58 protein-coding genes (2 of these 58 cut by a window edge) are annotated in these 54,783 nt (G+C 64.5%); 19 read left to right on the plus strand and 39 right to left on the minus strand.

From position 1 onward, the window contains the following. Positions 1–356 carry the final stretch of a sulfotransferase domain-containing protein gene (locus tag VMR39_RS16270; RefSeq protein WP_325416983.1) on the plus strand. The gene continues 925 nt to the left of window position 1, outside the view, so only the last 356 of its 1,281 coding nucleotides appear in the window; the start codon falls outside the window, past its left edge; its stop codon occupies positions 354–356. Between the two features lie 117 nt (positions 357–473). On the opposite strand, the gene ftsH is transcribed toward VMR39_RS16270, so the two are convergent. The 6 genes from ftsH to ptsP all read right to left on the minus strand — a co-directional run bounded on the left by ftsH (position 474) and on the right by ptsP (position 8,118). After that, complete coding sequence (gene ftsH / locus VMR39_RS16275) at positions 474–2,420, minus strand: ATP-dependent zinc metalloprotease FtsH (RefSeq protein ID WP_325416984.1); 1,947 nt, start codon at positions 2,418–2,420, stop codon at positions 474–476. Positions 2,421–2,486: 66 nt separating this feature from the next. Further along, the gene (locus VMR39_RS16280; RefSeq protein WP_325416985.1) at positions 2,487–2,678 is read right to left on the minus strand and encodes a hypothetical protein; all 192 of its coding nucleotides are present in this window, start codon (positions 2,676–2,678) and stop codon (positions 2,487–2,489) included. Between the two features lie 129 nt (positions 2,679–2,807). Continuing rightward, positions 2,808–3,755 carry a tRNA lysidine(34) synthetase TilS gene (tilS, locus tag VMR39_RS16285; protein ID WP_414712538.1) on the minus strand — a complete coding sequence of 316 codons (948 nt, stop codon included), beginning with the start codon at positions 3,753–3,755 and terminating at the stop codon, positions 2,808–2,810. After that, a complete protein-coding gene (locus tag VMR39_RS16290) occupies positions 3,755–4,678 on the minus strand; it encodes a hypothetical protein (RefSeq protein ID WP_325416986.1) in 924 nt (307 codons plus the stop codon). Before VMR39_RS16290 ends, tilS begins: the two co-directional genes overlap by 1 nt. Before the next feature lie 88 nt (positions 4,679–4,766). Beyond that, positions 4,767–5,678, minus strand: a complete 912-nt coding sequence (locus VMR39_RS16295; RefSeq protein ID WP_325416987.1) for a helix-turn-helix domain-containing protein — start codon at positions 5,676–5,678, stop codon at positions 4,767–4,769. Positions 5,679–5,841: 163 nt separating this feature from the next. Continuing rightward, positions 5,842–8,118: a phosphoenolpyruvate--protein phosphotransferase gene (gene ptsP / locus VMR39_RS16300; RefSeq protein WP_325416988.1), complete on the minus strand. Its 2,277-nt coding sequence runs from the start codon at positions 8,116–8,118 to the stop codon at positions 5,842–5,844. Positions 8,119–8,291: 173 nt separating this feature from the next. Between ptsP and VMR39_RS16305 the strand changes: the two genes are divergently transcribed. Further along, complete coding sequence (locus VMR39_RS16305) at positions 8,292–9,449, plus strand: pyridoxal phosphate-dependent aminotransferase (RefSeq protein WP_325416989.1); 1,158 nt, start codon at positions 8,292–8,294, stop codon at positions 9,447–9,449. A gap of 231 nt (positions 9,450–9,680) precedes the next feature. Next, positions 9,681–10,847, plus strand: a complete 1,167-nt coding sequence (locus VMR39_RS16310; RefSeq protein ID WP_325416990.1) for a pyridoxal phosphate-dependent aminotransferase — start codon at positions 9,681–9,683, stop codon at positions 10,845–10,847. Positions 10,848–10,904: 57 nt separating this feature from the next. Here the strand turns inward: VMR39_RS16310 and VMR39_RS16315 are convergent, their stop codons facing one another. Then, on the minus strand, positions 10,905–11,441 hold the full coding sequence (locus VMR39_RS16315; RefSeq protein ID WP_325416991.1) for a hypothetical protein: 537 nt from the start codon (positions 11,439–11,441) through the stop codon (positions 10,905–10,907). An 18-nt stretch (positions 11,442–11,459) separates the two neighbouring features. Next, positions 11,460–12,344 carry a LysR family transcriptional regulator gene (locus VMR39_RS16320; RefSeq protein WP_325416992.1) on the minus strand — a complete coding sequence of 295 codons (885 nt, stop codon included), beginning with the start codon at positions 12,342–12,344 and terminating at the stop codon, positions 11,460–11,462. Positions 12,345–12,448: 104 nt separating this feature from the next. Here VMR39_RS16320 and VMR39_RS16325 point away from each other — a divergent pair, with 104 nt between their 5' ends. After that, the gene (locus VMR39_RS16325) at positions 12,449–13,897 is read left to right on the plus strand and encodes an amidohydrolase family protein (RefSeq protein ID WP_325416993.1); all 1,449 of its coding nucleotides are present in this window, start codon (positions 12,449–12,451) and stop codon (positions 13,895–13,897) included. A gap of 74 nt (positions 13,898–13,971) precedes the next feature. Here VMR39_RS16325 and VMR39_RS16330 read toward each other — a convergent pair whose 3' ends face one another. After that, on the minus strand, positions 13,972–14,493 hold the full coding sequence (locus VMR39_RS16330; protein WP_325416994.1) for an energy transducer TonB: 522 nt from the start codon (positions 14,491–14,493) through the stop codon (positions 13,972–13,974). Positions 14,494–14,845: 352 nt separating this feature from the next. Here VMR39_RS16330 and VMR39_RS16335 point away from each other — a divergent pair, with 352 nt between their 5' ends. Further along, positions 14,846–16,129: an oligogalacturonate lyase family protein gene (locus VMR39_RS16335; protein ID WP_325416995.1), complete on the plus strand. Its 1,284-nt coding sequence runs from the start codon at positions 14,846–14,848 to the stop codon at positions 16,127–16,129. A 58-nt stretch (positions 16,130–16,187) separates the two neighbouring features. Here VMR39_RS16335 and VMR39_RS16340 read toward each other — a convergent pair whose 3' ends face one another. The 5 genes from VMR39_RS16340 to VMR39_RS16360 form a co-directional block, all read right to left on the minus strand. After that, positions 16,188–16,655: an SRPBCC domain-containing protein gene (locus VMR39_RS16340; protein ID WP_325416996.1), complete on the minus strand. Its 468-nt coding sequence runs from the start codon at positions 16,653–16,655 to the stop codon at positions 16,188–16,190. Continuing rightward, entirely contained in the window at positions 16,652–17,143 is a 492-nt protein-coding gene (locus VMR39_RS16345; RefSeq protein WP_325416997.1) for a VOC family protein, read from the minus strand. The genes VMR39_RS16340 and VMR39_RS16345 overlap by 4 nt, the downstream gene beginning before the upstream one ends. After that, positions 17,143–17,943: a VOC family protein gene (locus VMR39_RS16350; RefSeq protein WP_325416998.1), complete on the minus strand. Its 801-nt coding sequence runs from the start codon at positions 17,941–17,943 to the stop codon at positions 17,143–17,145. The genes VMR39_RS16345 and VMR39_RS16350 overlap by 1 nt, the downstream gene beginning before the upstream one ends. Positions 17,944–18,020: 77 nt before the next feature. Next, a complete protein-coding gene (locus VMR39_RS16355) occupies positions 18,021–18,383 on the minus strand; it encodes a DUF1428 domain-containing protein (protein ID WP_325416999.1) in 363 nt (120 codons plus the stop codon). Between the two features lie 23 nt (positions 18,384–18,406). Next, positions 18,407–18,847: a VOC family protein gene (locus VMR39_RS16360; protein WP_325417000.1), complete on the minus strand. Its 441-nt coding sequence runs from the start codon at positions 18,845–18,847 to the stop codon at positions 18,407–18,409. Between the two features lie 122 nt (positions 18,848–18,969). Between VMR39_RS16360 and VMR39_RS16365 the strand changes: the two genes are divergently transcribed. Then, a complete protein-coding gene (locus VMR39_RS16365) occupies positions 18,970–19,650 on the plus strand; it encodes a winged helix-turn-helix transcriptional regulator (protein ID WP_325417001.1) in 681 nt (226 codons plus the stop codon). Here VMR39_RS16365 and VMR39_RS16370 read toward each other — a convergent pair whose 3' ends face one another. After that, positions 19,651–19,971 carry a DMT family transporter gene (locus tag VMR39_RS16370; RefSeq protein ID WP_325417002.1) on the minus strand — a complete coding sequence of 107 codons (321 nt, stop codon included), beginning with the start codon at positions 19,969–19,971 and terminating at the stop codon, positions 19,651–19,653. 353 nt (positions 19,972–20,324) lie between these two features. Then, the gene (locus VMR39_RS16375; protein WP_325417004.1) at positions 20,325–21,062 is read right to left on the minus strand and encodes an SDR family oxidoreductase; all 738 of its coding nucleotides are present in this window, start codon (positions 21,060–21,062) and stop codon (positions 20,325–20,327) included. A 99-nt stretch (positions 21,063–21,161) separates the two neighbouring features. On the opposite strand from VMR39_RS16375, the gene VMR39_RS16380 reads away from it, so the two are divergent. Next, entirely contained in the window at positions 21,162–21,596 is a 435-nt protein-coding gene (locus VMR39_RS16380; RefSeq protein ID WP_325417006.1) for a helix-turn-helix domain-containing protein, read from the plus strand. A gap of 13 nt (positions 21,597–21,609) precedes the next feature. Here the strand turns inward: VMR39_RS16380 and VMR39_RS16385 are convergent, their stop codons facing one another. The 3 genes from VMR39_RS16385 to VMR39_RS16395 form a co-directional block, all read right to left on the minus strand. Next, a complete protein-coding gene (locus tag VMR39_RS16385; protein WP_325417008.1) occupies positions 21,610–22,542 on the minus strand; it encodes a hypothetical protein in 933 nt (310 codons plus the stop codon). A gap of 90 nt (positions 22,543–22,632) precedes the next feature. Continuing rightward, positions 22,633–23,646, minus strand: a complete 1,014-nt coding sequence (locus tag VMR39_RS16390; protein ID WP_325417010.1) for a nitronate monooxygenase — start codon at positions 23,644–23,646, stop codon at positions 22,633–22,635. Positions 23,647–23,766: 120 nt separating this feature from the next. After that, positions 23,767–25,032: an aspartate kinase gene (locus VMR39_RS16395; protein ID WP_325417012.1), complete on the minus strand. Its 1,266-nt coding sequence runs from the start codon at positions 25,030–25,032 to the stop codon at positions 23,767–23,769. A 201-nt stretch (positions 25,033–25,233) separates the two neighbouring features. On the opposite strand from VMR39_RS16395, the gene ubiG reads away from it, so the two are divergent. Both ubiG and VMR39_RS16405 read left to right on the plus strand, forming a co-directional pair. Next, complete coding sequence (ubiG, locus tag VMR39_RS16400) at positions 25,234–25,968, plus strand: bifunctional 2-polyprenyl-6-hydroxyphenol methylase/3-demethylubiquinol 3-O-methyltransferase UbiG (protein WP_325417014.1); 735 nt, start codon at positions 25,234–25,236, stop codon at positions 25,966–25,968. A gap of 20 nt (positions 25,969–25,988) precedes the next feature. Continuing rightward, entirely contained in the window at positions 25,989–26,591 is a 603-nt protein-coding gene (locus VMR39_RS16405; protein WP_325417016.1) for a YdeI/OmpD-associated family protein, read from the plus strand. Positions 26,592–26,769: 178 nt separating this feature from the next. Here VMR39_RS16405 and VMR39_RS16410 read toward each other — a convergent pair whose 3' ends face one another. From VMR39_RS16410 to VMR39_RS16430, 5 genes are all read right to left on the minus strand, one after another. Continuing rightward, positions 26,770–26,982: a hypothetical protein gene (locus VMR39_RS16410; protein WP_325417018.1), complete on the minus strand. Its 213-nt coding sequence runs from the start codon at positions 26,980–26,982 to the stop codon at positions 26,770–26,772. A 59-nt stretch (positions 26,983–27,041) separates the two neighbouring features. Then, positions 27,042–29,720 carry a methionine synthase gene (gene metH, locus VMR39_RS16415; RefSeq protein WP_325417109.1) on the minus strand — a complete coding sequence of 893 codons (2,679 nt, stop codon included), beginning with the start codon at positions 29,718–29,720 and terminating at the stop codon, positions 27,042–27,044. Between the two features lie 7 nt (positions 29,721–29,727). After that, a complete protein-coding gene (locus tag VMR39_RS16420) occupies positions 29,728–30,774 on the minus strand; it encodes a homocysteine S-methyltransferase family protein (RefSeq protein WP_325417020.1) in 1,047 nt (348 codons plus the stop codon). 93 nt (positions 30,775–30,867) lie between these two features. After that, on the minus strand, positions 30,868–31,788 hold the full coding sequence (gene metF / locus VMR39_RS16425; RefSeq protein WP_325417022.1) for a methylenetetrahydrofolate reductase: 921 nt from the start codon (positions 31,786–31,788) through the stop codon (positions 30,868–30,870). Continuing rightward, positions 31,785–32,756 carry a metalloregulator ArsR/SmtB family transcription factor gene (locus tag VMR39_RS16430; RefSeq protein ID WP_325417024.1) on the minus strand — a complete coding sequence of 324 codons (972 nt, stop codon included), beginning with the start codon at positions 32,754–32,756 and terminating at the stop codon, positions 31,785–31,787. The genes metF and VMR39_RS16430 overlap by 4 nt, the downstream gene beginning before the upstream one ends. A gap of 215 nt (positions 32,757–32,971) precedes the next feature. Between VMR39_RS16430 and VMR39_RS16435 the strand changes: the two genes are divergently transcribed. Beyond that, a complete protein-coding gene (locus VMR39_RS16435; protein ID WP_325417026.1) occupies positions 32,972–33,190 on the plus strand; it encodes a circumsporozoite protein in 219 nt (72 codons plus the stop codon). A 74-nt stretch (positions 33,191–33,264) separates the two neighbouring features. After that, complete coding sequence (locus VMR39_RS16440) at positions 33,265–33,534, plus strand: hypothetical protein (protein ID WP_325417028.1); 270 nt, start codon at positions 33,265–33,267, stop codon at positions 33,532–33,534. Between the two features lie 53 nt (positions 33,535–33,587). Here the strand turns inward: VMR39_RS16440 and VMR39_RS16445 are convergent, their stop codons facing one another. Then, positions 33,588–34,019: a glycine zipper 2TM domain-containing protein gene (locus VMR39_RS16445; RefSeq protein WP_325417030.1), complete on the minus strand. Its 432-nt coding sequence runs from the start codon at positions 34,017–34,019 to the stop codon at positions 33,588–33,590. A 190-nt stretch (positions 34,020–34,209) separates the two neighbouring features. Between VMR39_RS16445 and VMR39_RS16450 the strand changes: the two genes are divergently transcribed. Further along, entirely contained in the window at positions 34,210–35,202 is a 993-nt protein-coding gene (locus VMR39_RS16450; protein WP_325417032.1) for an esterase-like activity of phytase family protein, read from the plus strand. 189 nt (positions 35,203–35,391) lie between these two features. Here the strand turns inward: VMR39_RS16450 and rpmB are convergent, their stop codons facing one another. Beyond that, positions 35,392–35,685 carry a 50S ribosomal protein L28 gene (gene rpmB / locus VMR39_RS16455; protein WP_009822595.1) on the minus strand — a complete coding sequence of 98 codons (294 nt, stop codon included), beginning with the start codon at positions 35,683–35,685 and terminating at the stop codon, positions 35,392–35,394. 145 nt (positions 35,686–35,830) lie between these two features. Here rpmB and VMR39_RS16460 point away from each other — a divergent pair, with 145 nt between their 5' ends. Together VMR39_RS16460 and VMR39_RS16465 are read left to right on the plus strand one after the other, a co-directional pair. Continuing rightward, entirely contained in the window at positions 35,831–36,052 is a 222-nt protein-coding gene (locus VMR39_RS16460; protein WP_325417035.1) for a hypothetical protein, read from the plus strand. 38 nt (positions 36,053–36,090) lie between these two features. Next, entirely contained in the window at positions 36,091–36,549 is a 459-nt protein-coding gene (locus VMR39_RS16465; RefSeq protein ID WP_325417037.1) for a nucleoside deaminase, read from the plus strand. Here VMR39_RS16465 and VMR39_RS16470 read toward each other — a convergent pair. Further along, the gene (locus tag VMR39_RS16470) at positions 36,511–38,409 is read right to left on the minus strand and encodes a hypothetical protein (RefSeq protein WP_325417039.1); all 1,899 of its coding nucleotides are present in this window, start codon (positions 38,407–38,409) and stop codon (positions 36,511–36,513) included. The genes VMR39_RS16465 and VMR39_RS16470 overlap by 39 nt on opposite strands. 43 nt (positions 38,410–38,452) lie before the next feature. Here VMR39_RS16470 and VMR39_RS16475 point away from each other — a divergent pair, with 43 nt between their 5' ends. Beyond that, positions 38,453–38,869: a GtrA family protein gene (locus VMR39_RS16475; protein WP_325417041.1), complete on the plus strand. Its 417-nt coding sequence runs from the start codon at positions 38,453–38,455 to the stop codon at positions 38,867–38,869. Here the strand turns inward: VMR39_RS16475 and fdhD are convergent, their stop codons facing one another. Continuing rightward, positions 38,870–39,676, minus strand: a complete 807-nt coding sequence (gene fdhD / locus VMR39_RS16480) for a formate dehydrogenase accessory sulfurtransferase FdhD (protein ID WP_325417043.1) — start codon at positions 39,674–39,676, stop codon at positions 38,870–38,872. A gap of 141 nt (positions 39,677–39,817) precedes the next feature. Here fdhD and mobA point away from each other — a divergent pair, with 141 nt between their 5' ends. Further along, complete coding sequence (mobA, locus tag VMR39_RS16485; protein WP_325417045.1) at positions 39,818–40,342, plus strand: molybdenum cofactor guanylyltransferase; 525 nt, start codon at positions 39,818–39,820, stop codon at positions 40,340–40,342. Positions 40,343–40,509: 167 nt separating this feature from the next. Further along, positions 40,510–42,084 carry an ABC-F family ATP-binding cassette domain-containing protein gene (locus VMR39_RS16490; RefSeq protein WP_325417047.1) on the plus strand — a complete coding sequence of 525 codons (1,575 nt, stop codon included), beginning with the start codon at positions 40,510–40,512 and terminating at the stop codon, positions 42,082–42,084. Positions 42,085–42,087: 3 nt separating this feature from the next. On the opposite strand, the gene VMR39_RS16495 is transcribed toward VMR39_RS16490, so the two are convergent. From VMR39_RS16495 to VMR39_RS16505, 3 genes are read right to left on the minus strand one after another with little or no spacing between them, the layout of a single operon-like run. Next, complete coding sequence (locus VMR39_RS16495) at positions 42,088–43,614, minus strand: DHA2 family efflux MFS transporter permease subunit (RefSeq protein ID WP_325417048.1); 1,527 nt, start codon at positions 43,612–43,614, stop codon at positions 42,088–42,090. A gap of 28 nt (positions 43,615–43,642) precedes the next feature. Continuing rightward, positions 43,643–44,779, minus strand: a complete 1,137-nt coding sequence (locus tag VMR39_RS16500; protein WP_325417050.1) for an EmrA/EmrK family multidrug efflux transporter periplasmic adaptor subunit — start codon at positions 44,777–44,779, stop codon at positions 43,643–43,645. Continuing rightward, positions 44,772–46,286 (minus strand): efflux transporter outer membrane subunit, encoded by a 1,515-nt coding sequence (locus VMR39_RS16505; RefSeq protein ID WP_325417052.1) that lies wholly within the window; start codon positions 46,284–46,286, stop codon positions 44,772–44,774. The genes VMR39_RS16500 and VMR39_RS16505 overlap by 8 nt, the downstream gene beginning before the upstream one ends. Positions 46,287–46,375: 89 nt before the next feature. Here VMR39_RS16505 and VMR39_RS16510 point away from each other — a divergent pair, with 89 nt between their 5' ends. After that, the gene (locus VMR39_RS16510; RefSeq protein WP_325417054.1) at positions 46,376–47,026 is read left to right on the plus strand and encodes a TetR/AcrR family transcriptional regulator; all 651 of its coding nucleotides are present in this window, start codon (positions 46,376–46,378) and stop codon (positions 47,024–47,026) included. On the opposite strand, the gene VMR39_RS16515 is transcribed toward VMR39_RS16510, so the two are convergent. The 4 genes from VMR39_RS16515 to VMR39_RS16530 are packed head-to-tail and all read right to left on the minus strand — an operon-like array spanning position 47,002 to position 49,477. Next, complete coding sequence (locus tag VMR39_RS16515) at positions 47,002–47,562, minus strand: winged helix-turn-helix domain-containing protein (RefSeq protein WP_325417056.1); 561 nt, start codon at positions 47,560–47,562, stop codon at positions 47,002–47,004. The two genes, VMR39_RS16510 and VMR39_RS16515, sit on opposite strands and share 25 nt — an antisense overlap. A 39-nt stretch (positions 47,563–47,601) precedes the next feature. Further along, on the minus strand, positions 47,602–48,540 hold the full coding sequence (locus VMR39_RS16520) for a transposase (RefSeq protein WP_325417058.1): 939 nt from the start codon (positions 48,538–48,540) through the stop codon (positions 47,602–47,604). Continuing rightward, complete coding sequence (locus tag VMR39_RS16525) at positions 48,528–49,340, minus strand: hypothetical protein (RefSeq protein ID WP_325417060.1); 813 nt, start codon at positions 49,338–49,340, stop codon at positions 48,528–48,530. Before VMR39_RS16525 ends, VMR39_RS16520 begins: the two co-directional genes overlap by 13 nt. Then, positions 49,337–49,477, minus strand: coding sequence for a hypothetical protein (locus tag VMR39_RS16530; protein WP_325417061.1), 141 nt, complete (start codon positions 49,475–49,477; stop codon positions 49,337–49,339). Before VMR39_RS16530 ends, VMR39_RS16525 begins: the two co-directional genes overlap by 4 nt. A gap of 147 nt (positions 49,478–49,624) precedes the next feature. Between VMR39_RS16530 and VMR39_RS16535 the strand changes: the two genes are divergently transcribed. After that, positions 49,625–50,236, plus strand: coding sequence for a response regulator (locus VMR39_RS16535; protein WP_325417063.1), 612 nt, complete (start codon positions 49,625–49,627; stop codon positions 50,234–50,236). Positions 50,237–50,316: 80 nt separating this feature from the next. Here VMR39_RS16535 and VMR39_RS16540 read toward each other — a convergent pair whose 3' ends face one another. The 4 genes from VMR39_RS16540 to VMR39_RS16555 all read right to left on the minus strand — a co-directional run. Beyond that, positions 50,317–50,748, minus strand: coding sequence for a RidA family protein (locus VMR39_RS16540; RefSeq protein ID WP_325417065.1), 432 nt, complete (start codon positions 50,746–50,748; stop codon positions 50,317–50,319). An 18-nt stretch (positions 50,749–50,766) separates the two neighbouring features. Next, positions 50,767–52,023, minus strand: a complete 1,257-nt coding sequence (locus tag VMR39_RS16545) for an aminotransferase class V-fold PLP-dependent enzyme (RefSeq protein WP_325417067.1) — start codon at positions 52,021–52,023, stop codon at positions 50,767–50,769. Then, complete coding sequence (locus VMR39_RS16550; RefSeq protein ID WP_325417069.1) at positions 52,020–53,141, minus strand: aminotransferase class I/II-fold pyridoxal phosphate-dependent enzyme; 1,122 nt, start codon at positions 53,139–53,141, stop codon at positions 52,020–52,022. Before VMR39_RS16550 ends, VMR39_RS16545 begins: the two co-directional genes overlap by 4 nt. A 68-nt stretch (positions 53,142–53,209) precedes the next feature. Then, positions 53,210–54,783, minus strand: partial view of a TonB-dependent receptor gene (locus VMR39_RS16555; protein ID WP_325417071.1) — the 3' portion only. Its footprint extends 958 nt past the window's final position; only the last 1,574 of its 2,532 coding nucleotides appear in the window; the start codon falls outside the window, past its right edge — the gene reads right to left on this strand; the stop codon is at positions 53,210–53,212.

The raw sequence follows: 54,783 nt of genomic DNA on the forward strand, positions 1-54,783 counted from the left end.
AGCTGCTCGCAGAGGCGCTGGTCGTCTTCGGGCTTGCCGCGATGCTGATCGCACCGCCGATCCTGGCGATCGAGGTCGGCGAATGGCTGTTCCAGCGCGAATGGGAATGGGGTGGCCGATCAGTCGAGGACGGGCTGGCGCTGTTCGGCATCGACCGGCCCGGCACCATCGAAACGCCGACCGATCGGATCGTCGACGTGTTGCTCGCGCTGCCACTTACCATGACGCTGTTCATGACCGGGCTGATGATCCTGCTGGTCGGGGTGCATATGGGCGATTGGGGTGTGCAGGGCGTCCGGCTGAAGAACAGCCTGGCCATCCGTCGTCGCAAATCGCGCCATCGCAGATCAGTATAAAGCGCAGGATTGTCCTAACCCAGCGCGCAGGCGCGATTCCGCCATCCCATGGGACATGAAAAAAGGGGGCGCGACCGTTGCGGTCACGCCCCCTTTTTTCAATCACCGTCGATTCGTTCAGACGCCCGCGGGCGTAGGGTCGCCGAAAGGCCCCTTGCGCTTGCGCGTGCGGGGGATGGATGATCCCGCCGCGGGGATCACCGAAGGCTTGATCGTCGTGCCGTCGTCGCGGGTGATCTCGCCCTTGTCGAGCAGCGTCTTGATCTCCTCGCCGGACAGCGTCTCATATTCGAGCATTGCGTTGGCGAGCAGGTGCAGCTGGTCCTCATGACCCTTCAGCACTTCCTGCGCGCGGGTGTAGCCCTGCTCCACCAGTCCGCGAATCTCCTTGTCGATCAGCTTCGCCGTCTCGTCCGACATATGGACGCGCTGGCTCTGCGAATAACCAAGGAAGGTTTCGCCCTGCTGCTCCTCATATTGCAGCGGCCCCAGCTTGTCGGACATGCCCCATTGCGTGACCATGTCGCGCGCCAGCTTGGTGGCGTACTGGATGTCGCCCGACGCGCCGCTCGACACCTTGTCATAGCCGAAGATGATCTCTTCGGCGACGCGGCCGCCCATGGCGACGGCCATGTTCGCGTGCATCTTGTCGCGGTGATAGCTGTAGCTGTCACGCTCCGGCAGGCGCATCACCATGCCCAGCGCGCGGCCGCGCGGGATGATCGTCGCCTTGTGGATCGGGTCGGACGCCGGTTCATGGACCGCGACGATGGCATGGCCCGCCTCATGATAGGCGGTCATCTTCTTCTCGTCATCGGTCATGACCATGGAGCGGCGCTCGCTGCCCATCATGACCTTGTCCTTGGCCGCCTCGAACTCGTCCATGGCCACCAAACGCTTGCCGCGACGGGCCGCCATCAGCGCGGCTTCGTTGACGAGGTTGGCAAGGTCAGCGCCGGAAAAGCCCGGCGTGCCGCGCGCGATGGTGCGCGGATTGACGTCGGGGGCCAGCGGCACCTTCTTCATGTGGACGGCCAGGATCTTCTCGCGGCCATCGATATCGGGGCGCGGAACTACGACCTGACGGTCGAAGCGACCAGGACGAAGCAGCGCAGGGTCCAGCACGTCGGGGCGGTTGGTCGCCGCGACGATGATGATGCCTTCATTCGCCTCGAAACCGTCCATCTCGACGAGAAGCTGGTTCAGCGTCTGCTCGCGCTCGTCATTGCCATTGCCCAGGCCCGCGCCGCGATGACGGCCGACCGCATCGATTTCGTCGATGAAAACGATGCAGGGCGCGTTCTTCTTGGCCTGTTCGAACATGTCGCGGACGCGGCTTGCGCCGACGCCGACGAACATCTCGACAAAATCCGAACCCGAAATGGTGAAGAAGGGCACGCCCGCCTCACCCGCGATCGCACGGGCGAGCAGCGTCTTGCCTGTACCTGGCGAACCAACAAGCAGCGCGCCCTTGGGGATTTTGCCGCCCAGACGCGCAAACTTGGTGGGATCTTTCAGAAACTCGACGATTTCCTGCAATTCCTCACGCGCTTCGTCGATGCCGGCAACGTCGTCGAACGTCACCTTGCCATGCTTTTCGGTCAGCAGCTTGGCCTTGGACTTGCCGAAGCCCATGGCACCGCCCGCTCCGCCGCCCTTTTGCATCTGGCGCAGCACGAAGAAGGCAATGCCCAGGATCAGCAGGAACGGCAGCGACTGGTAGATCAGGATCATCCAGAAGCTCGGCTGTGCTTCAGCCTGGCCCGAATATTTGACGTTATAATCGTCCAGCAGGCCGGTCAGACCCGGATCGGCGACAGGCAGGGTCGAGAATTTCTGGCCGCTCGACAGCGTGCCGGAAATCTTGTCCGGTGCGATGGCGACGTCCTTCACCTGCCCTTCCTGCACCTTGGCGCGGAATTCGGAATAGGCGATCTCGCTGCCCGTCGCGCCCACCGGGCGGTCGAACATGGATACGAACAGCAACAAGGCGACGATGACGCCGGCCCAGATCATCGCGCTCTTTATCCAGGGATTGCCCTGCGGCTCTTTCTCGTCGTTCATCATCACTCTCTTTCACCCGCCAAGATAGGGAACGCCCATGAAATCGCAAGCGGATGCGCGCAGCTGTCAGCTGCCAAAAATCGTCCTGATCGCCAAATAGCCGAGCGCGATCGCCGCACCGCCCGACAGGCCGCACAAAAGATAGCCCATATACAGCAGCAGCGGCGGATGCGGCTGCATCAACCGATGGTTCCGTTTGGCTGCCGAAAGGATCACACTTGCCAGCAGGCCGTAGGTCAAAGCCGCAAATTCCACCATATTCGTCACTATCCCCGCAAAAATCGCGAGCGATTAACCATGGCAGGCGTTAAGAAAACATCATTGCACTGCAACAAAGCGCCCAGCCGTGAGAGTCGCGCGCCCGGCCGTGGAACCTTTCCGTAACGATCAGCGACGCGGCGGCGCGGGCAGCAAGGTCCAGGCCGCCCCGCCCTTCAGCAACCATGCGCCGAGACTCGCCTGCTCGCCTTTCGCCGCGGCGGCGATGGCGCGATCGAGCGAATCGCCGCGCGGCGGCCAGGCGTCGGGCGCCGCCCGCTCCAGCATCAGCAAAACCAGCCGCCGCAGATATTCGCGCGGCAGGTCGGTCCGGTTGAGTGCATAGCCCCCGCCCTCAACCCGCACATGGCGTGCGGCGAAATCAGCGACACTCCATTCCAGTGCATCCTCCGCCTCCGCCAACGCCGCCGCGCTTCGCGCGCTCGCCTCGGCATTCAGCCAGTCCGCGCCCGCGAGAACCGACCGGATCGACGCCCGATCGTATCGCGGGTCGGCATTGGACGGGTCATGGACATGGGGCAGGCCTTCTGCCTCGGCCAGCGCCAGCAACGCCGCCTTGCGCACGCCCAGCAGCGGCCGGATCACTCGCCCGGCCCGCACCCGCACGCCCGCCAGTCCGCCGACGCCAGATCCCCGATTGAGCCGCATCACCATGGTTTCGAGCTGGTCGTCGGCATGATGGGCGGTCATGATCCAGTCGATGTCGTGGTCGGCGCGCCATGCCTCGATCCGGGCATAGCGCTGCCCCCGCGCCCAGGCCTGGACATTGCCGGCCACCGGCGCATCGGGCGTCAGGATGCTGTGATCGATGTCATGATCAGCGCACCAACGCCCGACCATCGCCGCCTCTGCCGCCGACTCCGCGCGCAACCCATGGTCCAGCGTGACCGCGGACACCCGCCCCGGAAAAACACAAGCGGCCAGATATAGGAGGGCCATGCTGTCCGGCCCGCCCGACACGGCGATACCGAAACGCGCGGCCGGGTTAGCCCCGACCAGCGCCTCCACCGCCGCGATCAGCCGGGCTTCCAGCGCTGCCCGGCCTGGAGGTTCGATCAGCTGCACTTCGCCTTGGTGCGGCCCTTGTCCATCATGCCGCGCTGGCTGGCCGACAGGCTCGATCCATAGACCTGCTCCAGTTCCTGATAGACCTTGCAGGCGTCGGCCGGCTTCTTGAGCTGTATCAGTGCTTCGCCCAGATAGGTCAGACTGTCGGCGGCGCGGTCGCCCCGCGGGCGCTTCTGGTAATTCTCGTAGAAGGCGACCGACGCCAGTGCCGGCTTGCCATCGTCCAGATAGGCGCGGCCCAACAGGTTGGCGGCTCGGCTACCCACGGATGCGTCGCCATATTTGTCGACCGTCGCCTTCAGCTGCCCCTGCGCCTCGGGATAGAATTTCGCATCCCACAGGCGGAAGCCATAGCTATAGGCGTCCTCTGCCGCATTGCCGCTATTGGGTCGCTCGATCGCGGCGACGGCGGCCTTGCGCTCCTCGCTCGCGGCAGCTGGTGCTGTGGGCCTGGGCGCAGCCGGACGCGGGGCGGCAGCCCCAGGCTCGGCGGGTACGTTCACCATCGGGCGCGTCGCGGACACGGCCGGTTCGGGCTGAGCCAGACGCGCGTCGGTTTCCACCTTATATTTGTTGAATGCCTCCTCCAGCTGGCGAAGCTTGTAGCTATTCTCCTCGACCTGCCCGGTCACGGAGGCGAGCTGCGATTCCAGCGCGCCCACCCGCGCGGTCAGGTCCGCGATCGGTGCGCTGGCAGGCGTACCCGGCGCGACGCTGGGCGTGGTCGGGCGGGTGATTTCGGCTTCGAGCGGTGCGCCGGCGGGAAAGACTTTGCGCTGCACCGCGCGCATTTCCTTCTCCAGCCGATCGACCCGCAACTCGACCCCACCGCTCTGGGCGCCAACCGGCGGTGCGATCGAAAGCAGCGCGGCCCCTACCAGAGCAGAGGTCGCGAAAAAGGCGTGACGCATGATAATCCCCGACAAATTAGGTGCCTTAACCATAGGCCGTTATTCCGCGCGGTAAAGCGCGTCCTTCAACCGGCCGCTGGCGGCCATGTCAGTTGGCGGCCGCCGCATCGGTCTGTGGCACGGCAGGTGTGGGCTGCGCCGGGGCAGGCACCGGCGTGCCGCCGGCGGGTTGCGCAGCGGCGGGCTGTCCGGGCGCAGGCACGGCTGCGCCGGCAGCGGCGCCCCGCGCCAGCAGCGCCTCGGCGCTCACCGGCACATCGGAAATGGTGCGATCGGCCGCGCCAAGCGGCGGGATCGGCTTGCCACCGACGGTGACGTTCAGCGCCTGCGGACGGCCGGTCACGATCATCGGGTTGCGGGCATTGGCCGGCAGGGTGAAGCTTTCCCCCTTCTTCATCAGGCCATCCTTCAGCCGCTCGCCAGCCTCATCGGTGATGCGCAGCCAGACGTCGTCCACAGCGGTGAAGACCACCGTCTGCACCACAGGTGCCGCCGGCGCGGCACCGGCCGGACGGGCGGCGGCGGGCTTCGCCTCTTCCTGCGCGGCAATTTCCTCGCCGGTGGGCGGGGTAAACATCTGCGTGCGCCAGATCATGAAGCCGGCGATCAGCAGGATGACGATAACGGCCGCCGTCCAGGCCAGGGCGCGCGACGGCACGCGCGCCGGATCGACCGGCTCGAACGCTTCATAGCGGCTGGCCCCCAGATCGGACCCATGCACGCCGTTGCGCACTTCGGCCGCGATCATCACCTCGTCGACGCCAACGGTGCGGGCATAGGCGCGCGCGAAGCCGACCGCATAGGGAATGCCGGGCAACGCGGCATAATCGTCACGCTCCACCGCCTCCAGCTGACGCTGGGCGATGCGCGTACGGGTCGCGACATCCTGGATAGACAGGCCCTGCGCTTCCCGCGCCGCACGCAACTTCGCGCCCGGCGTCATGGATTGCTGATCCTGCGCCTCTGCCGCGCCGGTTTCGACTTCGGGTTCTTCTGCCATGCTGCTCCGCGACCTGTACTGGCCGGCCTTGTCTCATTGCGGGACGTGCGTTGTCAACGCCGCACTGGTCTTCCAAAACCGAAGTTCGTCAGACCTTTGCCAATAGGTTGAACGAACTTCGGATCCATCAGAGCCACCAGCAACCGCAGGACTCCGATGTGGCTCAATTCAGTTCTATGTCCCGTTCCACCGCCCATGCGGTGAGCCGTTCGCGAATGTCGCGCGCGCCGGCATCCAGCCATTCGCGCATCATCCCCTCCAGCTCGCTCGCATCGACCGCTCGGATCATCGCCTTGACCGGACCGACCGATGCCGGAGTGATCGACAGGCGACGAATACCCAGGCCGATCAGCGCCATCGCCTCCAGCGTGCGCCCGCCCATCTCGCCACACACCCCGACCGGCACCTGATAGGTCTGGCACGCCCGCACCACCCGGTCGAGGAAGCGCAGGATCGCGATGCTCAGCCAGTCATACCGCTCCGCCAGCTTGGGATGCGCCCGATCGGCGGCGAAAAGGAACTGGGTCAGGTCGTTGGTACCGATCGAGAGGAAATCGATCCGGGGCAGCAATATATCCAGCACCTCGGCCAGCGCGGGCACTTCCAGCATAGCGCCATATTTTACCGCGATCGGCAGCTTCTTCTTCTGCCCGTGAAGCCATTCGCGCTGACGCTCGACCAGGGCTCGCGCCTCCTCATACTCCCACGGTTCCGACACCATCGGGAACATGACGTTCAGCACCTTGCCCGCGCTCGCCTCCAGCAGCGCCCGCGCCTGCGCTTTCATCAGGCCATCGCGATCCAGCGCCAGCCGCAACGCGCGCCAGCCCATCGCCGGATTGTCCTCCAGCTCTTCGTCCCCGTCGCGCGTCATGTATGGCAGCGCCTTGTCGCCGCCGATGTCGACGGTGCGGAAGATGACCGGCCGGTCGCCCGCCGCATCCAGCACATCCTTGTACAGCCGCTGCTGCTTCTCGCGTTGCGGCAGGGTGGCCGACACGAGGAACTGGAATTCGGTACGGAACAGGCCGATCCCGTCCGCGCCCACCAGGTCGAGCTGCTGCGCATCTTCGCGAAGGCCCGCATTGACCATCAGCTCGACCCGCTGCCCATCGGTCGAGACCGACGGCAGGTCGCGCATCGCGGCAAATTCTGCGCGGCGTTTCTGGGTGACATGCAGCTTGCTCTCGAACGCCTCCTCCATGTCCGCGTTGGGGCGGATCAGCAGGTTGTTCTCGCCCACGTCCATCAGGATGAGGTCGCCTTCATTGAGCTGATGGCGTACGTCGCGCACACGCCCGAGCACGGGCACGCCCATCGCGCGCGCGACGATGGTGACGTGGGCGGTCAGTGACCCTTCTTCGAGAATAACGCCCTTCAACCGCCGCCGGTCATATTCCAGCAGTTCCGCCGGTCCCAGGTTGCGCGCGATCAGGATCGCGTCCTGCCGCAGGCCCATCGTCGCCGCCGTACCCAGTTGCCCCGACACGATACGGAGCAGGCGATTGGCCATATCCTCCAGATCGTGCATCCGATCCTGTAGCAGCGCGTCGTCGATCTGACGCATCCGCATCCGGGTGCGCTGCTGCACCCGTTCGATGGCAGCCTCGGCGGTCAGGCCGCTGTCGATCGCCTCGTTGATGCGCCGGATCCAGCCTTCGTCATAGGCGAACATCTTGTAGGTTTCGAGCACCTCCTGATGTTCGCCCTCAGTGCCGAACTCGGCCGCGCCGGTCATGCGGTCGATCTGCTCGCGCATCTTGGTAAAGGCCGAAATCACGCGCGCGCGCTCAGCCTCGGTATCCTCCGCGACAGTATGTTCGACATGGATGCGCGGCTGGTGAAACACCGCATGACCGCGCGCCATGCCCATTACCAGCTGCAATCCGTGCAACATGGTCGTGCCGGTGTCGGCCACGCGGGCATCGGCCGGGCCGTCATCGGCCAGTTCGGCATTGGCGATCAGTTCGGACAGCACCATGGCGACCGTCTGCAATGCCTCGATCTCGACCTCTTCATATTTGCGCGGCTCCACATGCTGCACGCACAGGACGCCGATGGCGCGCTCGCGCCGTACGATCGGCACGCCGGCAAAGCTGTGGAACAGCTCCTCACCCGTTTCCGGGCGATAGCTGTAATCGGGATGCGCCGCCGCCTCGTCCAGGTTCAGCGTCTCGACATTGGTGGCGATCAGGCCGACCAGCCCCTCACCCATCGCCATACGGGTAACATGAACCGCTTCCTGCTTCAGGCCGCGCGTGGCAAACAGTTCCAGCACGCCTTCGCGCACCAGATAGATGGAGCATACCTCGCTCGACAGCGACTCGCCGATAATCTCCACCACCTTGTTCAGCTTGGCCTGTGCGCTGGTGCGCGACGCCATCACTTCCTGAAGGCGGATGAGTATCTGACGGGCGGCGGCGGCGGGGGTGCTGGGCATATCAATGCGCTAACAGATACAGGGGCTGTTTTCCAAGGTTCATCCGCAAAATAGTTGCGCGAAAAAGCGCGGATTCCGATGCTGACAGGCATTTGCATGGCGGAAACATTCTGTACATTCGTCCAGCACGGCGAAGAGTCTTTGGGAAAGGCTCGGCAGGGAGACAAGCGACCATGGCGACGCAGACCGACAGCGCATTCGAACAGGATCTACTCGACCGCGGCTATTCGCGCCGCCAGATGGCGAAAGTGGCCGCCCTGATGGGTGCGGGCGCCGCCGCCCTCCACATCGGCGGCGCAGCGGCGCAGCAGGCGGCAAAGGCCGTCGCCGGCGCGGTGCGCATCGGTGCCAACGAATGCTGGACCGGTCCCTTCCCCGTCGCGGCCGACGCCGCCTTCAAACTGGTGACGGAAGGCAATCGCTACGAACCCGACAATGAGCATCAGAAGCTGTTCGACGCCGTCGCCTCGGTCGAGGGCATCCCGGCCGACCGCGTCACCGCCTGGCCAGGATCGTCCGACCCGCTGAATCGCGTCGCGGTCAGCTTCGCCTCGCCCACGCGCGGCATCGTCACCGCCGACCCGACCTACGAAGCCATCTGGCGCACAGGCGCCTGGATCGGCGCCAAGGTGACGAAGGTGCCGCTGACCGCCGACTATCGCCATGACGTGAAGGCGATGCTGGCGGCCGATCCCAACGCGGGCGTCTATTATATCTGCTCGCCCAACAACCCGACCGGGACCGTCACGCCGATCGCCGACATCGAATGGCTGGCGAACAACAAGCCCAAGGATGCGATCCTGGTCGTCGACGAAGCCTATATCCACTGGGTCGACGGCCCCAACGCCGCGAAGTTCGCCGCCACGCGCGACGACGTGCTGATCCTGCGCACCTTCTCGAAGCTGTTCGGCATGGCGGGCATGCGCCTCGGCCTCACCTTCGCCAGCCCCAAGCTCATGGAAAAGATGATGCGCTATGACGGCGGGCAGGTGACGGCGATGCTGCCGATGACGGCCGTCGCCTGCGGCACCGTATCGGTCGCGCAGGCCGACCTCATCAAGGCGCGGCGCGCCGAAATGAACGCCGCCCGCGAAAAGTCGGTCGGCCATCTGAAGGCGAAGGGCATCAAGGTCATCCCAGGCAGCCAGGCCAACATGTTCATGGTCGACTGGGGCAAGCCCGCCAAGGACATGCAGGCCGCGATCCTCGCCGCCAATGTGCAGATCGGCCGCAACTGGCCGATCTGGCCGAACGTCTCGCGCGTATCGGTCGGCTCGATGGCCGAAATGGAAGCCTTCAACGCGGCCGTGGACAAGGTCTGGAAAGCGTAAATGTTTTTTGACCATGCGCCTGCCAGCGCATGGTGAGGACGGCACCGGCCCACTCCCCCACCCGGCCACCCAACGGAAGTATCATATAGGTGGCCGGGTGGGGGAGTGGGCCGGTGCCGCTTAATTTTCCGCAGGAAAATTCCCAAAATCCATGGCGGCACATTGCGGAAATGTGTCGCCGCTTCGTCTTTCCCCATGACCGACATGTTTGCAGGAACGGGGACGGACGACATGACCATGATGCTGAACAAGGATGCCAGGGAAAACCTGATCGAACGCGGCTATTCGCGCCGCCAACTGGGCGAGGTTGCCGCATTGCTGGGCGCCGGCGTCGCCGCCAGCTCGCTGCTGGGCGGGGCGGCCCATGCGCAGCAGCAGGCCGCACGCGGCGTCGCCGGCGCGGTGCGCATCGGTTCCAACGAATGCTGGACCGGCCCCTTCCCGTCGGGCGTCGACGCCGCCGCCAAGGCCGCCTCGCTCGGCAACTGGTATGATCCCGACAATTATAAGGGCGATCTGGTCGCCACGGTAGCCAAGGTGGAGGGTATTCCCGAAAGCCATGTGATGCTGTGGCCCGGCTCGGGCGGCCCGCTCGTCAGCACCGTCGCGGCCTTCTGCTCGCCAACCAAGGGGCTGGTCACGGCCGACCCGACGTTCGAATCCGCCTGGCGCACCGCCGATTATCTGAAGGCCCCCATCGCCAAGGCGCCGCAGGCGATCGGCAAGGGCCATGACGTGAAGGCGATGCTGGCCGCCAATCCGAATGCAGGCCTCTATTATATCTGCACGCCAAACAACCCGACAGGCACCGTCACGCCGCTGGCCGACATCGAATGGCTGCTGGCCAACAAGCCGGCCGACAGCATCCTGCTGGTCGACGAAGCCTATATCCACTTCTCCGAAGCGCCGAGCGCGGCGAAGCTGGTGGCGGGCCGCAAGGACCTGATCGTCATGCGGACCTTCTCGAAGCTGTTCGGCATGGCGGGCGTCCGCCTCGGCCTCACCTTCGCCGATCCGGAACTCCAGAAGCGGGTCAATCTGTTCAACCCGACCGCCGGAGGCCTGTCGATCACCGCCATGGCCTGCGGCAACGCGGTCTACACCGAAGCCGCGCTCATCAAGGCCCGCCGCGAGGAAATGATCGCCAACCGCGAGGAAACCATCGCATGGCTCGCCAAGAAGGGGCTTGAAGTCCAGTCGGGCAGCCAGGCCAACATGTTCATGGTCAACTGGAAAAAGCCGGCCAAGGACATGCAGGCCGCGCTACTCGCCACGCCGGAAAAGGTGCAGATCGGGCGCAACTGGCCGATCTGGCCCAATGTCTCGCGCGTGACCGTGGGGTCCGCCGAAGACATGGCCAAGTTCCGCGCCGCCGTGGACAAGGTCTACAAGGCGTAAATCAGAGTTACATTTCCCAGCAGGAAGGGCGTCCGGACAACCGGGCGCCCTTTTCCGTCAGGGCGTTTCTGCTTCCAGGCTTTCCAGCGCCTGTCGGTCCTCATGCGACACGAACTCGCAGGCGAGCAGGGTCTGCCCCGCCATCGCCGGTCCCTGCCGCGCGACGATCGAGATCAGCCCCATCTCCCGCATCCCCTGCTGCTCCTCGCCAAGCTGCCGCGCAAAGCCGAGGCTCGACGCGCCGAGCAGGCGGCTCTTCTCCGCGCTGAGGCCGTAGCGCTTCGCCGCCTCCACCGCGACCTCGCCCTCCAGCAGCACGCCGACGGACATGCCGGCGAACAACACCGCCTTCGCCACGAAGCCGTCCCGCTCGATCGGCCTGGGCAGCGGATAAATCGCCGCACCGAGGATGGATGTATCGGCCTTGGCGATCTTTTCGGCCGCTTCATAGAGCGCCGTCGCGCTGCCGGTCGAATAGGGCGGCTGGCACAGGGCTGCGCCGAAAAAGTCAGGCGCCTCCTGTGCGACGGCGGGTGTGGGCAGGATGGCACCGATCGGCATCATGATGCGGGCGAGGGAAAATTTGCTGCTCATGCGTGCGAGATGCGCAATTTATTTCGCCTTTTCAACGATATTGATTGGCGGCGTGCCGGCCCGCGCTGCCAGCACCGCGACCATCGCCCGCCCCAGTGCGGCGAGCGGCCCATCGCCTTCCCGCGCATAGAGCGACACCAGCATCGGCTCGACCGCACCCAGATCGGACCGCCGCGTCACCGCCGCGCTGCCCACCCCCGCCAGCGGCAGCAGCGACACGCCCACACCGGCCGCGACCGCAGCGACCACGCTTTGCAGGCTGCTCCCCGAAAAGGCGATGAACCAGCGTCGCCCCTCCCGCTCCAGTTGCGCGAACATCTGGTCGCGATAGAGGCCGCCTGCCGGAAAGCAGACCAGCGACAGCGCGTCGGCCTCCATCGCCTCCATCATCCGGCCGCCCGCCGCCTCGAACCAGCCCAGCGGCTCGGCGAAGGTCGCACGGCAATCCGGCCCTGCCACCGCTTCCTTGACGATGACGATATCGAACTCGCCCTGCCGATAGCGTTGCGCCAGATCGCGGCTCAGCCCTGTCGTCGCGTCCAGCCGGATATGGCGGTGCGTCCGCGCGAAGCCGGCAAAGGCCTCAGCCATTGCGTCCGTCGCCAGATCCTCCGGCAGGCCGATCGAGATCGCCGCCGTCCCTGCGGGATCGCGCAGCAGCAGCGCCGCATCCTCGTTGAGCAGCAAGATCCGCCGCGCATGGCCGATCAGCCGCTCGCCCATGGCGGTCAGGCATACCGGCCGCGCCGACCGGTCGACCAGCGCATGGCCCGCCATCTCCTCCAGCCGGCCCAGTTGCTGACTGATCGTCGACTGGGTCATGTTCAGCCGCTCGGCCGCGCGGGTGAAATTGCCGCTGTCGGCAATGGCGACGAAGCTGCGCAGCAGACGGGGATCGAACATGGAGATCATTATCAATATGAATTATATGCATTCCAACATCTAATTTGCGCATGATCGCCGATCCCTTAAAATCTCGCCTTTCCTCTCTGGAGCGCGGACCGACGATGAAGAGACTGCTGGCCACCACCCTGCCTTTCATGGCGCTGCTTTCGTACCCGGCACTCGCCGCCCCGCAGCAGGGGGACATGATAATCCGCCACGTCTCCGTCATCGACGTCGAGCATGGCAGAACCAACGCCGACCAGGCCGTGGTCTGGCGCGGCGCGGATATCGTCGCGGTCGGCCCGGACAAGGCGATCGCAAAGGCCTGGCGCACCGGCGGCTCCATTGAGGGCAAGGGCCGCTTCCTCATCCCCGCGCTCTGGGACATGCACGTCCATTTCGGCGGCGGCCCGGACCTGATCGAGGAAAACAAGGCGCTCCTCCCTCTCTATGTCGCCCATGGCATCACCACGATCCGCGACTGTTCGGGCGACCTGCCCGACACCGTGCTCGGCTGGCGCAGCGAGATTACCAGCGGCAGCCTGTTCGGCCCGCGCCTCCTGTCCTCCGGCGCGAAGATCGAGGGGATCGCCCCGGTATGGAAGGGCACGATCGAGGTCGGCAGCAAGGCCGATGTCGATGCCGCCATCACCCGACTACAACAACGCGACCATGTCGACTTCGTGAAAATCACCGACAGCACGCTCAAGCCCGACCTGTTCCTCTACGCCGTGTCGCAAGCGAAGGCGCATGGCCTGCGCAGTTCGGGTCATATCCCGATGGCGCTGACCGTTAGACAGGCAGTGGATGCGGGCATCAGTTCGATCGAGCATCTCGACTATGCCTACAAGGCAGGCGTGAAGGATGAGGCCGTCATCGCCGCCGATTTCGCCGCCGGTCGCATCGACCGGGCGGAGGCCAATCGCCGCCTCGACGCCGGTTTCGATACCGACACCGCCATGGCCGCCTATCGCAATTTCGCGGGCAAGCACGTGTTCGTAACCCCTACCCTTAACGGCAGCCGCATCATCAGCTATCTCGATCGCGACGATCATGCGAACGATCCCTATCTCGCCTATATCGGCCCGAAGCTGCGCAAGACCTATGACTGGCGCATCCAGCGCGCGGCCCAGGTCGACGCGGCCGCCATCACCGCCCGTCATGCGCATTTCGAGCGCATGGCCGCCATCTTGCCGCTGCTGCAAAAGGCGGGCGTGACCATCATCGCCGGCACCGATGCGGGCTTCCTCAACAGCTTCAACTATCCCGGCATCGGCCTGCATGACGAACTCTCACTGTTCGTGAAGGAAGGCCTTTCGCCCGCGCAGGCGCTGTCCGCTGCCACCCGCGCCGGCCCCGCCTGGTTCGGCCAGCTCGACCGTTATGGCAGCGTCGAAGCCGGCAAGGCCGCCGACCTCGTCCTGCTCGACCGCAATCCGCTTGAGGATATCGAAGCCACCCGCGCCATCGCCACGGTCGTGATGCGCGGCAAAGCCTATGACCGCGCCGCGCTCGACGCGATGCTGACCGACACGAAGGCGAAGGTGGCCGCCTGGAACAAGGCCGATTGACCGCAATAAAAAAGGCGTCCGGGCCAGCCGGACGCCTTTTTATCGCCGCATGAAGGCGGCTTTCAGTGCGACCTTCAATTCAGGGCGACGATCCTGTCATTGTCATCCAGCAGGTTGATTGCCATCGTCTGACGGCCATCGAACCATTTGTTGCCGTCCCGCTGATCGCTTTCCAGCTTGCGGATCTGCCGGATATAGCTGCTCTCATTCTTGGCGAAGAGAACAGTCGCGACATATTTCTGAGATGGTGCCAGTCCTGACGGCAGCGGATGCAGCGTTCTGATCTTCGACACGCCGCGCATGGCCGCCCGGTCCAGTTGCACGGAACCCGAAGATTTCAGCAGCGCGACATCGGTCGGCGTCCCACTGTCACTGCACCTGAACTTGACCGCCACGACGCCCTCTCGCACATCGCCGAGGAAGGTTGGATATTGCAGTTTCTGCGACAACATCTGGCCTGTGCGCACGGTCCAGTCGGTCAGCGATCTCTGCTGCGCCGTAACGTTGATTTCCGTATCCTGCCCTTTTCCTGCCGCCCCGCTGAAGGGCACCATGGCCAGAACGGACGACATGAGCGCTAATGTGATCCATTTCATGTTCGATCTCCCGCCTGAGGATGATCGGCCGGTTGCGTGAGGGCTGGCGCAGTCTGCGGCGTCTAGTCGGCCCGCTCGCGGTCGAAAGTCCATGGCGGGCGACCCACCACCATGGACCGCCGCACTATCAAAGTTGAACTAAAATGACAAAGATATATTATTTTTGGAACGTTAACTATCCGGAATCCAGACTATATAAAATATTGTTTCGCTGCCTTATCGATCTGATACAGCTCGGCTCGCCGCATGTCTTCATCCGACTCGCTCGATGAGCCCACCTGCCAAACACCATTGGAATGCCTGAATATTCCGATATATGGATTTATGATCCAAAAGGTGAGAGGAGAAGAATATGCGGAGCAGGTTCATCGGGCTGGGACTGTTCGCGCCTTTTCTGCTGGCCGCCGCGGCGCCCAGCACGCCTGCCCGCGAATGGACCGACGCAACCACCGGCCATCGCATCGTTCGGGTCGATGACCGGCCCGGCAATTACGGCCTCTATTTCAACTACAATCCCTTCACGCCCGATGGAAAGCGCATGGTCTATCTGACGCCGGAGGGTATCCGTGTCGCCGACGTCGACAGTTGGACCACCCGTCTGGTGCTGAAGGAAAAGGTCGACCGGCTGCTCTTCGTCGGCAACCGCACGGCGACCGCCTATTACACCACCAACCCGACCGGCGGCATCGAAAATGAAGGCCCGTCCGTAATCTGGTCGGTCAATCTCGACACCGGCAAGCGCCGCCGGATCGCCGACCTGCCCGGCGGCCGGATCGAAGCGATCAACGCCGACGACAGCCTGCTCGCGGGCCATTACGAGTTGGAGCCGCCCCCGCCCGCCATCGCCGCGCAGGGCAAGCGCGATCCGAAGACGGGATCGCCCGGCTACAGCGGCACCGGCCCGGACGGCCGCCCCCTCTCCTTCGCGGAGGCCAAGGCGCAATGGATGGATGCCCGCCTCGCCGCTGGCGTGCCGATGGAAATCTTCAGCATCGACATCCGCACCGGAGAGCGCCGCAGCATCACCCGCTCGAAGGACTGGCTCAACCATGTCCAGTTCTCGCCGACCGACCCGACCCTGCTGATGTATTGCCATGAAGGACCGTGGCAGCAGGTCGACCGCATCTGGACCATCCGCACCGACGGCAGTGCGAAGACGAAGGTTCACCAGCGCAGCTTCCAGGGCGAGATTGCCGGTCACGAATATTGGGCGCCCGACGGCCGCACCCTCTGGTACGACCTGATCCAGCCGCAGGGCGGACGCTGGCTGGCGAGCCATGATGTGGTGAGCGGCGCGCGCCGCTGGTATGCGCTGCGTCCCGATCAGGGCAGCTATCATTTCAGTTCATCGCCGGACGGCCGGACCTTCTCCGGCGACGGCGGCAATGACGGCAAATATATCAGCCTGTTCCACCCCCGCCCCGACGACAGCCCCCGCGCCCGCACGACGCTGGACGGTGACCGGCTGATCGCGACCGGCACGCTGGACACCGAACGCCTCGCCGACCTGTCGCAGCACGACTATACGCTCGAACCCAACCAGCATTTCACGCCCGACGGCAAATGGCTGGTCTATCGCAGCAATATCGAGGGCAAGCCCGCCATCTACGCGGTGGAAGTGGCGAGGGCGAAATAGGCCTGCTGTTGCAAAACGTCATCCCGGCCCACGCCGGGATGACGCTGATGCCGCCCTGTCAGGCACTCGCCGCCGACGTCTCGCTCAGCGCCTTGAACTGCTCGGCCATCTGGTCCCAGCCGGGATGGAAACCCATTTCCTCATGCCGCGCCTTGGCGTCGGCATCCCAGTGCCGCGCCGTCGCGGTGAAGCGCGTCCCCTCACCCTCGTCGGCGAAGCTCCAGATCGCGGTCATGAACGCCGTCTGCGGAATCCAGCCCGAAGCATAGGCATCGGTCGTCACCACCCGCTCGCCCGGCACCACCTCTAGGAACACGCCCTCCATCGGCCCGGTCTCCTCGCCATTGGGACCGAACATCTGCACCGCGCTGCGCCCGCCGGGGCGCAGATCCTCCTCGATCACCTCGGCACGCCAGGGCTTGGGACAGAACCATTCGTCCTTCAGGTCGGTCCACACCTTCCAGCATATCTCCCGCGGCGCGGCGATATGGCAGGTGACGGTCAGTTCATGCTCGGCGCTGCTCATGCCGTCTTCCCTTCAAAAGCCGCCTGCATCGCGGCGGTGTCCAGCTTCCGCATCGTCATCATCACCTGCATCATGCGGGCGATACCTTCCTTGTCGTCGGTCTGGTAATTGGCCATGATCTGCCGCGTCACCAGCTGCCAGGACAGGCCATATTTGTCCGTCACCCAGCCGCACGGTCCGTCCTTGCCGCCATCGGCGGTCAGCACGTCGAAATAGCGGTCCAGCTCTGCCTGATCCTCGCAAGCCACCGACAGCGAGATCGCCTCATCGAACGTGAACTGAGGACCGCCGTTCAAGGCCTGATAGCCCTGTCCGAACAGGGTGAACTCGACCAGCAGCACGCTCCCGCCCGGCAAGGGCGAAGGCGATGGATTTTCCTCCGGATAATAGCTGACATGGTCCACCGACCCGCCAAACACCGACACATAGAAACGCGCCGCTTCCTCGGCCTGACCGTCGAACCAGAGGCAGGGTGATATCTTGCTCATCACGCTGTTTCCTTGCTGCCGACCAGCGCGAACATCGCGCCCTGCGGATCGCTCGCCTGGATGATCCACGCGCCGCCGGGCACTTCCATCGGCCCTTGCAGCACCGTGCCGCCACCGGCCGTCACCCGTTCGACCGCCGCGTCGATATCGCCGACGGTGAAGTAGAAGAGCCAGGCAGGCATGGGCATCTGTTCGGGACGCGGCATGATCCCGCCCGTCATGCCCTGAAAATCGGTCGCCCCGGTCTGCGAGACGAGCTGGTAACTGCCCATCTCGCCCATATCCATGGCCTCGCCCCTCGTCCAGCCGAACTGCCCGGTGTAGAAGGCCAGATCCTTCTCGAAATCCCCGGCATACAGTTCATGCCAGCTGACATGCCCCATCGGCATGCGGGTCGGCGCCTCCATCCCGTCTGGGCTGGAGCCTTTGAGCAGCATGAAGATCGCGCCGCCCGGATCGGCCATAACCGCAAAGCGCCCGACGCCCGGAATATCCTCCGGCGGCCGCTTCACGCTGCCACCGGCCGCGGTGAGCCGCTCGGCATCGGCGTCGACATCGTTCGACCCGACATAGCCGCCCCACCAGGGGGTCATGCCGCAATCCTTCGCCTCGGCCGGAATAGCCATCACGCCGCCCAGCGGACCGGCGCTGCCGGACACGACATTATAGGGATCGTCGGTCCGCTCGCCGCCAAAGGGCGCGCTGGTCCATCCGACGACATCGCCATAGAAAGCCAGCGCCGCCTTGGGATCGCTGGTCATCAGTTCATACCAGAAGAATTTGCCGGAAAAATCGGTCATCGTCTTTCTCCTGAACATAAAAGATCGAGCACCGTGCTCCTGCGAACGCAGGAGCACGCTCTTCTAGGCAGATCCGCTCAAGCCTTCGCGTCGAGCAGCACCTCGAACCCGCCATAGATCAGCCGCGCGCCGATGAAGGGCATTTCCTCGCCCTCCTTGGGCTGCATGCGCTCATCCTTCATCACCTTCTCGGCGCCGGCGTCGCGCGTTTCCTTGTCGGGCCATTCGATCCAGGAAAAGACGACCTCCTCATCATCCTCCGCGATCACGGCGGTGCGGAAATCGTTGACCTTGCCGATCTTGATATCGTTGCCCCAGCATTCCACGACGCGCAGCGCGCCATGCTCGATGAAGATCGGCGCGGCAAAGGCGGCGACCTCCTTGTAGCGTTCCTTGTTGCCCTTGGGCACCGGGATCACGAAACCATCCATATAGGCCATCATCTCTCTCCTCTTCTGTTCGTTCAGGCTTCGGCCGCTTGACCGGCCGCCATTGCGGCCTCCATGTCCATCCACATCACTTCCCAGATATGGCCATCGAGATCCGCGAAATTGCGGCCATACATGAAGCCATGATCCTGTTTCGGATTGGGTTCGGTGCCGCCCGACGCCAGCGCCCGGCCTACCACATCATCGACCGCATCGCGGCTCGTCTCACTCAAACACAGCAGCACCTGTGCGGTTTCATGGGCATCGGGAATCTTGCGCGGGGTGAAGCTCCGGAACCGCTCATGGGTCAGCAGCATCACATGGATCACGTCCGAAAAACGGATCATCTGCGCACTGTCATCGGCGAAATCATCGTTCCGCACGCCGCCGACCGCTTCATAGAAGGCGATGGCGGCAGGCAAGTCGCTGACGGGCAGGTTGACGAAAATCATCTTCGGAGCGGGTTCGTTCGACATCACACTTCTCCTCAGGATTTTATGGTTCGGCAGCGCCCTCTCTCCTCCAGGCGACTCACCGACTTGCACTTTGTGAACTTACATATTATCTTATGCAACAGTTAAGTTAGAAAAGATAACCAATGAGTCAGCAGAGTCGAAAAAGAGCCTATCAGGACGGATGCGCCGTCGCCCATGCGCTGGATATCATCGGGGATCGCTGGGCGATGCCGATCATGCGCGAACTGATGCTCGGTCCCAAGCGCTTCACCGACCTGCGCGCCGGCCTGCCCGGAATCAGCGCCAACGTGCTGACGCAAAGGCTGGAGGAACTGGAGGCGTCCAGCATCCTCATCCGTCGTCGGCTGCCTCCGCCCGCCGCCAGCCAGATCTACGAACTGACCGACTGGGGCCGCGAGTCGGAGATATTGTTTCAGGTGCTGGGCCGCTGGGCCTGCCGATCGCCCACGATGGAGCCGGGCAAGCCGATGAGCCAGGTGTCGGTCATCCTGTCGATGCGCACCATGATCGACCGCAGCCGTATCGGCGACCTGGATGTCACGCTCGGCTTCCGCTTCGGCGAGGAGGAATTTCGCGCGACGCTCAAAGATGGCGATTTCCTGATCGACCGGGGCGAAGCGGCGGGCGCGGACACGATTATCAGTGGCGACCAGAATGCACTGGTCGCCGTCCTCTATGGCGGCGCGCGCTATGCCGACATGTCGGGCGCGCTGGCGGTCGAGGGGGACAGGGCGATGGCCGACCGCTTTGCCACCCTCTTCCCCCTGCCCCCCAAGGCGCCCGACATGGTCAATGGTCCCTAGTCAGCTTTGGGCCGACAGCTTCATGAGCACCAGCCCCGCCAGGATCAGCCCCGCCGCGACCAGCCGCGCGGGGCTGATCGCCTCGCCGAGGAAAGCGACACCGACCGCAAACGCGCCCAGCGCGCCGATCCCGGTCCAGATCATATAGGCTGTCCCCAGCGGCAGGCTGCGCATCGCCAGCGACAGCAGCCCGAAACTGGCGACCATCGCGCCCAAGGTGATGAGGCTGGGGACCAGCCGCGTGAAGCCTTCCGATTGCTTCATCGCAAAGGCCCAGACGATTTCCAGCAGACCGGCAAAAAACAGCGAAACCCAAGCCATGGCGGCTCTCCTGATACCGGGATCATTCGACATTCAGGCCAGGGGGAGCCGAAAAACATGATGTTCGAGCATCGGCGCGCAGCGGACCACAGGTCCGTAAGCACCGACGCGCAGAACAGCGCGTTTTGCAGGCCCGCATGGGTTGAATGTCGAGCGGTCCCGAGAGAGCCGGGCCGTCCCGGACTTATACCCGCAGATGCGGAGGAGGACGTGGCCTCGCTTGCTGGGGACCAGATAGGCCGGTCCCATTCAAGAGGCAAGGCTACAAGCCGCCGTGCTCCTGCGAAAGCAGGAGCCCAGGATTGGACGCGCGGCCCGGAATCTGTGTTCCTGCTTTCGCAGGAGCACAGACATCAATGCTGATTGAGCATCTTGAACACCTGCGCGAACTCGCCGCGCTTCGTGGCTTCACTCAGGAATTTCACGCGCTCGACATGGATCTCCGCCGGAGTAGGCTGCTGCCGCAACAGGCCCATCGTCTCGCTGATGAAATCCGCGAGCGGCATCATCTGCGCATTTTCGGCATGGCCTGGCATCAGGTCGGTCTGCACCCCCGGCGGCACGATCTCGACCACATCCACGCCGGTCGCCTTCAGTTGCTCACGCATGGATATGGACCAGCTGTGAATCGCCGCCTTGGTCGCGCAATAGGTCGGCGTCGCCGCCAGCGGCACGAAGGCAAGGCCCGACGACACGGTCAGGATGGTCGCGGCCGGCTGCGTCTCCAGATGCGGCAGCAGCGCATGTGCCAGCCGGATCGGGCCAAGCAGGTTGGTCGCGATCGTCGCCTCCGCGATGGCGAGGTCGATCTTCTCCTCCGCCACCATGATGCCCGCATTGAGCAGCACGGCGTTGAGAGCCGGGAAATCCGTCACCAGCTTTTCCGCAAAATCCTGGATCGCCGCCGGGTCTTCCATGTCGAGCGTCATCGCCGCCATGCCGGGATTGTCGGCCACGACCACGTCCAGCGCCGCCTGACGACGCCCGGCGATGATGACCTGATTGCCCGCCGCATGAAATTCATGCGCCAGCGCCGCGCCGATGCCCGAACCGCCGCCGGTGATGAGGATGGTATTGCCTGAACTTTGCATGGGTCAGCTCCTTTGAATTGGCTTCTGTCCCAATTTACGCCTATACTCTCTTTTGGAAAGTAGGCACCGAGAAGTGCCGTAGTCACCCAAAGGTAAGAAATGGCAAATCCGCTCGAAAATCGCTTCCACGCCGACGATATCGCGCAGGCCGAACACTATCTGGCGACGGAACCGCCCGCCGAGCTCGACCCGCGGGTCGAGCGACTCGTAAACGATCTGATCGGCCGCATCGCCGACAAATGGACGCTGCTGGTGCTGGAACTGCTGGAGGAGAAGGGCCTGCTGCGCTTCACCGAGATCGGCCGGCAGGTGGAGGGTATCAGCCAGAAGATGCTGACCCAGACGCTGCGCCAGATGGAGCGCGACGGACTGCTGACCCGCACCGTCCACCCGGTCGTGCCGCCGCGCGTCGACTATGCGCTGACCCCGCTCGGCAACAGCCTCAGCGCAGCCTTCTGCGGCGTCTGGGTCTGGGCCGAACGCAATCTGGAAACGGTGGAAGCCGCACGCACCGCCTTCGACGCGCGCGACTGAACGCTCTTCCGTCTTACTCCACCGGAGCCGGCAGCGGCTGAACCGGCAAGGTCGGCCCCGCAGGCGTCGACGCAGCCGGCCCCGCGGGCGCTACTGGCCGAACCGGCTGGGTCCGCGTCACCGCCGGCGGGCCGGACAGCGTGGGCGCAGGCACGGTCGCGCCCGCAGCCGCATCGGCCGGCACCGGCGCGGCCTTTTCCAGCGCGCTGCTATAGCTGGGCGACCATCCGGCGGGCGGCGGCGCCTCGCCTGGCGGGACCGGCGGCGGCGGCAGCGGCGTCGGTGACACCACGACCGTCACCGTAGCGCCGAAGCGCGACTGCCATTCGGCCAGGCGGCGAAGATAATCCGCATAGGCCGCGTAAAATTCCTGATATGGCTTTTCCAGTTCCTTCAGCAATGCAGGTGCGTTGGCCAGCAGCGCGCCGGACGGCATCGCCAATATCTTGGCGCCCACGGCGGTCGCCACCGGGCAGAAGCTCTTGATCACCGGCGGCAGGGCGAAGAAATTATAGACGATGGTGTTGAGCTGCTCGCGCGAACCCACGCCCGCCCGGCCGTAAGCGACCTTGTAGTTACGATCGACGGCGGCGTTGGCATCCGTCAGCACCACCTTATGCACGGTCAGTATCTGATTATACTGGTTGCGCGCGGTCGTGCCATATTTCTCGCAATTGAGCGCCGCTACGTTCAGCGCCATGCGCACATGCCACAGCGCCGTGTTCGACGTCACCTTGCGATTGGGCGTCAGATAGTCGCCCTCCTCATCCTTGGTCGGCAGGCTCATCCCCTCGGCCGCATTGCTGGGCGGCATCGGGCGGATGGTCGGTACCACCGGCGGCGGCGGAGCAGGCGGCGGCGGTGGCGGCTTCGGCGTCGAACAGGCCGCCAGCACCGCCAGCGACACAAGGGAAATTCGCCCATAAAATCGGCGCGTTGCGGACATCAAACTCTCCGAAAAACGATATGCCCGGTCATGCCGCGCAAAAAGGGTCGGGGGGGAACCTATGCCTTATGCTCCGTTCACCGCAACCCTTCAGGCGGCGCGCCGTTCCAGCGCGCTGGCCGCTTCGTCCATCAACTGGGCGATGATGTCGGCGACCGGCTCTTCCTTCGTCACCATGCCGACCGACTGGCCCGCCATCAGCGACCCCCCTTCGACATCGCCGTCGATCACCGCCTTGCGCAGCGCGCCGGCCCAATAATGTTCGATCTGAAGCTGCGCCTCGCCCATATCGACCGCACCGCTGTCCAGCAGGTTGGCGACTTCGCGCTGCTTCGCCGTGAAGGCTTCCGTCCCGGCATTTTTGAGCGCGCGGACGGGGATGACCGGCAGGCGCGGATCGATCTGCACGCTGGCGATCGCGTCGCGCGCCGAGGCGCGGAAGAAGGCCTTCTTGAAACTGGGATGGGCGATGCTCTCGCTCGCACAGGCGAAGCGGGTGCCGAGCTGCACACCCGCCGCGCCCATTTCCAGATAGGCGGCGATCGCCTCGCCCCGGCCGATGCCGCCCGCCACGAAGACCGGAACCTGTTCCGTCATCTCAGGCAGGATTTCCTGCGCCAGCACGCTGGTCGCAACCGGGCCGATATGGCCGCCCGCTTCCATGCCTTCCACCACCAGCGCATCGACGCCCGATCGCACCAGCTTCTTCGCCAGCGCCAGCGCCGGGGCGAAGCAGATCAGCTTGGCGCCCTTCTGCTTGATCGCCTCGATGCTGCCTTTGGGCGGCAGGCCGCCGGCCAGCACGACATGGCTGATGTCATGCTTCGCGCACACGTCGATCAGGTCGAACAGCAGCGGGTGCATGGTGATGAGGTTGACGCCGAACGGCTTGTCGGTCAGCGCCTTGGTCGCCACGATTTCCGCATCCAGCAGTTCGGGCGTCATCGCGCCACAGGCGATCACGCCGAAGCCGCCTGCGTTGGAAATGGCCGACACCAAATGCCGCTCCGAAACCCAGCTCATCGCGCCGCACAGGATCGCGGTCTCGCAACCCAGGAATTCGGTGCCGCGGGCCATCAGGGAAGCGAGTTTGGCGGTGGTCATCTGTCGTAAGCCTTCAAGAATCAAAAAAGCCCCTTCCCTGCCGGGAAGAGGTTGATGGCAGGGCACGATAGGCGCACCCTGCCGTCTTCCTATCTCCCCTGACCGGGGAGAGGCAAAAAATCAAGCGGCAGGCGCATCCAGGCCGTAGGCGGTGTGCAGCACACGCACCGCCAGTTCGGTTTCGTCCTCGTCGATCAGCACCGAAACCTTGATCTCGCTGGTGGAGATCGCCTCGATATTGATGCCGCGTTCGGCCAGCGTCTTGAACATGGTCGCTGCGACGCCGGCATGACTGCGCATGCCCACGCCCACGACGCTGATCTTTGCGACCTCGACATCGGTGATGATGCGGCGGAAACCGATCTTGTCCTTGTGCGCTTCCAGCAGGTCGACGCTGCGGGCCAGGTCCGCGCGCGGTACGGTGAAGGTGACGTCCGTCTCTTCCTTCTCCTTGCTGTCATTCTGGATGATCATGTCGACGTTGATCGCCGCGTCGGCCAGCGGGCCGAAGATGCTGGCGACCGCGCCCGGCTTGTCGGGCACGCGGGTGACGATGATCTTCGCCTCATTCTTGTCATGGGCGATGCCGGTGATGAGCTGACGTTCCATCTTGCTTTCCTTGAGCTTGGCTTCCAGTTCCTCGTCGCTCACGATCAGCGTGCCGGGGAGGTCGTCCTGGGTGGGATCATCGAAGGAAGAGAGCACCTGCACGACGACGCCTTCCTTCATGGCGAGGCCGACCGAACGGGTCTGGAGCACCTTGGCGCCGACCGAGGCCAGTTCCAGCATCTCCTCATAGGTGACGAGGTCCAGCTTGCGCGCGCGCGCCACAATGCGCGGGTCGGTGGTGTAGACGCCATCGACGTCGGTATAGATGTCGCAGCGATCGGCCTTGACCGCCGCCGCCACCGCCACCGCCGACGTATCCGAACCGCCACGACCCAGCGTCGATACGCGGCCATCGGCCATCATGCCCTGGAAACCGGGGATAACCGCGACCTGGCCAGACGCCATTTCCGCCAGCAGCGCGCCGGTGTCGATCTTCTCGACCCGTGCCTTGGCATGGGCTTCGGTCGTGCGGATCGGCATCTGCCAGCCAAGCCAGCTGCGCGCGTCCACGCCCATCGACTTCAGCGTCATGGCGAGGAGGCCGCTCGTCACCTGCTCGCCGGATGCCACGACGACGTCATATTCCGCCGGGTCGTAGAGCGGCGATGCTTCCTTGCAGAAACCGACCAGCCGGTCCGTCTCGCCCGCCATGGCCGACACGACGACCGCGACTTCATGGCCCTGTTCGACGACATGTTTGACACGCGCGGCCACGTTGCGAATTCGCTCCATCCCCGCCATGGAGGTGCCGCCGAATTTCATCACGATGCGCGCCATTTGCTTGTCGAACCTATCCTAGTTTGTGAAACAAAATGTCCCAAAGGGTCAAAACGGCGCTCCTATTAGCAGCCGCGGCGGATATGGCAAGCAATCCTGCTGCGCGTTTCGCCGCAAGGTAGTCGCCTAAAGCGGCTGCCTGAGCAGCCTCAAAGACATAGGCGCATTTGCCTCCGACGTCAGGGCTGATAAAACAGGGGCATGATGACAGACACCACCGCGACGATCGACCCGAAGGAAGCCGCCCATTTCGGAGCCATGGCTGCCGAATGGTGGGATCCCAATGGCTCCAGCGCGATGCTGCACAAGCTGAACCCCGTGCGACTGCGCTATATCCGTAGCGCGATCGACCGGCACTGGCCCGGCAGGGAACAGGCCTTCCGCCCGCTCGACGGCAAGCGCGCGCTCGACGTCGGCTGCGGTGCGGGACTGCTTACGGAGCCACTGGCGCGCCTTGGCGCCACCGTCACCGGCCTCGACGCAGCGCCGGAGAATATCGCCGCCGCCGCCGCCCATGCGCAGGGCCAGCATCTTGCCATCGACTATCGCGCCACCCCGATCGAAGATATGGCCGACGCCGGTTACGACCTCGTCACCTCGATGGAGGTGATCGAGCATGTCGCCGATCCCGCTGCCTTTATCGCCGCTCTCGCCGCGAAGCTGGCGCCCGATGGCCTCATGATCCTGTCGACGCCCAACCGCACGCCCCTCTCCCGCCTTGCCATGATCACCATCGGCGAAAGCGTCGGCGGCATTCCCAAGGGTACGCATGACTGGCACAAGTTCATCACGCCCGAAGAACTGACCGCGCTGCTCGAACAGGCGGGCCTTGACGTCACCGACAGCATCGGCCTCAGCTTCGACCCAGCGCGCGGCTTCACCCTGTCGAGCAACACTGCGATCAACTATCTGCTGACAGCCCGGCACAAGCGATAGAATGGGATGAGGGGGATGGGATGATCGACGAGTCCGCCAAGGTCGACGCCTATATCGCCGCGCAGGCCGACTTCGCCCGCCCGATCCTCAACCATTTTCGCGCCCTTGTGCATGCCGCCCAGCCGGATGCCACCGAAGCGATGAAGTGGAGCTTTCCCCACTTCGTCTACAAAGACAAAAATCTCGCCTCCATGGCCGCGTTCAAGGGTCATGCCGCGATCGGCTTCTGGTATAGCGAGGACGAAACCCCCGCCCGCGCGCAGCAGGGCGGCATGGGCCACCTCGGCAAGATCAGCAGCATAGCCGATCTGCCGTCCGACGATGAGCTGCGCGCCATGCTCGCCAGGGCGGCCGCGATGATCGACGCCGGCGCGAAACCGCAATGGATGGACCGTCGCCAGCCCCGCGCGGCGCTGCCCATTCACCCTGCCCTCACCACCGCGATCCAGGCTAACCCAGACGCCGCGGCCTTCTGGTCGGCCTTCCCGCCCGGCAAGATTCGCGACTATGCCGAATGGATAGGCGAAGCGAAGACCGACATCACCCGCGACAGGCGCATAGCTCAGGCAGTCGAATGGATCGCGGAGGGCAAGGGCCGCAACTGGAAATATGAGAAGCGCTGAGACGTGCGCGCTGTCTGGGGCGTTGGATTCCTGCAATAATGCCCCCTCCCCTCAAAGGCAGGGGGATGAAAAAGCTCCGATGCTGACCGGCTTCAAAGGCATTATCCCGCTATGATGCAGCCCCAAGTGCGAAGGGGCGCCGCGACGAGCAAGACGCCCCTTCTTCAACAATAGTGGTTCACTTCGCGCACTTGACGAACTTGCCCTTGGCATCCTTGCACGGCGCCTTCTTCATCATGGCCGTCTTCGCAGGCGGGCATTTGATGAACTTGCCATGCGCGTCATGGCAGGGGTGCCGCCAGAGCAGGCGTGGCGACCAGAGCGGCGATAGCGAACAGACCGGGAAGAATACGCATGACAGGCTCTCCTTCTTGATTGGTGAGCGCATCATGCCATTCCCCATATGGCCGGCAGATGTTCAGAGCGTGAACAATCGGTAGGAAAAGCCGATCAGTCCAGGTTCGGTCGCAGATAGCGTTCCGCCGTGTCGAGGTCGATGCCCCGGCGCTGCGCATAATCTTCCAGCTGGTCGCGACCGACCCGCGCCACGCCGAAATATTCCGCCTGCGCATGACCAAAATAGAAGCCGCTGACCGCCGCGGTCGGCAGCATGGCGAAGCTTTCCGTCAGGGTGGCGCCGGTGGCGTGGTGGGCGTCGAGCATGTCGAACAATATGGGCTTGAGGCTATGTTCCGGGCAGGCGGGATAGCCTGGCGCCGGACGGATGCCACGATACTGCTCCTTGATGAGCGCTTCGTTGGTCAACTGCTCGCCCTCCGCATAGCCCCAGAGCGCGGTGCGGACATAATGGTGGAGGCGTTCGGCGAAGGCTTCGGCGAGGCGATCGGCCAGCGCCTTCAGGAGGATATCCGAATAGTCGTCGATCGACGCCTTGAAGCGCGCCAGATGGGGCTCGATGCCGTGGATTGAAACGGCAAAGCCTCCCATCCAGTCGCCATTCGGGCTGATGTAATCAGCGAGGCACATGTTGGCGCGGCCTTCACGCTTGGCGATCTGCTGGCGCAGCATCGGCAGGCGGACATGCTTTTCATCCTCGACATGGACGACGATGTCGTCGCCCTCGCGGCGGCAGGGCCACAGGCCCGCGACGCCCCGCGCGGTCAGCCATTTGTCTTCGACGATGCGCTCCAGCATCTTCTGCGCATCGGCGAACAGACTCGTCGCGCTTTCGCCGACGACCTTGTCCTCCAGAATCGCGGGATAATTGCCCGCCAGTTCCCAGGCGCGGAAGAAGGGCGTCCAGTCAATATATTGCACCAGATCCTTCAAGTCCCAGTCGGGGAAGCGATGGACGCCAGGCAGGCGGGGACGGGGTGCCTTGAGGCTCTCGTCCATTTCGAAGGCGTTGGCGCGGGCGTCCTCGATCGACAGGAGCTGGCTCTGGCCCTTGCCCTCGCGCGCTTTGCGGACATGTTCATAATCGTCCTTGGTCTTCTGGACGAAGTCGGTCTTCTGCGTTTCGGAAACGAGCGCGGTGGCGACGCCGACGGCGCGGCTGGCGTCGAGCACATGGACGACCGGGCCGGTGAAGGCGGGATCGATGCGCAGCGCGGTGTGAACGCGCGAGGTGGTCGCGCCCCCGATGAGCAGCGGCATCGTCATGTTGGCGCGCTGCATTTCGGCGGCGACCGTCACCATCTCGTCCAGCGAGGGGGTGATGAGGCCAGAGAGGCCGATCATATCCGCGTCATTCTCGTTCGCGGCCTTGATGATGTCCTGCCAGGGGACCATCACGCCCATGTCGATCACGTCGAAGCCGTTGCACTGGAGCACGACGCCGACGATATTCTTGCCGATGTCATGGACGTCGCCCTTGACGGTGGCCATGATGATCTTGCCCTTGCCCTTGGCGCCGGGTTCCTTGGCAGCCTCAATGAAGGGGAGAAGGTGCGCGACCGCCTTCTTCATGACGCGGGCGGATTTGACGACCTGCGGCAGAAACATCTTGCCCGCGCCGAACAGGTCGCCGACGACGTTCATGCCGTCCATCAGCGGGCCTTCGATCACATGGATTGGCTTTTCGGCGGCGAGGCGGCATTCCTCCGTATCCTCCACCACATACATGTCGATGCCCTTGACCAGCGCATGTTCGAGCCGCTTGGCAACGGGCCAGCCACGCCATTCCTGCGCGGCCTTTTCGGACGCGGCGTCCTTGCCCTTGAAGGATTCGGCGAGCGCGACAAGGCGGTCGCCCGCTTCGGGGTCGCTGTTGAGGAGAACGTCCTCGCACGCCTTGCGCAGCGCCGGGTCGATCGCGTCATAGACGTCGAGCTGGCCCGCATTGACGATCGCCATGTCGAGGCCCGCGGGGATGGCATGATAGAGGAAGACGCTGTGCATTGCGCGGCGGACGGGTTCGTTGCCGCGGAAGGAGAAGGAGAAGTTCGACAGGCCGCCCGAAATATGGACGTGCGGGCAGCGCTTCTTGATCTCCTTGCACGCCTCGATGAAGTCGACGCCGTAATTATTATGCTCCTCGATCCCCGTCGCCACAGCGAAGATATTGGGATCGAAGATGATGTCTTCCGGCGGGAAGCCGATGGTCATCAGCAGCTTGTAGGCGCGTTCGCAGATTTCGACCTTGCGCGCCTGGGTATCGGCCTGCCCCGTCTCGTCAAAGGCCATGACGACCACCGCCGCGCCGTAGGCCATGCAGAGCTTGGCATGATGCAGAAAGGCTTCCTCGCCCTCCTTCATGCTGATCGAGTTGACGACCGGCTTGCCGGAGACGCACTTCAAGCCCGCCTCGATGACTTCCCATTTGGAGCTGTCGATCATGACCGGAACGCGGCTGATGTCCGGTTCCGAGGTCATGAGTTTCAGGAAGGTGGTCATCGCCTCGACCGCGTCGAGCAGGCCTTCGTCCATGTTGACGTCAACGATCTGCGCGCCATTCTCGACCTGCTCGCGCGCGATGTCGATGGCCGCGGCATAGTCGCCCGCCATGATCAGCTTCTTGAACTTGGCCGATCCGGTGACGTTGGTACGCTCGCCGATATTGACGAAGGTGGCGGTGGATTGCTGGGTCATCTTATCAAAATCCGTTCGCTTCGAGCCTGTCGAGAAGCGTTGCGCGCCCGGTTCTCGACAAGCTCGAACCGGACGGATGTGGGTTTTACGCCGCGATGTGCATCGGTTCGAGGCCCGCGAGGCGGGTCACGACCGGCAATTCCGGTACCTGACGCGGCTTGTGGCCGTCGAGCGCCTTCGCCACCGCGCCGATATGCGCGGGCGTAGTGCCGCAGCAGCCGCCAACCATGTTGACAAGGCCTTCATCCACCCAGTCGCGGATCAGCTTCGCTGTGGTTTCGGGCAGCTCGTCATATTGGCCGAGTTCGTTGGGCAGGCCCGCATTGGGATAGGCCAGGATCAGCGTGTCGGCGTTTTTGGACAGTTCACTGAGATAGGGCCGCAGCAGGTCCGCGCCGAAGGCGCAGTTCACGCCGATGGTCAGCGGCTTCAGGTGCCGCAGCGAATACCAGAAGGCGTTAATCGTGTGGCCCGACAGGTTGCGGCCCGACATGTCGGTGATGGTGAAGCTAAGCATCAGCGGCACCGAACGGCCTGCCGCTTCCTCCGCTTCGCGCGCGGCCATGCCCGCCGCCTTGGCGTTCAGCGTGTCGAAGCAGGTTTCGACCAGTAGGAAGTCGACGCCGCCCGCGATAAGGGCCTCGCACTGTTCGCGGTAATCGGCCTTGAGCGTATCATAATCGACCTCGCGATAGGCCGGGTCGTTGACGTCGGGCGATATCGACAGCGTCTTGTTCGTCGGGCCGATCGAGCCGCAGACGAAGCGGGGCTTGCCGTCCTTCGCCGTCGCCTTTTCGCAGGCGGCGCGGGCGATCTTCGCGGCAGCGACATTGATGTCCCACACCAGATGCTCGCAGCCATAGTCGGCCATGGCGATCTTGGTCGAGGAGAAGGTGTTCGTCTCGATCATGTCGGCGCCATTGTCGAGATAGGCGGCGTGGATACCCTCGACGATGTCCGGCCGGGTCAGGCAGAGAAGGTCGTTATTGCCCTTCTGGTCCTTCGCAAGGTCCAGGTCGCCGCGATAATCCGCCTCTGTAAGGCCATGTTTCTGGATCGATGTGCCATAGCCACCGTCAAAGATCAGGATCTTGTCGGCGGCCAGTTGGCGGAGTTGGTCTTCGGCGGTCATTTTGCTCCCTCTCCCCGTTCGGTTCGAGCTTGTCGAGAATCCTCGCGCACCGGTTCTCGACAAGCTCGAACCGAACGGAGAGATGGATTAATTTCAGGCGTCCGCCATCACTTTCGGCCGCAGCCCCAGCAGATGACAGATCGCATAGCTATGTTCCGCCCGATTGAGCGTATAGAAATGGAAGTCGCGCACGCCGCCTTCGTAGAGCTTGCGGCACAGTTCGGCCGCGATCGTCGCCGACACCAGCTGGCGCGCGGCCGGATGATCATCCAGCCCTTCGAACAGACGCGCCATCCAGCTGGGCACGTCGGTGTTGCACATGGCGGCCATGCGCTGGACCGCGGCGAAATTGCTGACCGGCATGATGCCCGGCACGATGTCCGCGTTTATGCCGGCGGCCAGCACCTTGTCCATGAAGCGGAAATAGGTTTCGGGCGCGAAGAAGAATTGCGTCATCGCGCGGGTCGCGCCGGCATCCAGCTTGCGCTTCAGGTTGTCGAGGTCGCTCTGCGCGCTCGCGGCGTCGGGATGGACCTCCGGATAGGCGGACACCGAAATTTCGAACGCATGGCGCTTCATCAGCCCTTCGACCAGATCGGCCGCGCCCGTATAGCCGTCGGGGTGCGGCTCGAACGTGCCGCCGGCTTCGGGCGGATCGCCGCGCAGCGCCACGATATGGCGCACGCCCGCTTCCCAATAGGCGTCGGCGATCTCGGCAATCTCATCCTTGCTCGCCGCGACGCAGGTCAGATGCGCGGCGGCGGACAGCGGCGTTTCCTGCGCGATGCGGGCAACCGTGTTATGCGTCCGCTCGCGCGTGGAACCGCCCGCCCCATAGGTGACGGACACGAATTTGGGCGCCAGCGGCGTCAGCGTCTCGATCGCCGACCAGAGCTGCGCTTCCATCTTTTCCGTCTTGGGCGGGAAGAATTCGAAGCTGACATGGCAGTCGCCTGCCAGATCCGCATAGAGCGGCCCATCAAGGTCGTTTCGCCCGGTGTCGTTGAGGGTCATGCGGAAATCCGTCCTTCGATGGGCAGGATGCGCGCGCTCTTGCGCCGTCCCAGCCAGAGTTGCACCGTCAGTTCCTGGCCGGGCAGCGCTTCCACCCGGTCCAGTTCCAGGCCCGCATCCGCGAACCAGCGTTCAATCTGTTCGTCGGCGAAGCCCAGGCGCGCGTGCTGGTCGCGCGACCGTAGCTCTTCCCGTTCATGCGCCGCGAAATCGGCAATCAACACCCGGCCATCGGCCGCCGTGACCCGCGCGGCTTCGGCGATCACCGCCTCGGGCGCCTGTGCATAATGCAGCACCTGATGCAACACCACCGTATCGGCGCTGCCCGGCTCCAGCGGCAGGTCGAGGAAGTCGCCCAGCAGCAGCGCATATTTGTCGCCGGCATCCTGCGGCAGCTTGGCACGCGCCATCCGCAGCATGTCCGGACTGCGGTCGAGCGCCGTCACCTGATCCGCAACGGCGCCGAACAGTTCGATAATCCGCCCCGTGCCGGTACCGATGTCGAGCAGATGACCGATCGGCTCGCGCGCCAGCAGCGCCTTCATCGCCGCCTCCACCTGCGCTTCGGGCACATGCAGGGACCGGATCGCATCCCATTCCTCGGCATGTTCGGCAAAATAGGCTTCGGCCGCGCTCGCGCGGTCGGCACGCACGGCCGCCAGACGGGCAAGGTCCGCCGCCTGCCACAATTTCTCGCCCTCTGACGGGGTCAACAGGTCGAAAAGATCCAGGAAAGGCGCCACCTCTGCCCCGCGTCCCAAACGCAGGAAGACCCAGTTGCCTTCCTTGCGCCGCTCTACGATGCCGGCTTCGGCGAGGATGCGGACGTGACGCGACACGCGCGGCTGGCTCTGCCCAACGACCTGTGCAATCTCGCCCACGGCCAGTTCCATCGCCCGCAGCAAATGGACGATCCGCAGGCGCGTGGGGTCTCCCAAAGCGCGAAAAATGTCGAGGGCGGACAGCATGAGGCAATCATATAAAGAAATCTTTATATGCGTCAATGCTCCTCATTTCCGCCATCGCAGAGGCAAAGGAGGTAGCGTAACCGCCCGCATTTGCACGATTGGGATTGCCTTGCTCTTTCCAAAGCATTACGAATCGCGGCGCAGGCGCAATGGGGGGTGAGCTTTTCTCCGAGAGTGGTCTGCATCTTTTTTATCTCAGAGAGGGGTTGTTGCCCATGACCAAGTCGATTGCTATTTCGCTCGTTCTCGCCGCTTCGCTCGGCCTCGCTGCCTGCTCGGGCGGCCACACCGAAAACGCCGCGAACAACGCCGCGAACGCTGCCGAGAACGCTTCGAACGCTGCCGACAACGCCATGAACGCCGCGCTGAACGCAGCCGATAACGCTGCCAACGCTGCGTCGAACGCGACCAACAACGCCGCGAACGCGATGTAAGTCCCGTTTACGGGAAGATTTCGGAAAAGGGTCGCACCGGCAACGGTGCGGCCCTTTTTCATTGGGAGACGATGATGAACTGCCGCAGCGCGACCCTTTCCGTCCTGATCGCCCCTACCTTGCTGTGCCTTGCCGGCTGCGGGTCGGGATCGGACGATGGCGTGGGCGGCGTCAGTGCCAGCGAGGCGCGCGCACTGAACGAGGTCGCCGCAACGCTCGACACCCAAGCCGGCACAGCGCAAGGTGCGCAGGAAGGCTTGAACCCTGCCGCGCGCGCCGCCGCGACGGCCGATCGCGGACGGATCGCACCAGCGATGCCCGCAAGCGTAACCGACGCACGATAAAGGGCCGCCCCTTTCGGGAACGGCCCTCTCAACTTCAATCCGGTAATCGGGATTTAGCAGTTGCGGTCGATCGCGCGGCCAGCCAGCGCACCGACGCCCGCACCGACGATGGCACCCGTTGTGCCGTCACCCCGGCCATATCGGCCCGAACCCTTGCCGACCTCGTTACCGAGCAGGCCACCGGCGATCGCACCGATGATGGTGCCACCCGTGCCGTTATCCCGGCAACGATAGCCGCCGCGATAATAGCGATCACCGCGATAATAATTGTTGCGATAATAGCGGTCGCCACGGTTGCCGCGATAATAATCGCCGCGATATCCGCGATCGCCGCGCCAGCCACGGCCACCCCGATAGCCGCGATAGTCGCCGCGGTCGTAGCCACGATAATGATCGCGCGCCATCGCCGGGGTAGCGGTAGCGGCCAGGGAAGCAGCGCCGATCGCCAGAGCGGCTCCCAAATTCACTAGAAACTTCATCTTCATGGCGGTGCTCCTTCCAAAAGCCATCATCATGGGCGAAGGTCCTGCTGACGGGATTCGCCATTGATTGACGTCTTTATGAGCGATTCGCCTTGAGCCGGTCCTGAATGGGGCTGTCAGCCGGCGTTCACCTGAAAACGGTTCGCCACTGCCATGCTGCGTCCTGCCGGATAATATCCTATGGCATTTCGCGATGACGCGAATCCTGATCGTGCTGGCGCTCGCCATCCTGCTGCTGCCGGCTCCTCCCCCAAGCAAACCGCAGATCGTCCATCCCGGCGCGCTGCTGGTTACGGCCCGGCCGCTGGCGCTCAATGCGGCGAAACCGGAACAGCGCCGCGTCGGCGGTCTGGACTATCTGGGCGGGTGGGAGTTGCGCAGCGACAATGCCGGTTTCGGCGGCATTTCCGCGTTGTTGGCATCGCCCAATGGCGACATGCTGGGTCTCAGCGATTCCGGTATATTGATGGGGTTCCATGTCGGTGAGGGTGCAGCATATCGGCGTCCGTTCATCGCGCCGCTGCCGATCCGTCCGCAGGATCGCTATCGGCCCTGGTGGGCGTGGGATTCCGAATCGCTGACCCATGACCCGGAAACCGATCGCTATTGGGTAGGGTTCGAGCTGCAACAGGCAATCTGCCGCTATTCGCCCGGATTCGCCCATGTCGAAGGCTGCCGAACCTGGCCGGAAATCGTCGCCTGGCCCGAAACCGGATCGATCGAGTCACTCGCCCGCCTGCCCGATGGCCGTTTCATTGCGATCGGGGAAATGGGCATGACGTCCGACGGACGGCACGACGTGCTTCTTTTCCCCGGCGATCCAGCCGACCATGGGACAGCCAACCCCATTCACCTTCGCTATGCGCCGCCGCAGGGCTATCGCCCGACCGACGCGGTAGCGCTGGATGAACGACACCTACTGGTGCTCAACCGCCGCCTGACTTTGCAGGAACTCTTCACCGCGACGATCGCCATCGTCGACCTGCCTGAGCATCTGGAGCCGGGGGCGCTATTGAAGGCCCGCACCCTCGCCCACCTCGCGCCGCCGCTGCTGGCGGACAATTTCGAGGGGATGGCGGTTACGCTCGAAAAGGGGCGTCCGATCCTTTGGGTGGTGTCGGACGACAATCATGAATTCTTCCAGCGCACGCTGCTGCTGAAATTCGGATTGGATAGGGCATGGTAACGACCGGAGCAGTAGCAATACCATCCTTCACCCGCTCGGGCTGAGCCTGTCGAAGCCCTGCTCTTTATTGAAGAGAAGTAAGCCCCTTCGACAAGCTCAGGGCGAACGGAGATTGATGGTAGGGCAACTCCAACGCAAAAAAGCGGCCTGTCGCCAGGCCGCCCCTTATGCCGAAACGAATCGAAGCAATCAGGCCGCAGCAGCGGCCTTCTTCTTGACGATGTCGCGCTTCAGGCGGCGCGCCTTCAGCGACAGCTTGTCGTCGCTGGTCTTGACCAGCCAGTTGTCCAGGCCGCCATTATGTTCGACCGAGCGCAGACCATGGGTCGACACGCGCAGCTTCACGGTGGTTTCCAGCGCTTCGGAGATCAGCGAAACATTCTGCAAGTTGGGCAGGAACACACGCTTGGTCTTGTTATTGGCGTGGGAAACATTGTGACCCACCTGGCGACCCTTACCGGTCAGCTCGCAAATGCGCGACATAGTCAATCAACCTTTGAAATTCGGGTTCGTTCGGAAAGCCGCGCCGATAACGGGATTCCCTGCCCCCGTCAAGCCGCAGCGAGCGGGATCGCAACCCTTGGCAATCCCGCGCGTTGAAAGGGCAACTAGCCCAAAGGAGGCGGAAATGCGAATCATTGGTGGATTGCTGGTTATCATTCTGCTCGTTCTTGCTGGCGGCATCGCCACCGGCTTCATCGATTTGCAGAAAACGCAGGAGGGCCGGCTGCCCGAAGTCGCGGTAAAGGAAGGCGCGCTTCCCAAATATGAGGCAAGCGTGGCGAAGGTGCAGGTCGGCACCCGCAAGGAAACCGTCGATGTGCCGACGGTGGATGTGAAAAAGCCCTGATCCTTTCGCCTGATGCCATGATCCTGTAACGGCGGGACATGGCAACGCCCTTTCCCCTGCCCGCGCCTATGCGCCGCGCCCTCGACCTTGCCCGCGCGGCCGAGGCGGCGGGCGAAGTGCCGATCGGCGCGGTGGTGACGAAGGACGGCACCGTCATCGGCGAGGGCGAGAATCGCAACCGGCGCGACAATGACCCGACGGCCCATGCGGAAATCGTCGCGATGCGGGTGGCGGCCGCGTATCTTGGCGACTTTCGCCTTGTTGGCTGCGACCTGTGGGTCACGCTGGAACCTTGTCCGATGTGCGCTGGAGCCATTTCCCATGCCCGAATCGCACGACTCTATTATGCGGCGGCAGATCCCAAGGGTGGCGCGATCGAGCAAGGACCGCGCCTCTTCACCCAGCCGCAATGCCTACACCGGCCGGACGTCTATGGCGGCATGGCCGAAGCCGAAGCTTCAGCGCTGCTGCGCCGCTTTTTTGTCGCCCGGCGATGAATAGTGAATCCAGTAAAGCTGATAGGGCATGGTCATGCTGGTCTTGAGCTTCACCGGCGCCAGCCAGTTGGGCATTTTGCCCCGCATCAGGTCCGCATAGAAGCCCTTGGGGCTGCGCGATTGATAGATGGTGCCTTCCGGGAAATCGGGGCAGACCAACAGGTAGGTCGCATGATGTTTTGCCGCGATCGCGCGGAAGTCGCTCGCCGGGCCATCGAAAGCATGGTGGATATCCAGGATCGTCGTGCCGTTGCGATGATAGGGACCGGCAAGCGCGCTATGATGCGTCGTCGCCAGAATGCGCGGACCCAGGTCGACCATGGTGAAGATGGTTGCCGGCGGAAGCTGATCAAGCAGCTCCAGCGCCGGCAGCGTGCGGCAACGGCCATTGGCCTTCTTGATCGCTTCGGTCCGCGCCACGGCCGAAGGACGCCACGGTCGGGGCTTGATCCCGGTCGTGTCCTGATAGAGCTTCACCATCTGCGGATAGAGCGGATAGGCGCAGGCGATCGCCGCCAGCAGCGCCACGCCCGCCCCCGCGGCGATCCGCACCCGGCGCGTGCCGGTCAGCACCGCCGCGACCAGCCGGTGCGCGGCCCAGGCAGCGGGCGGTATCGCCAGCAGCTGCGCCGCCGGCCCCGCGCGTAGCTGCCAGAAGAGCAAGGCGGTCGAGAAGAGCATCATCAGCCCTACCGTCGCCCAGGCCCAGAGCCGCTCGCTGTCGCGCCGCGAATCCCACAGCGCCCAGAGCAGGCCGATAAGGCCCGCGACCGGCATCGCCAGCAACGGCACGACCAGGCTCTGCGTCTGCGCCGTGATCGGCTTTGCCTCACGGATATTGGCGAGCCATAGCCGCTCCAGCTCAGGCGAAATCTGATAGGGGCTGAGGCATTGCGGCCAGTTCAGCCAAAAAAATACGGCGACCGCCCCGCCCACGATCGCACCCGCCGCCAGCCGCACCGGCCAGCCGCGCAAGGGTGCCAGCGAGAGGATCACCATGCCTGCACCTGCCGCGCCGAACACCGCCACCCAGATGGGCGACAGCGCGTCGCACACCATCTCCCGATTGGCGTAGCTGGCGAAGAGCAGGTAGAAGAGCGAGGTCGCGCCCGCGAGGCTGAGCGCATAGGCCAGCATCCGCCGCTCAGCGCCCGGCCGGAACACCCAGCGCAGTGCGATCAGGCCGCCGCCCGCCGCCAGATAGACGATCATCTCCATGCCGATGGCGATGGACAGTGCGCTGCTCACCCCTGCCATCACGCCGCCGCGCAGGCGATTGGTGTCGATCACGCCCGCCATCATCGTCAGCGCCAGCGCCAGCTGCCAGCCATGATGGTCGATCCGCATCGGCCCGTACATGCCCAGGCCCATCTGCGCGGCGAGCGGCGCCAGAACCGCCAGGAACCAGCCGTTCGGCCCGGCCAGCCGCCGCCCGATGAAGCCGAGGCTGAGCATCAGCAGGAAAAGCGGCAGCAGCGGCGCGATGCCGCAAGCCAGCCGATCGGCCAGCCCCTGATCGACGAAGGCCCGGAAGAAGAGAATCAGCCCGGCCAGCGGAATGTCGACGATGCGCGACCAGTGGATATTCGCCCCGCCCGGCGGATCGAGTCGATATTGGCGCAGGTCATACCAGCCCTGCCCTGCCAACCAGTCCTTCACCTGGACATAGCGGATATTGTCGTCGGTATCGCTCAACACCAGCCAGTGGACCGCCGGCCAGCGCGTGGCGACCATCGATATCGCGATGACGATCCAGATCAGGAAGGTCAGCCATTTCCAGTGCCGCGCCGCATATGTGGACAGCAGGGCCGCCCATCGGCCGGCACGATCACGCAGGGTTTCGCCGCTATGCAAGGTCATGGGCGTCGATTAGACGACCCGCAACAAAGCGCAACGGGGCCATATGAAATTCCTCTCCCGCCTGTCGCCCGATCACCGGGCGCTGTTCTGGCAGATCGTCCGTTATGGCCTGACCGGCCTGTTTGTCACAGCCTGCCAGGCGGCGATCTACTGGAGCCTTGCCGCGCTGGCGGGACTGCATGTGCAGATCGCCAATCTGGTCGGCTACGGGGCGGCCGTCTGTATCGGTTATGTCTCGCACAGCCTCTTCACCTTCCGCGATCAGGATCAGAGCGACGGCCATGCCGCGCGCGGCGCGAAGTTCGTCGCGGTGTCGCTGGTCAGCTATGCGCTCAACGCGCTCTGGGTGTGGCTGTGCGTCACCCATATGGGCTGGCCGGAATGGTCGCCCATCCCCGCCATGGTCTTCGTCACCCCGGCGATCGTCTTCCTGCTGAACAGGAAATGGGTGTTCCGCTGATCAATCCGGATCACGCGCGAGCAGCGCATCCGATCGCGCCAAGGCAATGATCGGCAGTCCGGCCTGTGCCGCCCGTTCGGCCGCGAGTCGGGTCGGCGCGGAAATGGTGACGAGCAGCGGGCAATCAGCAAGCACCGCTTTCTCGACCAGCTCATAGGAACAGCGCGACGAAAGCAGCGCGAAGCCGCCGTCCCAGCTCGCGTCCGCCCGCGCCATCGCGCCGATCAGCTTGTCGAACGCATTGTGCCGCCCGACATCCTCGCGCACCAGCCGGATTCTTCCATCCGCCCCCGCCCATGCAGCGGCGTGGGCCGCGCCCGTGGCGGCGTTCAGCGGCTGATGATCGCCCAGCGCACCCAGCGCGCGGAAGATCGCGACCCGGTCCGCCTGCGAAGTCGCAGTGACGCGCGGCAGCGGCCGGATTGCCTGTTCCAGATTCTCGATCCCGCACAGGCCGCAGGAGGATTCCGACGCGCGATGCCGCACCCGTTCCAGCAGACCATCGGTGCGATGCGGCGGAAGGGTCGCGCGGGCAATGATCCCGGCGCCCGTGTCGTACACATCGATGTCGAGCGACGCATCCTCACGCGACACCAGCCGCTCGGCCAGGCTGAAACCCTGCACCAGATCGCCAATGTCGGTCGGCGTCGCCATCAGCACGGCATAGCCCGCGCCATTATATTCGATCGCGACCGGCACCTCCTCTGCCAGCGCGCGATCGACCGATTCGCTCGCACCATCCGGGGTCAGCCGAGAAAAGGCCAGGCTATGCCGGGCGGGACGCAGGGTTTCGCTTCGGTCATTCATGCCCACAGACCTATGGGGCCGCGCCCGGCGGCGCAATGCCGGTCCCGGCACATTCGCCCGGCAAGCCATATTCAACGACGCAGAATCCCGCATCTCTGCTATACTTCCGCATGCCGCAGGAGAGATTGCAAGGAGGCGCATATGCGCGGAGGACCGATATTGGGCGCCGTGCTGGCTGGCGGGCGTTCCAGCCGCTTTGGCAGTGACAAGGCGATGGCGCTGCTGGACGGAAAGACGCTGCTCGACCACGCGATGGCGGGCCTCGCCCCCCATGTGACAGAGGTCGTGATCTGCGGCCGGGAAGGCGGATTGACCGACCGGCCAAGGCCCGACATGGGGCCATTGGGCGGTCTCAACGCCGCGCTGCATCATGCGCTCAGCCATGGTTTCACCGGCGTGCTGACGACCGGCTGCGACATGCCCTTCTACCCTGCCGACCTGCCCGCGGCGCTGATCGGCGACAAGGCCGCGATCCTGCAAGGGCAGCAATTGCTCGGCTGGTGGCCGGCCACGCTGGCTTTCGAACTGGACGCGCATCTGGGTGAGGAGAATGACCGGTCGATCCGTGGCTGGCTGGAGCGCGTCCGCGCGCGCGTGGTGGAGATGCCGGGACTCGCCTTACCCAACATCAACCGGCCGGAGGATCTGGTGAATCTGGCGGAATGACAGAGGCCAGCGGCCTGTGACTGCCCCTGTCCTTCCCCATCCCGCCCTGCTATAGGCTCCGGAACGCCGTCGGCATGCCGCCTGCACGTCGCCCAAAAGGATCGCCGCCATGGACATCGCCCTGAACGCACAGCCCGCCTGCTCTGCCTTCAGGAAAGTTTTCGTCCATGCCTGCCATTACGCTCTCGAAACTCAGCTGGTCCACGCCTGACGGGACACCCGTCCTTTCCGGCCTCGATTTCCGCTTCACCACCGAACGCATCGGCCTGATTGGCCGTAATGGCGTTGGCAAGTCGACCTTGCTCGCGCTGATTGCGGGCGAATTGCGTCCCGCAGGCGGCGACGTGCGCGTCGAGGGCAGCTTCGCGACGCTGCGCCAGACGCTGGAACCGGATCCCGACCAAAACATCGCCGACCTGTTCGACGTCCGTGATGCCCTCGCCCTGCTTGACAGGGCAGAGGCAGGCGCCGCGACCATCGAGGAACTGGAGGCATGCGACTGGACCCTGGCTTCGCGCCTCGCCGACGCGCTGGCGGAGGTTGGCCTGACCGCCGATCCCGACACGCCGCTGGCGCAGCTTTCCGGCGGCCAGCGCACCCGCGCCGCGCTGGCTGCCGCGATCTTCGACCGGCCTGATTGGCTGCTGCTCGACGAGCCGACCAATCATCTCGACGCCGACGGTCGCGAGGTGCTCGCTGCGCTGCTCCAGCGCTGGCGCGGCGGGGCGATTGTCGTCAGCCATGACCGGGCGCTGCTGGAGACGATGGACGCCATCGTCGAACTCACCGGCTTGGGCATCGCGCGCTATGGCGGCAACTGGTCAGCCTTCCGGGCACGCAAGGATATCGAGCTGGCGGCCGCACAACAGGCGCTCGACCATGCCGAGCGCGACGCCGCGACGCTTGCCCGCAAGACCCAGATAGCGACCGAGCGGCAACAAAGGCGCGACGGCGCAGGCGCGCGTCAGGCGATGAAGGGGGGCATGCCCCGCATCCTGCTCGGCCGGCGCAAGGAACAGGCGGAACGGTCCGGCGGCGACGCCTCCCGTCGTGCCGATCGCCAGCGCGCAGAAGCGGAAGGCGCCATCGCCGGCGCCCGCGCGAAGATCGAAATCCTCGCCCCGCTCGACATCGCCCTGCCCTCCGCGCAAGTGCCGTCCGGCCAGATGCTACTGATGCTCGAAGACGTGACCGTCGGCCATGATCCCCAAAACCCGGTGGTGCGAAACTTCAGCCTGACCATCAGCGGGCCGGAACGCATCGCCGTCACCGGTCCTAACGGCGCGGGCAAGTCGACGCTGCTCCATCTGGTCGCGGGGCAGCTTGCACCGCTAGCGGGGCGCTTTCATCGTCCTGCCGCCACCGCACTGCTTGATCAGGATGCCAGCCTGCTCGATCGCAACGTCACCATTGCCGATAATTTCGCCCGGCTGCATCCCGGCGCGACGCGTAATATGATCCACGCCGCGCTCGCGCGTTTCCGCTTCCGTGCAGACCTCGCGCTGCAGCGGGTGGAAACGCTAAGCGGCGGGCAGCGACTGCGCGCGGCACTCGCCTGTGTGCTGGGCGGGGAGACGCTGCCACCGCTCCTGCTGCTGGATGAGCCGACCAACCATCTCGATCTCGACTCGGTCGGCGCGATCGAACAGGGGCTGGCCGCTTATGACGGCGCGTTGCTGGTGGTCAGCCACGATCCGGCCTTCCTCGACGCGATCGGTATCGCCCGCTGCATCGCCCTCTGATCGTCAGTGAGCGGCCGAGGTGTCGACCGGACCACTCGGGCGCGGCGCGAGCCAGACCATGATCGCGGCGGCGAACAGCACCAGGGCGGAGATGAAGAAGATATGGTCGACCGCGACCGCGATCGCCTCCGTCTCGACGATGTTGGAGATGGTCTGCCGCACCTGCTCAGTCGACATGCCCAGCGCGCTCAACTGCGCCTGTGCATCGCCCGGTTGCAGCACACTCGCCAGTTCGTTGCGCGACACGCGCTGCGAATCGCCCCAGCCGGTCAGCACCAGCGACGTCGCGACGGCGATCGCCATGGTGCGCACGAAATTCTGGAGGCCCGCGGCCGATGCCGTCTCGCTCGGCAAGACCGAACCCAATGTCAGCGTCGTCAGCGGGATCATGAAGAAAGGCATGGCGAAGCCCTGGATGAATTGCGGCGCCGCCATCGTCCAGAAATCGATCCCGCTGGTCCAGTGCGCGCGCCACAGCGTCATCAGCCCCAGCCAGAAGACCGCCCCGGAGATCATGATACGCGGATCGACCTTGCCGACGAAGCGTGCCGCCATGGGCGCCACCATCAGTGCCGCCATCGCGGTGAAGGCGGTCACGATCCCTGCCCAGGTCGCAGTATAACCCTGCGTCATCTGCAACCATTGAGGGATGACAACGATGCCGGAGAAATAGGCCCCGAAACAGAGCGCCAGCGAAAAGACGCCGGATGAAAATCCGATATGCCGGAACACGCGCAGGTCGACGACCGGATGCTCCTCGGTCAGTTCCCAGATGATGAAGACGACGAAACCGATCGCCGCCATGACCCCCAACGCGACGATCGTCGGATCGCTGAACCAGTCATGGTCGCGACCGATATCGAGCATGACCTGGAGACAACCGATCCAGAAGATCAGCAGCGCCAGACCGATCTTGTCGATCGGTATCCGGGCGGTGTCGGTCTCCACCGGCCGCAGCAGGGCCTGCGCCGCAAAGACGCACATCGCCGCGATCGGCAGATTGATGAAGAAGATCCAGTGCCAGCTCCAATTGTCGCTGATATAGCCGCCGATGATCGGCCCCATCGCCGGCCCCAGCAATGTCGTCATCGCCCACAGCCCCATGGCCCTGGCCCGCGTTTCCGGCGGGAAGATACGCATCAGCAGCGTCTGCGACATGGGCATGATCGGCCCACCACAAATACCCTGGCCGATCCGCGCGGCGACGATCATGCCGAGCGTCATCGACAGGCCGCACATCAGCGAGAAGAAGCCGAAGCCGATCATCGCCAGCGTGAACACCCGAACCACGCCGAACCGCGAAGCCAGCCAGCCGGTGAGCGGCACGCAGATCGCCTCCGCCACCGCATAGGATGTGATGATCCACGTCCCCTGATCGGGCGCAATGCCCAGATTGCCGGCGATGTGCGGGACCGAGACGTTGGCGATGGTCAGGTCCAGCACGACCATGAAATTGCTCATGGCCAGAACCAGCATCGCCAGCGTGCGGGTGCGCGGCGAAAGCCGCGAATAGATGTCGTCGCCGCTCATCGCCCGGACCTTCCTTACTTCCTCGGCCTCACTTGTCGGAAAGATCGAGTTCGACGTCCATGGACAGGCCGACCCGCAGTGGATGTTCGGCCAGTTCCTTGGGATCGAGCTGAATGCGCAGCGGCAGGCGCTGCACGACCTTGATCCAGTTGCCGGTCGCATTCTGCGCCGGGATCAGCGACATCGACGCGCCGGTGCCGCCGGAGAATCCGACGACCTTGCCATGATAGACGACGTCGCCGCCATAAAGGTCGGACGTGACCTTTGCGGGCATGCCCACCTTCACCTCGCGCAACTGGCGCTCCTTGAAGTTCGCATCGACATAGAGCTGGTTCAGCGGGACGATCGTCATGATCGGGCTGCCTTGCGCGACGCGCTGGCCGACCTGCACCTGCCGCTTGGTGATGACGCCATCGACGGGCGCGCGGATGATGGTGCGGTCGAGGTCCAGCTTCGCCGAATCCAGCTTGGCCTTGGCCGCCATCACGGCCGGATCGGTGTCGATGGTCGACCCGCGCACCAGTGCGTCATTGGCTTCCAGCTGACCGGTCGCGGCGCTGCGCGTGGCTTCCGCCGTCTTCACTCCGGCACGGGCCAGGTCGAGCGCGGCCTTGGCGGCGGCATGGGCCTTGCGCGCGGCGGTGACTTCATCGCCCGATACCGCACCGTCGCCGACCAGCGCCTCGCGGCGTTGCAGGTCGATCCGCGCCTTGTCGAAATCGGCCTGGGCGGTGGCGAGCTGGGCGCGCGCCTGGATGATGTCCGCGCCGCGTGCATCGACCTGCGCGGTCAGCGATCCACTGGTCGCCACAGTCTGGCGGAAGCGGCGACGCGCCTCGGCCAGATCGGCCTCAGCTTGGGCTACTGCGATCTGCGCATTGGACGGGTCCAGCTTGACGAGGATGTCACCCTTCTTGACCGTCTGCGTATCGCTCACCAGCACTTCGGTAGCCTGTGCCGAAATGAGCGGCGTCACCTGCGCCATCTCCGCATTCACATAGGCATTGTCGGTGCTAACATGGGTGCGCCCGACCAGCAGATACCAGATGCCCCAGAGCAAGCCGACAACGATCACGACAATCGCCAGCCGGGTCAGCCAGGTCTTGCGCGCGGACTGGCGCCCTTCCTGCTGTGCGTCATTGATGTCGAGAGCGGCGTCAGCCATGCGGTTGGTCCTTGGAGAGAGGTTCGCCGGCAGTGAAGCCACCACCCAGCGCACGGATAAGGGCAATATCGGTGGAGAAGGCGCCTGCCTCCAGCCCGGCCAGCGACTGGCGCGCGCTCAGCAGCTGGTCCTCGACATTCAGGACATCGAGATAGGTGGACAGGCCGCCCTGATAGCGCTTCTGCGCCACGCCATAGGCATCCTCCGACGCGGCGACGGCCGCGCGCGCATCGGTCAGCCGCTGTTCCAGCGTCCGGCGGGTCGTGACCGCATCGGCCACCTGCTGATAGGCGGCCAGCACCGTCTTGTCATAGGCGGCGACGGCTTCGTCATAGGTTGCGCGCGCCCCGCGATACTGTCCCTGGAGCGACCCGCCGCGGAAGATCGGCAGGCTGATCGCCGGGCCGGCATTGCCGAACAGCGAATCCTTTTTTAACAGATTGTCGGTGAAGGGCTGGGCCGATCCAATGGCGCCGCCGTTGTTGAAGATCGTATTATAGCCGAGCGACTGCACGCCGATCAGCGCGCTCAGCCGTACCGCCGGGAAGAAGTCGGCGCGCGCCACCTTGATCCGCTTGGCTGCCGCCTCCGTCCGGGCGAGCGCCGCGGCGATGTCCGGGCGACGCGCGACGAGGTTGGTTGTAACGTCCGCCGGCAGGCCGAGCGGCGCCAGCTTGCCCGGCTGCGGCCGGGTGATGGACAGGCCGCGATCCGGCCCGGCGCCGATCAATGCGGCGATCTGATGCTGCCGCACCTGGATCGCCAGTTGCGCCCCAGCCAGCTGCGCCTTGGCCGAGGATACGGTGGCATCCACCTGACGCACATTGCCGCGCGTTTCGAGGCCGTTCTGCCGACGGTCGGCGACCAGCTTCTGGCTCGCCATGCGGATGTCGAGCGTGCGCTGCTGGATCTCCGCCTCGTCATAAAGGCGGGCGAGATCGGCATAGGCATCGGCGATACCCGTCGTCAGGGCCAGCCGCGCCTGCTGCGTATCGATCTCGGCCGCGCGGGCTTCGGACGTGGCGGCGGCCAGTGCCGCCTTGTTCTTGCCCCAGAGGTCGAGATCGAAGCCCAGGTCCAGCGCGACCCGGCCGGTGCCGAGCCAACCCTGGGGAATGAATTCCTTGGGCATGCCCATATTGTAGCTCTGCCTGGTCGCCGCTGCGCTGGCCTCCAGATTGGCCGAAGGCAGCACGGCCGCGCCGGCCTGCTGCGCCATCGCCTGCGCCTGCCGGAAACGCGCGGTCGCGGCCGCCATGTCGGGCGCGTTGCGCAACCCTTCCTCGATCAACGCGGTCAGTTGCGAATCGCCATAGGCGGTCCACCAGCCCTCGCCGGGCCAGGCAGCTTCGGGCGCGGTCAGACTCTGCTGCGCGGCCACGCTTTCGGGCGCGCGAACGACAGGCCTGGGACCAAGATCAGGGATCGCGGCGCAGGCCGACAGCACCATCACAGATGTCGCTGCCGACAGGGCGCGGGAGGAAAAAGCCATGCGACTCACCGCCATAACAAACCGTACCAGATAGTATGAAAATCGCCATTGCGCCCGTTGCCGGGCCTTGTCAACAGGATTAGCGTACTCTATGGTACGATTTTATGACGGAGAGCAAAACGCCCCTCATTTGCGGCCGAAGGGAAGCGCGCCGCCGGGACCGGCAGGACATGATCCTGACCGTCGCGCAGCGCTATTTCCTGGAACATGGCTATGCTGGGACGACCATGTCGGGCATCGCCGCGACGCTAGGCGGGTCGAAAGGCACGTTGTGGAGTTACTTCCCGTCCAAGGAACAACTGTTCGCCGCGGTGCTCGATCGCGTAGCCGCAGCCTATCGGGCGCGGCTTTCGCAAATCCTCGATCCGGACGCCGACCTGTCCATAACGCTGCACCATGCGTGCGTCAGCCTGACCACCAAGGTCACTTCGCCCGAGGCCATCGCGCTGCACCGGCTGATCATTGCCGAAGGCGGCCGCTTCCCGGAAATGAGCAAGATTTTCTTCGAACTTGCGCCGCGCAACACGCGGGGGCTGATGGCGAATTTTCTGGCAGGTGCCATGACGCGCGGCCAGTTGCGCACAGCCGATCCGAACGATGCCGCCCGAGCACTCATGTCACTCTGCATGGCCGGCACGCACCAGCAGTTGCTGATGTCGCAGATCAAGGAACCCGATCCGGCGCAGATCGAACGGGATGCGGCCTTCGCCGTCGATATTTTCATGCGCGCCTACACCCCGACGACCAACATATAACCCTCCCCCTTGACCGTGCGGAGCATCGGCCAGGCAAACCCCCGGTCGAGCTTGGCCCGCAACCGCGACATATGCACTTCCACGCTATTGGTGCCGGGATCAAAGTCCAGCTGCCACACGGCGCTCAGCAATTCGCTGCGGCTCACCGCCTCCCCCGGTCGCCGCGCCAGATAAAGCAGCAGCGCATATTCGCGTTGCAGCAACGGCACCAACCGCCCAGCCCGCGTGACCCGGCGATCCATCAGTTGAATCAACAGATCGCCCAGCGCCAATTGCGGTTGCCGGACTTCCACCAGCCGGATGATCCGCGCCACCGTCTCCGCCTCGTGCATCCACGGGCCGACCACCTCATGCGCGCCCCCTTCGAGCGCACGCGCCCGTTCGGCGGGGTCGTCCACGTCCTGCCACAATATCGTCGCGTCCCCCGCACGAAGATGAGGACGGACAGCACCGGAGCGCATCGCCAGATCGAAGCCGCGCGCATTCAGCGCCCGCGCGACCGGGGCAAAGTCACTGCCCAAATCATGGCATTCCATCCGTCCGCCCACGCTCGACCCGTCGCCCGCTGATCCCTGTCACCCGACCGTTGCGGCGATAGGAAAACAAGCCATTTCATCTCCATAATGGATCGATCGCAGCGCATTCTCGCTCGCCCGGCGGATCAAAGCGCTGGAACTGCGCGCGCCGCGCTCCCAATGCCTCCTGCGATCTTCTGCACCCATTCCCGTCTCCAGCGCCCGCCAGGCGGTCAACCGCATCGCATCCTGCGGATGGGCGCGGCTAAACGCTTCCGCCAGATCCAGCGCATTGCCGTTGCCGCAACCGGCCGCCAGTTCCAGCAGCATTTGCGCGCTGGCCACGGTCATGCATTCGGCGATCACGCCACCGGCCGTGTCGAACCGATATTGCCGCCGCCAGCCCTGCCCCGGCCCGCTCGCCAATATGTTGAGCGAAACGGACATCGCCTCCGGCGGCAGTTGCGCATGAATATCGCGATTGGCGCGATAGAGCAGCATCCGCCCTTCGCTAAGATGGCTGCGTTCGACGAAGCGCAGCGCCAGCGCCTCCCCCGCCGCGCCGGCCACATCGCCATCATAGTCGTAATAATCCGACCCATAACCCGGCCCGAGATAGCCGACCGTCAGAAAATCGAAACCATGGTCGTGCGGCACATGATAGAGAAAGGGCGCGGTCCCGCTCATCCGCACGACATGATCGTTCATCGCCGGCCAGAAAGCGGCGCGCAGCACATATTTGCCCGCCGGCGGCCGCAACAGCATCACCTGCGCCGAATAGGGGTTGATCCGCCGCTGGTCCGCGCAGCGCGTCTTGAGTTCGGCGATGGCTGCATCGGCCAGGAAATGGCGGTTGCGCGACAGGGCGCGCAGCATCGGCGCAGCCGCCGCCAGCCCATCCTCGCACGAAGGGTCGAAAGCATGGCTCTCGCACCAGTCGACCAGATCATCGAGGTCGATGACTGCATCCTCTTCAGGCGGTGCGATCAGGCGAGGCATCGGGCCTCCGCAATCTGCGCCAATGTTCGCTTTGCCACCATGCGCACCCCTGCATCTTCCTCGGCCTGCGCCATATGTTCGAGCGCCGGTAACGCCCTTTCCGTGTCGAGCGCCAGATATTCGCGCATCACAGCCCAGCGTTGCGTCGGCAGAGCGCCCTCCAGCGCTTCGGCAAATTGCCGGGTCGCATCGCGCCGGCGCTGCATCCGCAGCAGCGACAACAGCATGAGCGTGCGAGAATGTCCTTCATCCGTCTGCGCCTGGGCGAGCGGGGCGCCCGTGTCAGCATCGAACAGGCGGGAAATGACCACCCTTGTCGGCGCGAACTGCGCACGCAACAAAAAAAGCGGCGCGTCGTCCGGCCGGAACCGGAGGGTCTCCCGCCGCTCGTCCACCGCGATCACGGTTCCTGCCGGATACATGCATGGCCCTGTTCCCACAGCCCGCCCACCCTCGATCCGATAGGCGTCGGCGGACAGAAAGCGGTTCAACGGTCGGCAAAGCGTATGGCGACCGGAAAAATGCAGCCGCGCTCCTGCGCTATGTACCGGATCGACGATGGTCGCTGCCAGCCAGATTCGCTCGGTCCGTGCGAAGACCAGATGCCGCGCTGCCCCGCTCCGGCTGGCCCGGAAGGCGGGAAGGTGCAGCGGATCGTCGGCAATCCGCGCACATTCCGTACCCAGCAGCGCTTCGAACCAGCCGATATCCTCCATAAACGGCCGGATCAGCGCCACTGCCCGGTCGAGCGGCGCGCCGTCGGCCGCCGCCACCGCATCGGCCAGCGCGCCCATTGTCATGGCTGATCGATGATCGCGATCACCACATCCATCAGGCTGATGTCGAGCGTATCGCCATCGACAATGCCGAACAGGCTCATCCTCTCGGACAGGTCGGCAATATCCTCGATGGCGAGTTGGATTGGGGTCTGCGGCATGATGTTCCTCCTTCATGGTTGGCGAAGGCAGGCTATGGCGCAGCGCAGAACCGGACCAATTAAATCGGTTTAATCGCCCGGCCGCCGTTAACCATTTCTTCGTGGGTCGAACCTACACTTTGGGGCATATCGACAGGAACGGGTCCAATGCAGTTTTTCAGGCGCGCCATTCGTCAGCAGAGCAAGGCTGTCGTGAAGGACAGGACGCCTCAACGCCGCCTGCGCGTGTTGTTGGTCGACGAGGACGCCACGGCGCGCACGGTCTTCGCCCGCCGCCTGGCGCAGCGTGACTATGATGTCCTGCTCGCCGAAAATGGCCATGCTGCGCTCGGCCTGCTGCTGACGCAGCGGGTGGACGTGATCCTGCTCGATATGAGCCTGATGTTGATGTCGGCGGTGACGACCATGGACAAGATCCGCGCCGCGCACCTCGCCGGATCGGCCTGTTTTGTCATGATCGGCGGCCATCAGGACGGACAATCCGCGATCGAGGCACTGAAGGCCGGCGCCGACGATCATATAGTGAAGCCCTTCGATTTCGACCTGCTCGATGCCCGCCTGCGCCACCTGTGCGAGCGCGCCGAACAGATGGGGGCGCTCAGCCGCCATAATGCCGAACTGGACGCCCGCATCGCCCGCCGCGCCGTGGAACTGGGCGAAACCCGCGATACGCTGCGCGAAGTGCAGGCCGACCGGGCCCGTCTGGTCCATTCGATCCAGGCACTACAGGACGAAATTTCGCGGCTGCAATCAGCCTAAAGCATTCCGAAATCGGCCGGGCGCGGACCTTATGCCCTCTCCTGCAAATCCGCGTGTCCAACATCCTGGAGCGCGACACTCTATTTCACCGCGGCGATGCACTCCACTTCCAGCGGTGCGCCCAGAGCCAGTCCGTTGGCGCCGAAGGCGCTGCGGGCGGGAAGGCGTTTGCCTTCGAAATAAGGGAGATAGGCAGCGTTGAAGCGCGGCCAGTCGGCCATGTCGGCCAGCATCACCGTGCATTTGACGACATGGCCATAATCGAGGCCGTTCTCCTTCAATATCTTGCCGATCGAATCCATGGCGCCCTTCACCGCTGCGTCAAACCCTTCCTTGTGGCGGTCCATACCCTCGGGAACCTGGCCGATCTGGCCCGACAGGAAAAGGATGTCGCCCACTCGCACGGCGGGAGAGAAAGGCAGCTTGGCGGGAAGCGGCTGCGGCGCTGCGGCGGGCTGGGCCAGGGCGGGCGGGGTCGCCAGCATCAGGGCGGCGGCAAGAAGGCGCTTCATATCGGTCTCTCCCTTGAATCAGGCACGCGGCAGCGCGGCGAGCAGGCGGTCGACATCCTTCATATCGTTGAAGACCGACGGCGCGATGCGGAAATGATGGTCGTGCAACGAAATCCGCACCTGCGCCCTTGCGAGCGGTTCGGTCAGCCGCGCCCTGGCATCCGGCAGCAGCGCGGTCAGAAGCGGCGTCGCAGTGCCGGATGGAGTGATGATCTTGTAGCCCCTGGCTGTCAGCCCTTCACGCATGGCGCCGATCAATGGCTGCGCATGGGCCTGGATCACAGGAACGCCGAGCGCGCCGAGATAGTCCAGGCCATGGTCGATCGCCGCGATAACCGATTGGGCATAGGTGCCGGTGCCGAAATGGCCGAGCGCGCCGGGTCGGACGATATAGCTGACCGGCGCGTCACCGCGCGGGTCCATCGGATAGACATGGGTTTGCGGCGGCGACAGGCCGATACCGGGCGGCGCGCCGGGGGCCGCAAAGCCATAATAGCCGAAGTCCGCGAGCGGCAGATCGTCCAGCACGCCACACCGGGCGTAGAGAAAGCCGAGGCCGAAATCGCCCATCAGCCATTTATACGTCGCGCAGGCGGCGAAATCGACGCCGCTGCCATGCAGGTCCACCGGCACGGCACCGGCGGCATGAATGATGTCGGCATAGACCAGCGCGCCGACCCGATGGGCGAGGTCGCACACCGCCTTCAGGTCGTGCTGGAAACCATTATAGGTGGAAACGAGCGACAGGCTGACGAGCCGCGTGCCGGGCGTGATGGCCTTGGCCATGTCCTCCGGCAGGATGCGCCCGTCGCGCGCCTGCACCCAGGCGACGTCGACGCCCTGCTTCGCCAGTTCCTGATACATGGGGAAGCCGGCGTAGAAATGAAGCGTGTCGGTGACGATGCGGCCGCCCTTGTGGGGAAAACCCAGCGCCCGCAGCACCGCCTGCTCGCCCATGGTCGTGGACTGGACCCAGGTGACTTCGTCGGGATCGGCGTTCACCAGCCGCGCGAACTTGGCGATGATGGCGGCGCGGTCGACCGGCTTGCGAGCGAGAGCGGCGGGATCGAGCGTGCGCCCACCGACATAGGCATCCATCGCCGCGCGCGCGCCAAGGCTGATCGGATGGGTCGACGCACTGTCGAGATAGGCAACGGGCGTGACGGCGAAGCTGTTCTTGTCCGGCAGGCTGGGTGATGATGCGGCGCGTGCCGCCTGCGCCGCGACCGGGACGGCAATCGCCGCGCCCAGCGCCTGCCTGCGCGATAGGCTCATGCCAGCGCCTTGAGCAACGCCGCCTTGAACGCCTGCATCTCCTGCGGCGTCCCCATCGACACGCGAACCCAGTCCTCCATATGCTTGCGCGGACCGCCGACGATAATGCCCTCCTTCGCCAGCGTGGCCGTGACGTCCGCGCCGGGTCGGCCGACATGGATCATCATGAAACTGGCCTCGCTGGGCAGGGTGCGCAGTCCCTTCGCCTTGCACCAGGCAGCAAGATCGTCGCGGATCGCCTTGTTCTCCGTCTTGCGCCGGGGAAGCAGGGCGGGATCGAGCAGGCTGGCCTCTGCCGCGATCACCGCAGGCATGGGGGTGATGTTGACGCCGTAGCGTGCCATGCCGTCCAGCAGATCCTTGCGACCCGAGATCAGGCCACAACGCAGCCCGGCTAGGCCGTAAATCTTGGAGAAGGTCCGCGTCACCAGCACATCCGCGCCCTTCGCGACGAGGTCGAGGCAGCTCTGCGCATCGCTGAAATGGATATAGGCTTCGTCGACCAGCAGGATGCTGCCCCTGGGCTTGTTCGCCAGCAGCCATTCGATGTCGGCGCGCAGGGTGGTGAGGCCGGTCGGATTGTTGGGATTACAGAGATAATAGACGCCGGCATCGGGAGCGGCAGCGAGCAGTTGGCGCGAATTGGCCATGAAATCGCCCGAGAGCGGCACGGCGACCGCTCGGGTTACGCTCTGGTCGCCAGGGCCGAGAAAGCCCTGATCGAAGGTCGGCTCGAAATAGGCGATCGGTCGGTCGGGCGTGCTGTAGGTCAGCGCCACGGAACGCAGCGGCATGAAGGAGCCGGGATGGACCTGCACCTGATCGGGGGCCAGACCATTCTGCCGGGCGAAGAGGCTCTCCAGCTTGGCGGCGAAGGCCATGCCATAGCGGCCGGACAGATGCGGCAACTTGGCCAGGGCTTCCAGCGCGGCGGGCGCGGGGCCATCGGGATGTTCATTGCTGTTGATGTAGATGGCGTCGGTCAGCGTGGCGACCATGCCGCCCGGATCGTCGGGCAGCGCCACCTTGCGGCCGCGCTGGGCAAGGGTGGGCACGGCGCCCGCCGATCCGGCCGCGGCCAGCGTGGCGTTCAGCAGCATCCGGCGGGAAACGCGCATCGGTATCTCTCCCTGAAACGGAAAGGGCCGGCCCTTTTACGGACCGGCCCTCCCTTCGTGACCTCGTCTTAGAACTTGAAGTCGATACGGGCGTAATAATAGCCGCCCGCGCTACCATAGGCACCATGGCCATAGGGCGAATTGTAGGTGGTGCTGCCGTTCACATAGGGCGAAACGCCCGGAGCGATCGTGTAGCCCGTCAGCAGCTTGGGCACTTCGGGGCGCTTGTTGAACAGGTTGTTCGCACCCACCGAGAAGGTCACTGCATCGGTGAACTCATAGCCGGCTTCGAGGTCGGTGATGGCGGCTGCCTTCACGACGCCCGTGAAGGACGGCGCACCGCTGATCGCCGGGAACACCAGTACGCTGGAGCTGCCATAGAAGGTTTCACGCACGTTCAGGCTGAACTTGCCGCTGGTGAACAGGCCGCCCCAGCCGATCTTGTAGTCGGGCGACGCGTCTTCCAGGTAACTGACCGACTGCGCACTGAAGAGGCCGGGGATGCGGTTCTTCGTGACCTTCGTCTTGGTGTAGTTGGCGGTCAGCGACAGGTCGAGGTGACCGAAGTCGAAGCTGATCGGATAGCTCGCCGCGAAGTCGAGGCCCATGGTGCGGGTATCGACGCCGTTGGTGAAGGTCGCGACGCCCAGGTTCGGCACATTGTCGATGGCCACGCCGCGGGCGGCGATGGCGTCGAGAACCTGCTGGCCGGTCGGCACGCCGGTGGCGGCATTGCCCGGCTGGATCACGCCATTGACGGTGCCGCGGATTTGCGCGGTGCCGGCGATGCGATCCTTGATCTTGATGTAGTAACCATCAAGCGTGACGGCCAGCTTCGGGATCGGACGCAGCACGATACCGGCCGAGAAGTTGGTCGATTTTTCCGGCTTCAGGGCGCTGAAACCCAGCAGCTGGGCAGCGGCCGAAGACGGCGGCAGCTGAAGCACGGCGCCGGTCGGGCTGACGTTGGTCGCCGAATAATTGCCTTCCTGAAGCGTCGGCGCGCGGAAGCCCGTGCTGGCCGTGCCGCGGATGGCGATGGCGTCGTTGAAGTCGTAGCGGGTCGTGATCTTGCCGATCGTGGTGTCGCCGAAGTCGCTATAATCTTCGTAACGGCCCGCAAGATCGACGGTCCAGCGGTCCACCGGCTCCAGGATGACGTTGGCATAGACCGCCTTCACATGGCGGCCGAACGTGCCGGCGTCGCTCGCCTGATAACCGGGGAAAGACTGGCCGCCCTCCAGATAGGTGGAGCCTTCGTCGCCCGCGCCGATCGTGTATTTCTCGCGACGATATTCACCACCGAAGGCGAAGGTCAGCGGCCCTGCCAGACCCGCGTCGAATTCCTTGCGGATGTCGAGCGTGGTGGTCAGCTGGGTCAGCTTGAACATGCCGTCATAGAAGTCGGTCGGGGTGAAGCCGGTATTCTGGTAGAGCGAGCGGTTGGCGGAATCGATCGTGTAGATCTGGTTCTTGTCCGACCCGTAGGTCACGCCGAAATCGTAATTCCAGTCGGCCACATCGCCCCGGACGCCGCCGGTGATGCTATATTCGTCCTGCACCACCTTCTGCTGCGGCACCATGCCGACGACGCCGGTATTGCCGAGGCAGAGCGAGGGATCATAAGCGGCGCTCGTGATGC

This window comes from Sphingobium sp., from assembly GCF_035511395.1.
Lineage (GTDB): Bacteria > Pseudomonadota > Alphaproteobacteria > Sphingomonadales > Sphingomonadaceae > Sphingobium.

Excerpts from the sequence above, each read along its gene's own strand:
- VMR39_RS16515 (WP_325417056.1), bottom strand. The coding sequence starts at position 47,562 with ATGGAATGCCATGATTTGGGCAGTGACTTTGCCCCGGTCGCGCGGGCG.
- VMR39_RS16395 (WP_325417012.1), bottom strand. The coding sequence starts at position 25,032 with ATGGCGCGCATCGTGATGAAATTCGGCGGCACCTCCATGGCGGGGATG.
- VMR39_RS16405 (WP_325417016.1), top strand. The coding sequence starts at position 25,989 with ATGATCGACGAGTCCGCCAAGGTCGACGCCTATATCGCCGCGCAGGCC.
- VMR39_RS16460 (WP_325417035.1), top strand. The coding sequence starts at position 35,831 with ATGCGAATCATTGGTGGATTGCTGGTTATCATTCTGCTCGTTCTTGCT.
- VMR39_RS16310 (WP_325416990.1), top strand. The coding sequence starts at position 9,681 with ATGACCATGATGCTGAACAAGGATGCCAGGGAAAACCTGATCGAACGC.
- VMR39_RS16390 (WP_325417010.1), bottom strand. The coding sequence starts at position 23,646 with ATGACCACCGCCAAACTCGCTTCCCTGATGGCCCGCGGCACCGAATTC.
- VMR39_RS16430 (WP_325417024.1), bottom strand. The coding sequence starts at position 32,756 with ATGCTGTCCGCCCTCGACATTTTTCGCGCTTTGGGAGACCCCACGCGC.
- VMR39_RS16315 (WP_325416991.1), bottom strand. The coding sequence starts at position 11,441 with ATGAGCAGCAAATTTTCCCTCGCCCGCATCATGATGCCGATCGGTGCC.
- VMR39_RS16280 (WP_325416985.1), bottom strand. The coding sequence starts at position 2,678 with ATGGTGGAATTTGCGGCTTTGACCTACGGCCTGCTGGCAAGTGTGATC.
- VMR39_RS16505 (WP_325417052.1), bottom strand. The coding sequence starts at position 46,286 with ATGGCGGTGAGTCGCATGGCTTTTTCCTCCCGCGCCCTGTCGGCAGCG.
- VMR39_RS16290 (WP_325416986.1), bottom strand. The coding sequence starts at position 4,678 with ATGCGTCACGCCTTTTTCGCGACCTCTGCTCTGGTAGGGGCCGCGCTG.
- VMR39_RS16295 (WP_325416987.1), bottom strand. The coding sequence starts at position 5,678 with ATGGCAGAAGAACCCGAAGTCGAAACCGGCGCGGCAGAGGCGCAGGAT.
- VMR39_RS16500 (WP_325417050.1), bottom strand. The coding sequence starts at position 44,779 with ATGGCTGACGCCGCTCTCGACATCAATGACGCACAGCAGGAAGGGCGC.
- VMR39_RS16325 (WP_325416993.1), top strand. The coding sequence starts at position 12,449 with ATGAAGAGACTGCTGGCCACCACCCTGCCTTTCATGGCGCTGCTTTCG.
- ftsH (WP_325416984.1), bottom strand. The coding sequence starts at position 2,420 with ATGAACGACGAGAAAGAGCCGCAGGGCAATCCCTGGATAAAGAGCGCG.
- VMR39_RS16535 (WP_325417063.1), top strand. The coding sequence starts at position 49,625 with ATGCAGTTTTTCAGGCGCGCCATTCGTCAGCAGAGCAAGGCTGTCGTG.
- VMR39_RS16470 (WP_325417039.1), bottom strand. The coding sequence starts at position 38,409 with ATGACCTTGCATAGCGGCGAAACCCTGCGTGATCGTGCCGGCCGATGG.
- VMR39_RS16550 (WP_325417069.1), bottom strand. The coding sequence starts at position 53,141 with ATGCGCGTTTCCCGCCGGATGCTGCTGAACGCCACGCTGGCCGCGGCC.
- VMR39_RS16525 (WP_325417060.1), bottom strand. The coding sequence starts at position 49,340 with ATGACAATGGGCGCGCTGGCCGATGCGGTGGCGGCGGCCGACGGCGCG.
- VMR39_RS16510 (WP_325417054.1), top strand. The coding sequence starts at position 46,376 with ATGACGGAGAGCAAAACGCCCCTCATTTGCGGCCGAAGGGAAGCGCGC.
- VMR39_RS16320 (WP_325416992.1), bottom strand. The coding sequence starts at position 12,344 with ATGTTCGATCCCCGTCTGCTGCGCAGCTTCGTCGCCATTGCCGACAGC.
- VMR39_RS16530 (WP_325417061.1), bottom strand. The coding sequence starts at position 49,477 with ATGCCGCAGACCCCAATCCAACTCGCCATCGAGGATATTGCCGACCTG.
- rpmB (WP_009822595.1), bottom strand. The coding sequence starts at position 35,685 with ATGTCGCGCATTTGCGAGCTGACCGGTAAGGGTCGCCAGGTGGGTCAC.
- VMR39_RS16490 (WP_325417047.1), top strand. The coding sequence starts at position 40,510 with ATGCCTGCCATTACGCTCTCGAAACTCAGCTGGTCCACGCCTGACGGG.
- VMR39_RS16335 (WP_325416995.1), top strand. The coding sequence starts at position 14,846 with ATGCGGAGCAGGTTCATCGGGCTGGGACTGTTCGCGCCTTTTCTGCTG.
- VMR39_RS16475 (WP_325417041.1), top strand. The coding sequence starts at position 38,453 with ATGAAATTCCTCTCCCGCCTGTCGCCCGATCACCGGGCGCTGTTCTGG.
- VMR39_RS16450 (WP_325417032.1), top strand. The coding sequence starts at position 34,210 with ATGACGCGAATCCTGATCGTGCTGGCGCTCGCCATCCTGCTGCTGCCG.
- VMR39_RS16440 (WP_325417028.1), top strand. The coding sequence starts at position 33,265 with ATGAACTGCCGCAGCGCGACCCTTTCCGTCCTGATCGCCCCTACCTTG.
- VMR39_RS16365 (WP_325417001.1), top strand. The coding sequence starts at position 18,970 with ATGAGTCAGCAGAGTCGAAAAAGAGCCTATCAGGACGGATGCGCCGTC.
- VMR39_RS16340 (WP_325416996.1), bottom strand. The coding sequence starts at position 16,655 with ATGAGCAGCGCCGAGCATGAACTGACCGTCACCTGCCATATCGCCGCG.
- VMR39_RS16435 (WP_325417026.1), top strand. The coding sequence starts at position 32,972 with ATGACCAAGTCGATTGCTATTTCGCTCGTTCTCGCCGCTTCGCTCGGC.
- VMR39_RS16410 (WP_325417018.1), bottom strand. The coding sequence starts at position 26,982 with ATGATGCGCTCACCAATCAAGAAGGAGAGCCTGTCATGCGTATTCTTC.
- VMR39_RS16345 (WP_325416997.1), bottom strand. The coding sequence starts at position 17,143 with ATGAGCAAGATATCACCCTGCCTCTGGTTCGACGGTCAGGCCGAGGAA.
- VMR39_RS16495 (WP_325417048.1), bottom strand. The coding sequence starts at position 43,614 with ATGAGCGGCGACGACATCTATTCGCGGCTTTCGCCGCGCACCCGCACG.
- VMR39_RS16360 (WP_325417000.1), bottom strand. The coding sequence starts at position 18,847 with ATGTCGAACGAACCCGCTCCGAAGATGATTTTCGTCAACCTGCCCGTC.
- fdhD (WP_325417043.1), bottom strand. The coding sequence starts at position 39,676 with ATGAATGACCGAAGCGAAACCCTGCGTCCCGCCCGGCATAGCCTGGCC.
- VMR39_RS16330 (WP_325416994.1), bottom strand. The coding sequence starts at position 14,493 with ATGAAATGGATCACATTAGCGCTCATGTCGTCCGTTCTGGCCATGGTG.
- VMR39_RS16445 (WP_325417030.1), bottom strand. The coding sequence starts at position 34,019 with ATGAAGATGAAGTTTCTAGTGAATTTGGGAGCCGCTCTGGCGATCGGC.
- VMR39_RS16420 (WP_325417020.1), bottom strand. The coding sequence starts at position 30,774 with ATGACCGCCGAAGACCAACTCCGCCAACTGGCCGCCGACAAGATCCTG.
- VMR39_RS16385 (WP_325417008.1), bottom strand. The coding sequence starts at position 22,542 with ATGTCCGCAACGCGCCGATTTTATGGGCGAATTTCCCTTGTGTCGCTG.
- ptsP (WP_325416988.1), bottom strand. The coding sequence starts at position 8,118 with ATGCCCAGCACCCCCGCCGCCGCCGCCCGTCAGATACTCATCCGCCTT.
- VMR39_RS16545 (WP_325417067.1), bottom strand. The coding sequence starts at position 52,023 with ATGAGCCTATCGCGCAGGCAGGCGCTGGGCGCGGCGATTGCCGTCCCG.
- VMR39_RS16370 (WP_325417002.1), bottom strand. The coding sequence starts at position 19,971 with ATGGCTTGGGTTTCGCTGTTTTTTGCCGGTCTGCTGGAAATCGTCTGG.
- VMR39_RS16305 (WP_325416989.1), top strand. The coding sequence starts at position 8,292 with ATGGCGACGCAGACCGACAGCGCATTCGAACAGGATCTACTCGACCGC.
- metF (WP_325417022.1), bottom strand. The coding sequence starts at position 31,788 with ATGACCCTCAACGACACCGGGCGAAACGACCTTGATGGGCCGCTCTAT.
- mobA (WP_325417045.1), top strand. The coding sequence starts at position 39,818 with ATGCGCGGAGGACCGATATTGGGCGCCGTGCTGGCTGGCGGGCGTTCC.
- VMR39_RS16350 (WP_325416998.1), bottom strand. The coding sequence starts at position 17,943 with ATGACCGATTTTTCCGGCAAATTCTTCTGGTATGAACTGATGACCAGC.
- VMR39_RS16380 (WP_325417006.1), top strand. The coding sequence starts at position 21,162 with ATGGCAAATCCGCTCGAAAATCGCTTCCACGCCGACGATATCGCGCAG.
- VMR39_RS16355 (WP_325416999.1), bottom strand. The coding sequence starts at position 18,383 with ATGGCCTATATGGATGGTTTCGTGATCCCGGTGCCCAAGGGCAACAAG.
- VMR39_RS16540 (WP_325417065.1), bottom strand. The coding sequence starts at position 50,748 with ATGAAGCGCCTTCTTGCCGCCGCCCTGATGCTGGCGACCCCGCCCGCC.
- VMR39_RS16375 (WP_325417004.1), bottom strand. The coding sequence starts at position 21,062 with ATGCAAAGTTCAGGCAATACCATCCTCATCACCGGCGGCGGTTCGGGC.
- VMR39_RS16520 (WP_325417058.1), bottom strand. The coding sequence starts at position 48,540 with ATGCCTCGCCTGATCGCACCGCCTGAAGAGGATGCAGTCATCGACCTC.
- ubiG (WP_325417014.1), top strand. The coding sequence starts at position 25,234 with ATGATGACAGACACCACCGCGACGATCGACCCGAAGGAAGCCGCCCAT.
- VMR39_RS16465 (WP_325417037.1), top strand. The coding sequence starts at position 36,091 with ATGGCAACGCCCTTTCCCCTGCCCGCGCCTATGCGCCGCGCCCTCGAC.